This window comes from Candidatus Nitrosocosmicus oleophilus, from assembly GCF_000802205.1.
In the GTDB taxonomy this organism is placed as follows: Archaea; Thermoproteota; Nitrososphaeria; order Nitrososphaerales; family Nitrososphaeraceae; genus Nitrosocosmicus; species Nitrosocosmicus oleophilus.
Map to the genome: position 1 here is coordinate 230,686 of NZ_CP012850.1, position 57,671 is coordinate 288,356.

Annotated in this window: 60 protein-coding genes and 1 pseudogene (2 of these 61 only partly in view); 31 read left to right on the forward strand and 30 right to left on the reverse strand. The window is 33.7% G+C overall.

Annotation, left to right across the window (positions count from 1 at the left end; translation table 11 throughout):
• Positions 1-204, reverse strand: a pseudogene (locus NMY3_RS01165) (S8 family serine peptidase) (its annotated part extends 582 nt beyond the left edge of the window); the annotation flags it as partial.
• Between the two features lie 87 nt (positions 205-291).
• Between NMY3_RS01165 and NMY3_RS01170 the strand changes: the two are divergent.
• From NMY3_RS01170 to NMY3_RS01195, 6 genes are all read left to right on the forward strand, one after another.
• Positions 292-498, forward strand: a complete 207-nt coding sequence (locus tag NMY3_RS01170; RefSeq protein ID WP_196817134.1) for a hypothetical protein — start codon at positions 292-294, stop codon at positions 496-498.
• A 168-nt stretch (positions 499-666) separates the two neighbouring features.
• Positions 667-1,164 carry a hypothetical protein gene (locus NMY3_RS01175; protein WP_196817135.1) on the forward strand — a complete coding sequence of 166 codons (498 nt, stop codon included), beginning with the start codon at positions 667-669 and terminating at the stop codon, positions 1,162-1,164.
• The gene (locus NMY3_RS01180) at positions 1,130-1,330 is read left to right on the forward strand and encodes a hypothetical protein (protein WP_196817136.1); all 201 of its coding nucleotides are present in this window, start codon (positions 1,130-1,132) and stop codon (positions 1,328-1,330) included. Before NMY3_RS01175 ends, NMY3_RS01180 begins: the two co-directional genes overlap by 35 nt.
• A 232-nt stretch (positions 1,331-1,562) precedes the next feature.
• Positions 1,563-2,456: an IS5-like element ISThar1 family transposase gene (locus NMY3_RS01185; RefSeq protein ID WP_196815659.1), complete on the forward strand. Its 894-nt coding sequence runs from the start codon at positions 1,563-1,565 to the stop codon at positions 2,454-2,456.
• 205 nt (positions 2,457-2,661) lie between these two features.
• Positions 2,662-3,414 (forward strand): hypothetical protein, encoded by a 753-nt coding sequence (locus NMY3_RS01190; protein ID WP_196817137.1) that lies wholly within the window; start codon positions 2,662-2,664, stop codon positions 3,412-3,414.
• A gap of 184 nt (positions 3,415-3,598) precedes the next feature.
• A complete protein-coding gene (locus NMY3_RS01195; protein WP_196817138.1) occupies positions 3,599-4,987 on the forward strand; it encodes an alpha/beta hydrolase family protein in 1,389 nt (462 codons plus the stop codon).
• A gap of 502 nt (positions 4,988-5,489) precedes the next feature.
• On the opposite strand, the gene NMY3_RS01200 is transcribed toward NMY3_RS01195, so the two are convergent.
• The 3 genes from NMY3_RS01200 to NMY3_RS01210 form a co-directional block, all read right to left on the reverse strand.
• On the reverse strand, positions 5,490-6,620 hold the full coding sequence (locus NMY3_RS01200) for an alpha/beta hydrolase (protein ID WP_196817139.1): 1,131 nt from the start codon (positions 6,618-6,620) through the stop codon (positions 5,490-5,492).
• A gap of 307 nt (positions 6,621-6,927) precedes the next feature.
• The gene (locus tag NMY3_RS01205) at positions 6,928-7,239 is read right to left on the reverse strand and encodes a hypothetical protein (RefSeq protein WP_196817140.1); all 312 of its coding nucleotides are present in this window, start codon (positions 7,237-7,239) and stop codon (positions 6,928-6,930) included.
• A gap of 286 nt (positions 7,240-7,525) precedes the next feature.
• The gene (locus NMY3_RS01210) at positions 7,526-8,113 is read right to left on the reverse strand and encodes a dihydrofolate reductase family protein (protein WP_196817141.1); all 588 of its coding nucleotides are present in this window, start codon (positions 8,111-8,113) and stop codon (positions 7,526-7,528) included.
• A gap of 491 nt (positions 8,114-8,604) precedes the next feature.
• Here NMY3_RS01210 and NMY3_RS01215 point away from each other — a divergent pair, with 491 nt between their 5' ends.
• Entirely contained in the window at positions 8,605-9,183 is a 579-nt protein-coding gene (locus tag NMY3_RS01215) for a hypothetical protein (protein ID WP_196817142.1), read from the forward strand.
• Positions 9,184-9,531: 348 nt separating this feature from the next.
• On the forward strand, positions 9,532-9,912 hold the full coding sequence (locus NMY3_RS01220) for a hypothetical protein (RefSeq protein ID WP_196817143.1): 381 nt from the start codon (positions 9,532-9,534) through the stop codon (positions 9,910-9,912).
• A gap of 428 nt (positions 9,913-10,340) precedes the next feature.
• Here NMY3_RS01220 and NMY3_RS01225 read toward each other — a convergent pair whose 3' ends face one another.
• The 3 genes from NMY3_RS01225 to NMY3_RS01235 form a co-directional block, all read right to left on the reverse strand.
• A complete protein-coding gene (locus NMY3_RS01225; RefSeq protein WP_196817144.1) occupies positions 10,341-10,997 on the reverse strand; it encodes a nitroreductase family protein in 657 nt (218 codons plus the stop codon).
• 825 nt (positions 10,998-11,822) lie between these two features.
• Complete coding sequence (locus NMY3_RS01230) at positions 11,823-12,242, reverse strand: hypothetical protein (RefSeq protein WP_196817145.1); 420 nt, start codon at positions 12,240-12,242, stop codon at positions 11,823-11,825.
• A 255-nt stretch (positions 12,243-12,497) separates the two neighbouring features.
• Complete coding sequence (locus NMY3_RS01235) at positions 12,498-12,980, reverse strand: DUF2299 family protein (protein WP_196817146.1); 483 nt, start codon at positions 12,978-12,980, stop codon at positions 12,498-12,500.
• Between the two features lie 393 nt (positions 12,981-13,373).
• On the opposite strand from NMY3_RS01235, the gene NMY3_RS01240 reads away from it, so the two are divergent.
• Complete coding sequence (locus tag NMY3_RS01240) at positions 13,374-13,949, forward strand: hypothetical protein (protein ID WP_196817147.1); 576 nt, start codon at positions 13,374-13,376, stop codon at positions 13,947-13,949.
• A 397-nt stretch (positions 13,950-14,346) separates the two neighbouring features.
• On the opposite strand, the gene NMY3_RS01245 is transcribed toward NMY3_RS01240, so the two are convergent.
• The gene (locus NMY3_RS01245) at positions 14,347-15,240 is read right to left on the reverse strand and encodes an IS5-like element ISThar1 family transposase (RefSeq protein WP_196815659.1); all 894 of its coding nucleotides are present in this window, start codon (positions 15,238-15,240) and stop codon (positions 14,347-14,349) included.
• 352 nt (positions 15,241-15,592) lie between these two features.
• Here NMY3_RS01245 and NMY3_RS01250 point away from each other — a divergent pair, with 352 nt between their 5' ends.
• Complete coding sequence (locus NMY3_RS01250; RefSeq protein ID WP_196817148.1) at positions 15,593-16,597, forward strand: SMP-30/gluconolactonase/LRE family protein; 1,005 nt, start codon at positions 15,593-15,595, stop codon at positions 16,595-16,597.
• A 139-nt stretch (positions 16,598-16,736) separates the two neighbouring features.
• Here NMY3_RS01250 and NMY3_RS01255 read toward each other — a convergent pair whose 3' ends face one another.
• Positions 16,737-17,048 carry a hypothetical protein gene (locus NMY3_RS01255; protein ID WP_196817140.1) on the reverse strand — a complete coding sequence of 104 codons (312 nt, stop codon included), beginning with the start codon at positions 17,046-17,048 and terminating at the stop codon, positions 16,737-16,739.
• A gap of 568 nt (positions 17,049-17,616) precedes the next feature.
• On the opposite strand from NMY3_RS01255, the gene NMY3_RS01260 reads away from it, so the two are divergent.
• The 3 genes from NMY3_RS01260 to NMY3_RS01270 all read left to right on the forward strand — a co-directional run bounded on the left by NMY3_RS01260 (position 17,617) and on the right by NMY3_RS01270 (position 22,140).
• On the forward strand, positions 17,617-19,359 hold the full coding sequence (locus tag NMY3_RS01260) for a tetratricopeptide repeat protein (protein ID WP_196817149.1): 1,743 nt from the start codon (positions 17,617-17,619) through the stop codon (positions 19,357-19,359).
• Positions 19,360-19,508: 149 nt separating this feature from the next.
• On the forward strand, positions 19,509-20,924 hold the full coding sequence (locus NMY3_RS01265; RefSeq protein ID WP_196817150.1) for a hypothetical protein: 1,416 nt from the start codon (positions 19,509-19,511) through the stop codon (positions 20,922-20,924).
• Positions 20,925-21,612: 688 nt separating this feature from the next.
• Positions 21,613-22,140, forward strand: a complete 528-nt coding sequence (locus NMY3_RS01270) for a hypothetical protein (RefSeq protein WP_196817151.1) — start codon at positions 21,613-21,615, stop codon at positions 22,138-22,140.
• 242 nt (positions 22,141-22,382) lie between these two features.
• On the opposite strand, the gene NMY3_RS01275 is transcribed toward NMY3_RS01270, so the two are convergent.
• On the reverse strand, positions 22,383-22,625 hold the full coding sequence (locus NMY3_RS01275; RefSeq protein WP_196817152.1) for a hypothetical protein: 243 nt from the start codon (positions 22,623-22,625) through the stop codon (positions 22,383-22,385).
• A 756-nt stretch (positions 22,626-23,381) separates the two neighbouring features.
• On the opposite strand from NMY3_RS01275, the gene NMY3_RS01280 reads away from it, so the two are divergent.
• From NMY3_RS01280 to NMY3_RS01290, 3 genes are all read left to right on the forward strand, one after another.
• Entirely contained in the window at positions 23,382-23,975 is a 594-nt protein-coding gene (locus NMY3_RS01280) for a hypothetical protein (protein ID WP_196817153.1), read from the forward strand.
• Positions 23,976-24,858: 883 nt separating this feature from the next.
• The gene (locus tag NMY3_RS01285; protein WP_257720041.1) at positions 24,859-25,161 is read left to right on the forward strand and encodes a DUF1428 family protein; all 303 of its coding nucleotides are present in this window, start codon (positions 24,859-24,861) and stop codon (positions 25,159-25,161) included.
• 622 nt (positions 25,162-25,783) lie between these two features.
• Positions 25,784-26,185 carry a hypothetical protein gene (locus NMY3_RS01290; RefSeq protein ID WP_196817155.1) on the forward strand — a complete coding sequence of 134 codons (402 nt, stop codon included), beginning with the start codon at positions 25,784-25,786 and terminating at the stop codon, positions 26,183-26,185.
• 273 nt (positions 26,186-26,458) lie between these two features.
• Here the strand turns inward: NMY3_RS01290 and NMY3_RS01295 are convergent, their stop codons facing one another.
• Complete coding sequence (locus tag NMY3_RS01295) at positions 26,459-27,862, reverse strand: hypothetical protein (protein ID WP_196817156.1); 1,404 nt, start codon at positions 27,860-27,862, stop codon at positions 26,459-26,461.
• 463 nt (positions 27,863-28,325) lie between these two features.
• Between NMY3_RS01295 and NMY3_RS01300 the strand changes: the two genes are divergently transcribed.
• The gene (locus NMY3_RS01300) at positions 28,326-29,555 is read left to right on the forward strand and encodes a sensor histidine kinase (RefSeq protein ID WP_196817157.1); all 1,230 of its coding nucleotides are present in this window, start codon (positions 28,326-28,328) and stop codon (positions 29,553-29,555) included.
• A gap of 93 nt (positions 29,556-29,648) precedes the next feature.
• On the opposite strand, the gene NMY3_RS01305 is transcribed toward NMY3_RS01300, so the two are convergent.
• The 4 genes from NMY3_RS01305 to NMY3_RS01320 form a co-directional block, all read right to left on the reverse strand.
• The gene (locus NMY3_RS01305; RefSeq protein WP_196817158.1) at positions 29,649-30,197 is read right to left on the reverse strand and encodes an MEDS domain-containing protein; all 549 of its coding nucleotides are present in this window, start codon (positions 30,195-30,197) and stop codon (positions 29,649-29,651) included.
• A 698-nt stretch (positions 30,198-30,895) separates the two neighbouring features.
• The gene (locus NMY3_RS01310) at positions 30,896-31,069 is read right to left on the reverse strand and encodes a hypothetical protein (RefSeq protein WP_196817159.1); all 174 of its coding nucleotides are present in this window, start codon (positions 31,067-31,069) and stop codon (positions 30,896-30,898) included.
• 64 nt (positions 31,070-31,133) lie between these two features.
• On the reverse strand, positions 31,134-31,352 hold the full coding sequence (locus NMY3_RS01315) for a hypothetical protein (RefSeq protein WP_196817160.1): 219 nt from the start codon (positions 31,350-31,352) through the stop codon (positions 31,134-31,136).
• Between the two features lie 311 nt (positions 31,353-31,663).
• Positions 31,664-32,203 carry a hypothetical protein gene (locus tag NMY3_RS01320; RefSeq protein ID WP_196817161.1) on the reverse strand — a complete coding sequence of 180 codons (540 nt, stop codon included), beginning with the start codon at positions 32,201-32,203 and terminating at the stop codon, positions 31,664-31,666.
• A gap of 399 nt (positions 32,204-32,602) precedes the next feature.
• Between NMY3_RS01320 and NMY3_RS01325 the strand changes: the two genes are divergently transcribed.
• Entirely contained in the window at positions 32,603-32,983 is a 381-nt protein-coding gene (locus NMY3_RS01325) for a nuclear transport factor 2 family protein (RefSeq protein WP_196817162.1), read from the forward strand.
• Positions 32,984-33,185: 202 nt separating this feature from the next.
• Here the strand turns inward: NMY3_RS01325 and NMY3_RS01330 are convergent, their stop codons facing one another.
• Positions 33,186-33,713, reverse strand: a complete 528-nt coding sequence (locus NMY3_RS01330) for a hypothetical protein (protein ID WP_196817163.1) — start codon at positions 33,711-33,713, stop codon at positions 33,186-33,188.
• Positions 33,714-34,122: 409 nt separating this feature from the next.
• Between NMY3_RS01330 and NMY3_RS01335 the strand changes: the two genes are divergently transcribed.
• The gene (locus NMY3_RS01335) at positions 34,123-34,674 is read left to right on the forward strand and encodes an MEDS domain-containing protein (protein WP_196817164.1); all 552 of its coding nucleotides are present in this window, start codon (positions 34,123-34,125) and stop codon (positions 34,672-34,674) included.
• Between the two features lie 33 nt (positions 34,675-34,707).
• Here NMY3_RS01335 and NMY3_RS01340 read toward each other — a convergent pair whose 3' ends face one another.
• The gene (locus NMY3_RS01340) at positions 34,708-35,106 is read right to left on the reverse strand and encodes a response regulator (RefSeq protein ID WP_196817165.1); all 399 of its coding nucleotides are present in this window, start codon (positions 35,104-35,106) and stop codon (positions 34,708-34,710) included.
• 801 nt (positions 35,107-35,907) lie between these two features.
• Entirely contained in the window at positions 35,908-36,243 is a 336-nt protein-coding gene (locus NMY3_RS01345; protein ID WP_196817166.1) for a hypothetical protein, read from the reverse strand.
• Positions 36,244-37,728: 1,485 nt separating this feature from the next.
• Here NMY3_RS01345 and NMY3_RS01350 point away from each other — a divergent pair.
• A complete protein-coding gene (locus NMY3_RS01350) occupies positions 37,729-38,673 on the forward strand; it encodes a TIGR03619 family F420-dependent LLM class oxidoreductase (RefSeq protein ID WP_196817167.1) in 945 nt (314 codons plus the stop codon).
• A 23-nt stretch (positions 38,674-38,696) separates the two neighbouring features.
• On the opposite strand, the gene NMY3_RS01355 is transcribed toward NMY3_RS01350, so the two are convergent.
• The 3 genes from NMY3_RS01355 to NMY3_RS01365 all read right to left on the reverse strand — a co-directional run bounded on the left by NMY3_RS01355 (position 38,697) and on the right by NMY3_RS01365 (position 40,338).
• Complete coding sequence (locus NMY3_RS01355) at positions 38,697-39,176, reverse strand: pyridoxamine 5'-phosphate oxidase family protein (RefSeq protein ID WP_196817168.1); 480 nt, start codon at positions 39,174-39,176, stop codon at positions 38,697-38,699.
• A 334-nt stretch (positions 39,177-39,510) separates the two neighbouring features.
• Positions 39,511-39,774, reverse strand: coding sequence for a hypothetical protein (locus tag NMY3_RS01360; RefSeq protein ID WP_196817169.1), 264 nt, complete (start codon positions 39,772-39,774; stop codon positions 39,511-39,513).
• A gap of 297 nt (positions 39,775-40,071) precedes the next feature.
• Positions 40,072-40,338 carry a hypothetical protein gene (locus NMY3_RS01365; RefSeq protein ID WP_196817170.1) on the reverse strand — a complete coding sequence of 89 codons (267 nt, stop codon included), beginning with the start codon at positions 40,336-40,338 and terminating at the stop codon, positions 40,072-40,074.
• Positions 40,339-40,476: 138 nt separating this feature from the next.
• Between NMY3_RS01365 and NMY3_RS01370 the strand changes: the two genes are divergently transcribed.
• A complete protein-coding gene (locus NMY3_RS01370) occupies positions 40,477-41,019 on the forward strand; it encodes an OsmC family protein (protein WP_196817171.1) in 543 nt (180 codons plus the stop codon).
• Positions 41,020-41,077: 58 nt separating this feature from the next.
• Here NMY3_RS01370 and NMY3_RS01375 read toward each other — a convergent pair whose 3' ends face one another.
• Positions 41,078-41,611 (reverse strand): hypothetical protein, encoded by a 534-nt coding sequence (locus tag NMY3_RS01375; RefSeq protein ID WP_196817172.1) that lies wholly within the window; start codon positions 41,609-41,611, stop codon positions 41,078-41,080.
• Positions 41,612-41,708: 97 nt separating this feature from the next.
• Here NMY3_RS01375 and NMY3_RS01380 point away from each other — a divergent pair, with 97 nt between their 5' ends.
• The 5 genes from NMY3_RS01380 (at position 41,709) to NMY3_RS01400 (ending at position 47,722) form a co-directional block, all read left to right on the forward strand.
• Entirely contained in the window at positions 41,709-43,226 is a 1,518-nt protein-coding gene (locus NMY3_RS01380; RefSeq protein ID WP_196817173.1) for a rhodanese-like domain-containing protein, read from the forward strand.
• A gap of 124 nt (positions 43,227-43,350) precedes the next feature.
• A complete protein-coding gene (locus NMY3_RS01385) occupies positions 43,351-44,289 on the forward strand; it encodes a sulfite exporter TauE/SafE family protein (RefSeq protein WP_196817174.1) in 939 nt (312 codons plus the stop codon).
• Positions 44,290-44,904: 615 nt separating this feature from the next.
• A complete protein-coding gene (locus NMY3_RS01390) occupies positions 44,905-45,147 on the forward strand; it encodes a hypothetical protein (RefSeq protein WP_196817175.1) in 243 nt (80 codons plus the stop codon).
• Positions 45,148-45,654: 507 nt separating this feature from the next.
• Positions 45,655-46,053 (forward strand): cupredoxin domain-containing protein, encoded by a 399-nt coding sequence (locus NMY3_RS01395; protein WP_196817176.1) that lies wholly within the window; start codon positions 45,655-45,657, stop codon positions 46,051-46,053.
• 340 nt (positions 46,054-46,393) lie between these two features.
• Positions 46,394-47,722 carry a hypothetical protein gene (locus tag NMY3_RS01400; protein WP_196817177.1) on the forward strand — a complete coding sequence of 443 codons (1,329 nt, stop codon included), beginning with the start codon at positions 46,394-46,396 and terminating at the stop codon, positions 47,720-47,722.
• A 419-nt stretch (positions 47,723-48,141) separates the two neighbouring features.
• Here the strand turns inward: NMY3_RS01400 and NMY3_RS01405 are convergent, their stop codons facing one another.
• Positions 48,142-48,297 (reverse strand): hypothetical protein, encoded by a 156-nt coding sequence (locus NMY3_RS01405; RefSeq protein WP_196817178.1) that lies wholly within the window; start codon positions 48,295-48,297, stop codon positions 48,142-48,144.
• Between the two features lie 54 nt (positions 48,298-48,351).
• Between NMY3_RS01405 and NMY3_RS01410 the strand changes: the two genes are divergently transcribed.
• Positions 48,352-48,600: a copper resistance CopC family protein gene (locus NMY3_RS01410; RefSeq protein ID WP_257720043.1), complete on the forward strand. Its 249-nt coding sequence runs from the start codon at positions 48,352-48,354 to the stop codon at positions 48,598-48,600.
• A gap of 76 nt (positions 48,601-48,676) precedes the next feature.
• Here NMY3_RS01410 and NMY3_RS01415 read toward each other — a convergent pair whose 3' ends face one another.
• Positions 48,677-49,258, reverse strand: a complete 582-nt coding sequence (locus tag NMY3_RS01415; RefSeq protein WP_196817180.1) for a hypothetical protein — start codon at positions 49,256-49,258, stop codon at positions 48,677-48,679.
• Positions 49,259-49,569: 311 nt separating this feature from the next.
• On the opposite strand from NMY3_RS01415, the gene NMY3_RS01420 reads away from it, so the two are divergent.
• Positions 49,570-49,797 (forward strand): hypothetical protein, encoded by a 228-nt coding sequence (locus tag NMY3_RS01420; RefSeq protein WP_196817181.1) that lies wholly within the window; start codon positions 49,570-49,572, stop codon positions 49,795-49,797.
• Between the two features lie 101 nt (positions 49,798-49,898).
• Here the strand turns inward: NMY3_RS01420 and NMY3_RS01425 are convergent, their stop codons facing one another.
• On the reverse strand, positions 49,899-50,594 hold the full coding sequence (locus NMY3_RS01425; RefSeq protein WP_196817182.1) for a hypothetical protein: 696 nt from the start codon (positions 50,592-50,594) through the stop codon (positions 49,899-49,901).
• Between the two features lie 387 nt (positions 50,595-50,981).
• On the opposite strand from NMY3_RS01425, the gene NMY3_RS01430 reads away from it, so the two are divergent.
• Positions 50,982-51,506: a winged helix-turn-helix transcriptional regulator gene (locus NMY3_RS01430; protein WP_196817183.1), complete on the forward strand. Its 525-nt coding sequence runs from the start codon at positions 50,982-50,984 to the stop codon at positions 51,504-51,506.
• A 21-nt stretch (positions 51,507-51,527) separates the two neighbouring features.
• Here NMY3_RS01430 and NMY3_RS01435 read toward each other — a convergent pair whose 3' ends face one another.
• Positions 51,528-51,671, reverse strand: coding sequence for a YHS domain-containing protein (locus NMY3_RS01435; RefSeq protein ID WP_196817184.1), 144 nt, complete (start codon positions 51,669-51,671; stop codon positions 51,528-51,530).
• Positions 51,672-51,867: 196 nt separating this feature from the next.
• On the opposite strand from NMY3_RS01435, the gene NMY3_RS01440 reads away from it, so the two are divergent.
• A complete protein-coding gene (locus NMY3_RS01440) occupies positions 51,868-53,370 on the forward strand; it encodes an MFS transporter (protein ID WP_196817185.1) in 1,503 nt (500 codons plus the stop codon).
• A gap of 388 nt (positions 53,371-53,758) precedes the next feature.
• On the opposite strand, the gene NMY3_RS01445 is transcribed toward NMY3_RS01440, so the two are convergent.
• The 3 genes from NMY3_RS01445 to NMY3_RS01455 all read right to left on the reverse strand — a co-directional run bounded on the left by NMY3_RS01445 (position 53,759) and on the right by NMY3_RS01455 (position 56,111).
• Positions 53,759-54,952: an MFS transporter gene (locus NMY3_RS01445; RefSeq protein ID WP_196817186.1), complete on the reverse strand. Its 1,194-nt coding sequence runs from the start codon at positions 54,950-54,952 to the stop codon at positions 53,759-53,761.
• Positions 54,953-55,326: 374 nt separating this feature from the next.
• A complete protein-coding gene (locus tag NMY3_RS01450) occupies positions 55,327-55,677 on the reverse strand; it encodes a hypothetical protein (RefSeq protein ID WP_196817187.1) in 351 nt (116 codons plus the stop codon).
• A complete protein-coding gene (locus NMY3_RS01455; protein WP_196817188.1) occupies positions 55,674-56,111 on the reverse strand; it encodes a hypothetical protein in 438 nt (145 codons plus the stop codon). Before NMY3_RS01455 ends, NMY3_RS01450 begins: the two co-directional genes overlap by 4 nt.
• A 200-nt stretch (positions 56,112-56,311) precedes the next feature.
• Between NMY3_RS01455 and NMY3_RS01460 the strand changes: the two genes are divergently transcribed.
• Entirely contained in the window at positions 56,312-57,310 is a 999-nt protein-coding gene (locus NMY3_RS01460) for a hypothetical protein (RefSeq protein ID WP_196817189.1), read from the forward strand.
• A gap of 214 nt (positions 57,311-57,524) precedes the next feature.
• On the opposite strand, the gene NMY3_RS01465 is transcribed toward NMY3_RS01460, so the two are convergent.
• Positions 57,525-57,671 carry the 3' portion of a TetR/AcrR family transcriptional regulator gene (locus NMY3_RS01465; protein ID WP_196817190.1) on the reverse strand. The gene runs 450 nt beyond the window's last position, so 147 of the gene's 597 nt are visible here — the last part of the coding sequence; the start codon falls outside the window, past its right edge; the stop codon is at positions 57,525-57,527.

A 57,671-nucleotide genomic window follows, 5' to 3' on the forward strand; every position in this document is an offset into this window, starting at 1 on the left:
CTCCTCTGGATTTATGTCTGGATATACGCTAAAAATTAATCCGGCTAGGCCTGACAGATGAGGAACTGCTGCCGAGGTTCCAAAAAAACCTGTAATATAATCATTTGATGGGTCATACCACAATGACCCTGTCATATCGGTGGTGGATATCATAATACCTGGTGCTACTACCGATAGTTCTGGTCCGAAATTAGAACCGGTATACGCTGTCCCCCTGACTTTGCCACATCAAATGTTATAAAATATTTATATACATCTTTGTTATATATTTAGTATGTGTTATACCAATCATTGTCATTAATTGGCATTATTGCGCTATTAATAACAACTGCTGTTGTAATAACAATTGTAGTTCCATCAAACAATATAGCATCTGCAAATGGAATGTCTCAACCTTATCTTAGTGTTGTATCGTATGATTGCTCTATAGGATCAGATGGGTGTGAAGACAATGTATACTGTGATATAAATGAGGAAGGATCGTGTTATGATAGGTAAGAGGGAAATGATGATGGCAGTAGTACCAATCCCCAGTCAGCATCATACAAAGGTAACATTGTTCCCCAGGATCCATTATTTAGCTAAGTAATAGCTGGGGATAGAGGAATAAAACTAAGGTTTATTGCAGAAATCAACAAGGATAATATCCAGTATTGCAAGGAACTTATGAAAATTTCTGAATTACGACATTTAGATGAAATAAAAGGAAATTTTGGTTTGGGTGATGGCGTATATTATAGAGCAAGTGCTAAAACTACTGAATCATCACCACCTCCATTGCTTATATCTAGTACGTTAAGAGCACTTGTAGAACAGCAACAATATTTCTTTGATATGCTTTGGAGGAAAGCAATTCCCGCTAAGAAAAGGATAAAAGAAATAGAAGAAGGACTAAAAAAAGAATTTATAGAAACAGTTCAAGATCCTAGGGAAACTCTTGATTTGACCCCTAAACTACTTTCATCCTCCATTGAAGAGATTCAATTGATAATTTCCAATAAAGAAACATACCAACTATTTGAAAATGAAATTAAACTGACAAGTTTACTAAGAGAACAACTTAGGGAAGGAAACCATATACAGGTAATAATTCATGGAGAGGAAAATACAGAGGACTGTAGTCCTGAAGATGAGTTTGGAAATCTTTACCAGTTGCAGCGATAATCCCAGTCAGTTAGAGACACAAATTATTACCAGCGTAGTTTACGATAGACTAAATGTTTTCATTTCAGATGGAGAAACCCTAGCCATCATAGAATCAAACAAACCTGTTAACAATAGATTAGTTACCGGTGACGACCTGTTTGACTCGCTTGGATTGGCAACTTAAATAGCAAATCAACTGTTTCATCGTATGCTACAATATTTGATACACTGTGGATCAGATCTAGTATATCAATAGATAATCAAAATTAGAACCGTCTAATCCTTATGCGAAGTCGAAATACTGTTGCTGGTTACACCCGTAGGGACACGATTCAAGGTTGAATAGAATCTATAATATGAAGTTGCTTTGTCGCCTAACTCAACATATTTAGCTGGAATGAACAGATTGATTATTTGTGATAGACTGGCCCTCTTACAATCGCTCATTAGTTCAACGCGGTGAGATCCTCTTCTCGTATGATTTCCTTGATGGTTGGGGTTCAGAGATAGAGAATATGAATATAAACAAAAAGGGTAAACCATTTGTATTTCCAGATTCTTTCATCTTGGCCATTGGTTACATTCGCTATTTATTTCACCTACCATACAGACAAACCCAAGGTATAATTAAGGCCACAGGAAAAAGGTTACCTGCTAATCCACCAAGTTATGGTCACATCTGTAAACGAATCAACAAGCTAAACATCGATATTAAAAGAGACAAGATGGATGACGATGATGACCTAATAATATCAATAGACAGTACAGGTATCAAGATTACTAACAGAGGTCAGTGGATGGATGAGAAATGGAATACACAAAATAGAAAAGGATATCTCAAGATCCACGTTGCTGTAGACATAAAGACCAGGAAAATCATTGCTTTGGAAGTGACAGATGAGAAGGTACATGATGGGAAAATGCTAAAGAAACTAGTCAATCATGTTTTGGATTCGAGAGAACCAAACACTGTAAAGATAAAATCGGTACTAGCTGATGGAGCCTATGATTCAAATCCAAACTTTGTGTATCTTGAGGACAAAAAGATCAATCCAGGTATAAAGGTAAGAAGGAACTCTATTGTTTCTCCTAAAAACAATAGGTTAAGGAACAACGAAGTAAAGTTACAAGCAAAGGATCTGTTGAAATGGAAGACAAAAAGAAAATACGGACAGAGATGGATATCTGAAACTGTGTTCTCAGCTATAAAGAGAATGTTTGGTGAATACACATCAGCAAACAGGTTTCAAAACATGGTAAAGGAGATCATGATAAAAGTATCATTGTATAACATTTTTAGAAGAATATAACATGATGATCATGATGATAACCGGAGAATAAGGAATTATGCAACAAAGCAATATGAAGTCATAAAAAATGAATGGATTTTCATTATTTCAAATGTAAATGAAGAGAATCTTAAACAGCCAAAACTATTCTAAAATATTATTCTGTTTAATCTAAAAGTCAAAATTAACAATAGCCATTATATTGATAATTCAATGGTGATGGATATTGAACTCTAAAAGATCAAGTTTAACTGTTTTTTTTATGATTTTGACATTTTCCACAGGTCTAGTTTCTGTGAATTTACCAGTTACAGCAAATGCACAGAACAACGCCTTATCTCAAAGAGGGAATGGGAACTCCGACCAGCAAACCGAACAATTACAATCTTCTGAACAGAATAGTCAGGTTGGTTCTGGCTATAGCAGTATATTATCAGGAAATAACGTCTTTTGTCGAAACATAAGCCAAAATGAAATTATGGACTATCAGATCGGTTCATGCTTTAATGATAATGACGATCCTGTGAGTACGATTTCAGATCTTCATTATACTTTTAATATTCAATCGACAGTGTCACCATCTTGTTTGGAAGTTACTCTACTTTGCAATACTAATTTAGGATTTGTCGGCATGATACCAATGACACAAGAAACTCATCCCATAATTGTAAATCAACAGATCGCTTATGACGAAGATATGAGAACGACATTTTATTTACCTGGATACATTGCAGAGAATATTCGCAGTGGAGATTATCTCTTTACCATTCACATCTTCTATAACAAATCTGTATCTGTTGCAGGTCAATCATTCGAGACGACAGTTAAAGGTACAGGACCTCCCAATTTGTTACTAAAATGTAATGAGTTTCAAAGTGGAACGAATCCAGGGCTAGTGGATTGTACTGGTCAATCCAAAGAAGGTCTATTGGAAAGGGATTTTGATGTTGACATCTTGTTTGAAACCAAACCCATTTAATCCGATCTGAATATCAGCAACCAACAACAACCAGGGCATACAATTTGGGGGCGTGTGAGGATTGTTCCGGGTGGTTATAGGATTCTAATATTATTGTCTAGTAACATTTGCAAAAATCTTACATTCGATGCCCAATCCAATTGATAGGTATCCTTAAATATGAACTTGAAGCCCTGGTTCAATAATGAAAATCCATGCTATTAATTCTCATGCAAGAAAGTATACGAATTTAGACTCTTCATCATCTAAAAGAATGTATGTAAAGATAGTGGTAATGACAATGTTGATTATTCTTGTTACAGCCGTTTTTTGTCTTTGTTTCTTTCTTTCTCCTTCCATAACGACATCCGCTTACGCACAAGGTAATTACGGTCTAAAGACGTTCGAAAGCAGGGATTTAGTAATTGATCTAGGAAATGGATTAAAGACTGAAGCCCAGCTTACACTTCCTTTAATAGGAGAGGGTCCATTTCCTGGTGTCCTCCTTGTCCATGGTTCTGGCGTAGCAGACAAGGATTATTATGTAAATAGCAAAATTGCACCATTTAAACAAATATCCCAGTATCTTTCCGAACGTGGATTTGCGGTATTAAAGTATGATAAGAGAGGAGTAGGTCCAAACTTTACTGTTGCAGATGCTAATGTATGGGGAAATGTAACTTTTGATGATCTAAAACAAGACGCAGAGAGGGCATTAGATGTTTTAGTTAAGCAACCAGAAGTAGATCCAAACAAAATAACAATAATAGGCCATAGCGAGGGCACTACCATAACACCAAGGGTTGCAATTGATAATCCCTCAAAAGTAAAAAATATAGTTTTGATGGGAGCAGCTGCTAACAATACCCAGGATCTAGTTTACTTTCGCGAAGTAACTGTACCTCTACTATATGCTCAAAAGGTTTTAGATCGCAATAATACTGGATTAATATCAATATCAGAAGGAATTGTGGATCCCATATTCAATTTCCTGACTAGAAATTTCACAATGCTTTTAAATACTCTTACTACAAATGAGACCAATATGCAATTAAATTCACACAAACAACAAAACAATGCTATTGAAGATGGATATATGAGTATCACCAATGAACTAAAACAGAAACTGATAGAACAAGCTAAAGCACTCTCAACTATAATTCCCGGTAAAAAATGTATTGAAACAGGTGGATGTCCTGTATGGCTTAATTCACAGTATGTATTACAACCAAATATGGACATAATCGGCAATGTCCCTCACTCTATTAGTATTCTAATACTGCAAGGTGGCAATGATACTGCAACACCACTTCAGCAGGCCTTTTTGTTGCAACAAGCACTAATAGATGCAAAACATCCTGATCACACTTTGATAACCTATCCAAATCTAGGTCATGGATTCCATCGACAATCTGAATGGATGCCTGTTTTAGAAGGCATACAGTCATACGTATTGGCGGACCTTTTCTCATGGCTTTCAGATCATTCGGGATTTTCAGGAAATGCTACCGTTATCAACTTTAATGCCAGTAGTATGGAACCAACATTTAAGAACTCATCGTCGTCAAATAATACAAATGACCAACTGATTTAGAGATGAAATCTCTGAAAAAATTTTGGAACAAATGTTTGGAATCTTATAGATTGTGGTACATTGTAGTAGCCATCAAATTTAAAATCCCTATTGTAGATAGAATCCGCTCTGATATTGACTTATTTATGTTACACTATAGAAAAGGGGAACCCGGCTCAAAATAAGGATTAAGTACGTTCAAGTGGCGAACTCATTGATTTTCGATGATTACAACCGTGGAGACACGGTTCAAGGTTGAAAACGATACAAGATCCATTAGTCACAAGTGTCTAAAAAGGTTCAAATCTAAAGTATTATCATTACCATTATAGGATCAGCAAGTTTGGGAGCGGGGGATTAGTGCCGATACCGGTTCTTTAATAGAGACTCTAGGATGTATAGAGTGATGAAAATATTAAGATTAAGATTATCAATTATAATATACTTTGTGAAGAATAAGATGTATTTTAACTCAATTGTGGTATCATTATTTTGCAAGGGAGGCTTAGTTTTGAATTCAATGTCAGTTGCACCTAGCAGTAAGGGCTAAACCTTGATCAAATTCTGGTTTAACATTCTTCCAATTGTCCACAACTATATTTATTGCTCCGTCATCTATTAGTTTGGTATTATCTGTTACGTTCCGTGAGCCAATATAACCTAGATGATTGTCCCCTCTGTTAATAATATCCCCTTTAGAAAATGTAAAGTCTATATTTTTATCTCCATCTGCATCACAAGTAGGGGCAATTTCATTTTCTACATTTGATTCTTTATAATTTTGAGGTAGCGATGTTGTTATAGGATATGGAAGAATCTGATACCCGTTTTGTCCAAGGGCCCAATCTCCATATTCATAGGAGGGATAAATTTGCATCAATGCCTTTGGTTCTAAATAGTTGTCATTAGGACTATAGAGGTTGTAAAAATCCGTTACTTCTTGTTCTATTGCATTTCCATAAGCAATTGTTTTTTCTGTCCATAGGTTTGTCCAATCATTAGTGATGTCTAAAATATTTTTTGATACCTCTTCGTTATCCACAGCAGCTCCTAGCAAGTGAACTGAAGTTACGGTATAATTATTATTATTCCAACTATCATTCTTGTGTAAGCTGTCAAGACTGCTAAGGATCACTCTAGCTCCTAAAGAATGACTAATAAGCCTAATTTTGCTCTCTTTGTTTTCGCTATTGCATTTATCTGCATAATCGATAATAAACTGTGCAAGCTTGGGGCCATTATCCCTTGCAATACTTTTTGCATGATTCCATCCTGAAAGACCGGAATCAGATAGCGAACTTGTGGTATTTGAATCCCAGCTAAAACTAATCAAAGGTAGACTATAGTTATTAGCTTGCAAAGACATCCAAGTTCTGTTGTATCTTTCATTAGCCATTGGTTCATTAAGTCCCCATCCGTGAATAAACACGCCGATTTCGGGAGGACAGTTAGGAATGTTTGAGGCATCATAGTCCGTTGAATTATGTCCCTGAAGCATTTGACCCGTGTCCAGATCATAATGTCCGCGCGTAAATATTAATGGATTTGAATACGTTTGTCCCCACACAGAGGATAATGCGTAAGATACTACAATTGAACTTGTAAGAATAAAAATTATGACAATCAAAAACCTATAATTTGTATTTTTTTTCATGAAGACCATTCTATGAAGTTATTTAAATATTGATTGCTATTGGGAATAAATGGATATAGCAAAACATTAAGACAAATTATGTTTTTCTATAGGTTATTAGAACAATTAGTTGCTATTATAACCTCATGGGAAGTGAGTGGGCTAAATTTCATATAAAGTATATTGTTTCGGTCATGAAATTAACTAGAGCAAGCGTCGTACACAACATATACTAGTCCGAGCGCATGGGGATTAAGTTCCCTGTGGTAATAGAGTCCTATAGTAATTCGAGGATATCACAGTTTTTAGACCACAACCTGGACTATTCTTAAACCGGATTTGTATCCTTAATATGCCTTCTAATCCTTGACCATGCTTGTTTAGTTTTATAATCCATAGGCCGAATATCTGATTCTTTAAGTTTTCCATAATGCTCAAATTCTCGAGCAAATGCTGATTGTATTCTATTTAGGACCTCTAATCTATCAGTTCCTACAATCACAGATTCAGTGGTATTTATTCCAAAATCATCAAGAATCTCTTCAGTAGGGATTTTGAGTATTCCTAAATGTATGTCTATAGGAATGGGATTAAACTCATAACCATCTATTGAATATGGTTGAAATAAGAATCGCGGCATAGAAAAAGGTATTAACCATACTAGAATTTAATAATTGCAACATACGAAAGATGAGCCGAAATAATATTTATTATAAATGTAGAAACAGCATCTGTGGGGACACGGTTCAAGGTTGAATAGAATCTAGTATTAACTTGATACGAGTGTTTGAAAAAGATTAAAATCCCGGCTAGACCTAATATCATTACCATATAAAGTATCATTTAGTTCGGGCGCGTGGGGATACGATTCAAGATTGAATAGAATCCAAGCATATAATACAGTAAAAATAAATTACTTCCTACTTTCAATTTTTCTTTACTTCATAGTGGAGCAAATCCAGACCGCAGTCAAATACCTTGGATTCGATCAATGTAAGTTTTTGGATCTCTTTTGAGTCTCTGAAGATAGTCTTTCCGTTTCCTATTATAAGGGGATTAACAAATAGATAAAACTCGTCAATTAGTTTTTCTTTAATCAAGGAAGAATCGAACGAAACTCCACCGTAAACTATGATATCTTTACCTGGTTGGCTCTTTAACTTGAATATTTCGTCATTCAGATCACCTGTCGCAACAACAGTATTTGTCCACTCAGATTTGTCTAATGTCTTTGTGAACACAACTTTTGGAATTTCAACCATCTTTGTAGCGATTGCATTCATTGGGTCATCAGGTTTATTCGCAACTTCTGTCCAAAACGGAATAAAGCCATCAACCATTTTTCGTCCCATAATAATAGTATCAACTGATTCAGTTATTTCGTTTATATATTTTATATAGTCGTTATCCCAAACTAACCAATCCATTTCATTGTTGGGTCCTGCGATGCAACCGTCAACTGAAATTTGCACCTGCATTCTTAATTTTCTCATAGCCTTTTTGTTATCATCCATCTATATTTTCTCCTCCTCCAATTCATCTAAGGATCTGTTTTCTCCTTCTGATAAATTCAGTTGATTCAAAAATATATGCTTGAAAATTAGGATTAGTCATGATATATAGGGCAGTAGCGGTCCTAATAAGCATAGATGGGATCAAAAGTATATTAAAAGTTCCTTTCTGGTAAAAAACTTTTTTCACATATTTCAGATCTCTAGTCCAATTTGAGTTCCCATCTCTGCAAGTTTTGAAATAACTTAATACCTTATGCCAGACCTTACTGGTTTCGTTCTTTTATTATGTCTCCTGAGCCAGTCTGACTATTAGGACGGTTCTTCACTAAATATATTAGATTATGCGATCAAAAAGTATTCAACCAGACAAAACTATTCTAATATTTTACTACTCAATCTAAAAGTCATAATTAACAATAGTCATTATATTGATAATTCAATTCTAATTTCCATTGGATAGTAAAAGATTATGTTTGACTGCATTTTTTACTATGCTAACTTTATCAACCGGGTTAATTTCAATTAACTGCTCGCTTTCCCCTGCAAATGCGCAAAATAATGTTTTATCTCAGAAAGGGAATAATAATGAAGCAGAACAAGACACCGAACAATCACGAGTATCCGAACAAGATAATCAAGTAGTTTCAGGAGATAGCAATGTATTATCAGGAAACAATGTATTATGTCAAGACCAAAATAACTCGGATCTGACTCAGTTGAGCGAGGTATGTGATTCTGAATCATTAGAAAATCCAAATGGAAATACTCTTTTTGTATTTTCTGTTACTACGGGTTCCCCAGGATTGGTCCCATCTACCAATTTGAATATTATATTTGATGGAAGAATAGTTTTTAACCAAACAATAATAGACGCAACTGCTAAACGTATCACTATAGACGGGCAAGCATCTTCATTTTTGATAGCTAAGGGAACGACCAATAATTTCGAGATTAAGGACATGAAATCTTCTGCGGGTGCCACCTGTCAACATACTTTAAAAACATTTGAATGCGGATGGAATGGAGTATACCTTCATTCCCCCATCTTAGTTTTAACATTGTGGGGTTAACCATAAAACGACATTCTGATTTTGCCTTAGACGAGTGTTAACGTACTGTATTATATAAATCTCTTTTGTGGGATCAGCGCTCCCCCTTTGGAAAACGTCGTACTTGATGTAATATTCACCAAATTCTAGAGATAATGGGTAAAGATATAATAATTACATAGTTTCACGACCGATTAATTTACGTTAGACAGAAATAAATGATATTACTATAATAGAGATCGATGAGTTTGGGCGCGTGGGGATTCGTGCCGATATCGGTATTTTAAATAGGATTTCAGTATTTTGTAACACACATTGACATATAAAAATTTGATCCAAAGTTTGGTATCGGGCATCTTAAAGGTGTGTTTGGGGGATAACAATCAACCTCCAACCACACCTAACCCAGAAACCACTAAATTCCCTACGAATTACATAGAGTTTGGAGCAGATAGCCTTATTCAAGATACTCAAGTAAATATTGTAGTTAGTGATTCTACTAGCCAATATTCAAATACCTATGAACTGAATTTTGATGGACAAGATCCCGCGGACGTAAGTGATCAATTCGTGATTCCAATAGGTGATCCATATACGGTAGATGTTATATTTCCTGCGGGATTAGAATTACCGCCTGTTAGTTTTGCAGGAAGTGATTGTCAACAAACCTCCACTTATACATGCTCCGGAACCATGGGCAATACGATTCAAAGTATTTCCATACTAATTAGTAACCCTTCATCATCTTGAATTTACAAGGTATCCTAAAATTCATTTTTAATTTCTCATTGTGACATTGTGACTTGCTTTAGATATCCTGTTTACAGGAACCATTCTTCTAAAGATACAGAAGAACTCGATAGAAAAAATTAGTCTGTCATGATTCTTATTGAGGATTTATTTAAATGAAGTAAAAAAGCTAGAGACATCTATCACCAACACCGAGAGGCTCACTTGGTAATCCCAAAACTATTCAACTTAATTTTTCCCATTGAAAACAAAAATACAAGTGGATCGAAAAAGGTAAGAGCAGGTAAGGTGGTGAATGGTCCAATAAGGGAGCAATATGAAAATTGAAGAGATGAGTTATCTGGTGATTTTTGCCAATTGTGCTATCATAATGCAAACTAAAAAAACTGATTAATGACTTAAACCAAGTCTAATAAATGATGATAATCCTACCATGAATTAATGTGTATTATTTTTTCTATAGGATCTCTTGGTGCAGGTTTAAAGGATGTTCCCTTATAGTATGCTACAGGAAGCAATGCCACTTGCATAACTTTTTCATATGGGATCTTTAATAATTCAGCGGCCTCTTTTTCAAACAAAAGGTGAAAACTAGTCCAAGTTGTTCCCAACCCGTGTAACCTGGCAGCAAGCATAAAATTCCAAACTGCAGGAGCAATGGATCCCCATATAGCACTTTGGACTACCACGGAAACATTTGATCCGTCGGTTCTGCCTTCGATACAGGGAATAACAAATACAGGGACATTTCTTAAATTGTCTACCAAATATTTAGCAGATTCATATATTTTCCTCTGAGTTTTACTCTTCTTTGGGTCATCAGAACTTGTAGTAGTGGCAACAGAAGTTGGTGAATTTATGTAGGATTGCCATCCTTTTCTAAAGAGATCAGATAATGAATTCTTTATTGATTGATCAGTGATAATCATAAAGTGCCAGTTCTGTCTATTAGAAGCAGTAGGAGCCTGCTGCGCTATTTCTATGCATTTTTCAACTAATTGAATTTCCACAGGTTTTTCAAGATCAAGTCTCTTTCTTACAGCTCTTGTAGTTGTAAGTAGTTCTTCAGGAGTTAATGAAGTCATACTTATGACCCTAAATCTTGATTTATAAGATTAATGAAAATTCCGATATACGTACAATTTATTATGATGGAATTAAAACATTGATCCATCTAAACATGCAGATATATTGGAAATTTGAAAATAGTTATTCATATACTGACTAGAGAAAGACCAAACTTTCTTGGATTGTCTATAAAAGAAATGAAATTACAAAATCAAGATCATAATTCAAATCAATCAAGGCACGTAAAATATTGTTAAGATCGGATTTGACAATGTGACAAGACCTAATTTTCATAATTTATCGTCTTCATGTAAAACAAAACATTTTGCATCCGAAGCTTCCAGGCCTCCGGTAATTGCTTTGATTAAATTAGGTAATAATATTACCAACATAGTTGCTCACCGGATTTTGAATTGACCAGGGTCGTCTTTGAATGAGATCTAACGATTATAATTATCCATTATAAGATCATTTAGTATGGGCGCGTGGGGATTAAGTTCCCAGTTGTAGTATGGTTCTAATGCAAATAAGAACTCGATCAATAGTTGGTATGAGTTGATGGGCATTGAATCTATTTTACATGAACTGTGAGCAAATAATGCATCAAAAACGTTCACGATAAAATCAAGAGATGTTCAAGTAAAATAATCTCACCAATTTGATATTTTTTCAAAATCAACCTATCCTAGAGTGGATTATTATCAGAAATGACAAATTAAGTAAACTGTAACTAATACCTTAACGACCAACTTCGATTCAAAGGTATTAACAATTGATTATTATTGAAATGATTAAATTATTATTATAAAAAAATTATTCCAAACTCACATAAGCCAATTTGTTCACTTTGACTTGCTCTTCAAGGCTTGATAGAGTTTTTTAAATTGTGGATAATTGTCAGAATCTCTTTCAATTACCGCAGCGGATTTCAGAAATGTATCATCATAATATCTGATTATCACAGGTTTAATGAATTCAACCAATTTTTTGTCAGTCATGATTTTTTCATTGATCATAAACGAAAGCCATTCTAAGCTATTGAACATACGGGAAAACCATTGACTTCTAACTTCATCATATTGAGGTCCTGAAGATATTTTTGCCAGTTCCCGATCCACATCTCGTAACTCATTCATGACATCACCTAATGATGCGATTTGATCAATTCTCTTCGAACGTTGGAAAGTGACAATAGTAAAAAATAATGCTATTGCATATATCGCGGCCACAATAATTTGAATATAATCTGAAATAAATTCCATGAATGGACATATAGATATGGTATGATTTTAGAGTTGACCTTATCACAAAACTGAACATCCAATCTGAGCCAATTGTCGCAGATGACTGCCACTGGACGGCTCCATTTTACTACTACCACATCTACAACCGGACCTTGAAATTCAAATTCTACTATTGTTATAATGACAACAGTTGATAGTACGTAATTTTCATTAGTAACAGTTCTTATTTGTGGAGATACGGTTCAAGGCTGAATAGAATCCTGGTGCTTGATTCTACTGCTGATAATCCAAAGCGAATTTATCAAATTCTATTGCTGCAATCAGACATGCTCTGGCAACTACATGAACAGCATGCATAAATAATTCTCGTGTCAAATTATCAAAAAATAAAGGAAATATCAACGTGAGTCCGATGGAGTTACCCTCCTTGTTTGTTTGTAATGAACAAAATACACCCACTTTCAACAAATCCTTGGTCAGTTGTGTTTGAAAATCATTAACTATTTTGTCATCTGCATTGTGTAAAGTTTTACCATCTTGAGTTAACAGACGAGGTCTTGATATAATTTCGACCCTTCCAACATCGTTTTTATAAACATATACTCCTATTTTAAAATCTTCAAAATAACTGGTGTTAACAATAGAAACTGTATTATCGTCATCTATTGTTTCGTCTACATTGCAGACTGGATCCTTTTTAAGCCAATCAATTATATTCTCATATTGTGAATTTACATTTTTTATTGGTTCTGCCATTATTGTAGTATTGCAATATAGTATAATAAGAACTACTTTGACTAATAAGAAAAATATACTTGATTTAGTGTGTATGTTTGTTTTTGTCGACTTTGGTTATCTTATCTTCTTTTGCCTCTTCTAATATTTTTCAAAACCAATATTGAGCAGTAGTTGAATATTTCAAATAAGAGGAGTTATAGATTACTATTTTCTAATTGTGGATGAACTTAGCGTTAATTGCCCATTAGATTTTCTAATGCTAATACCTCACATCTAATACATGTACAAAAGGTAGAGTCCGTTACTGGTAAAAAATCTTGTAAAACTTTTATAGTCACTATTGAAGATTAACCCAATGCTAAATAAGAATATGATAATAGCATTATCTATTTTTTTATGTCTATTTTTTGGATGTCAACCATAATTACAAGTGGGTTTTCTGTCGATCGTTCGGATATTCCAGAAGCACTCAAAGCAAATTATGCTGGCCCTTTTTTCGGTATCAACCTCCCATTCGGAGTCGAATCATCTGCTTTCATCGAGAATGTAACCCAGTTGGCAAAAATGGGGTTTGATTCGCCTCAGAATGCCAAACTGTTTATTCAGCTTGACTCTATTGCTTTGAATTCTTCCTCGCACCCAGGAAATCGAACCTTAACGGCCCCTGCAATTGAGCGTTTAACATCCATTTACAATCAAATGAAAAGTAATAATTCTACAGGCGGATTTACAGAGATAGCCACTGTAGCTATGCAGGCTCTAGATAAAAGATCATTTTTTGACGGTGCCGGCCGTAACATAACAGTGGTTCCAAATGGCCTAGATTTTAGTGATATACTAAAGTTTGGAACTTTGGGAGCTGAATTTGTATGTGGAACAGGTTTGAATAGTAGTGGAGATTCTGCTGTGGATATATTCAAATCCGGACCATCGTGTGTAGCAGGTGCTCTTGGCGCTGCGGGAGTTAAGCTAACTACCCTAAGCTAATCACCTGAAAGGAGAAGCAACCACTTCTTTTACTTAACTCCAATTAGGATTAGTAATCTGTCATTAGAAAAACAAATTGAAGTATCTATTGGTTAGATTTGAAGGCTTTAGCGCCCTTGATGCATAAAACATTGACCACTAATCAACCAATTATATTTGACTATTGTCTTATTCTTTGATTCTGTCATAAAGTCTACAATAAGTGGTATTCGTGCAGACTCGAGTTTAAGTTCTTTATGTTTTATTTTGTACTTTTGTTTTTGAGAAAATTATTGATTGTGTTAGCATGGAAGGAAGATCATTATCTGGTACACATACTCAGACGATTTTTTTATTTAGCATTAAACTGCTTTGTTGCATAATTCCTTATTCTCCGGTTATCATCATGATCATCATGTTATATTCTTCTAAAAATGTTATACAATGATACTTTTATCATGATCTCCTTTACCATGTTTTGAAACCTGTTTGCTGATGTGTATTCACCAAACATTCTCTTTATAGCTGAGAACACAGTTTCAGATATCCATCTCTGTCCGTATTTTCTTTTTGTCTTCCATTTCAACAGATCCTTTGCTTGTAACTTTACTTCGTTGTTCCTTAACCTATTGTTTTTAGGAGAAACAATAGAGTTCCTTCTTACCTTTATACCTGGATTGATCTTTTTGTCCTCAAGATACACAAAGTTTGGATTTGAATCATAGGCTCCATCAGCTAGTACCGATTTTATCTTTACAGTGTTTGGTTCTCTCGAATCCAAAACATGATTGACTAGTTTCTTTAGCATTTTCCCATCATGTACCTTCTCATCTGTCACTTCCAAAGCAATGATTTTCCTGGTCTTTATGTCTACAGCAACGTGGATCTTGAGATATCCTTTTCTATTTTGTGTATTCCATTTCTCATCCATCCACTGACCTCTGTTAGTAATCTTGATACCTGTACTGTCTATTGATATTATTAGGTCATCATCGTCATCCATCTTGTCTCTTTTAATATCGATGTTTAGCTTGTTGATTCGTTTACAGATGTGACCATAACTTGGTGGATTAGCAGGTAACCTTTTTCCTGTGGCCTTAATTATACCTTGGGTTTGTCTGTATGGTAGGTGAAATAAATAGCGAATGTAACCAATGGCCAAGATGAAAGAATCTGGAAATACAAATGGTTTACCCTTTTTGTTTATATTCATATTCTCTATCTCTGAACCCCAACCATCAAGGAAATCATACGAGAAGAGGATCTCACCGCGTTGAACTAATGAGCGATTGTAAGAGGGCCAGTCTATCACAAATAATCAATCTGTTCATTCCAGCTAAATATGTTGAGTTAGGCGACAAAGCAGCATTAAACTACAATAGATCACAGTAGGATGAGTTCCAAATTGTTTATAGGAAGTTCGGGATGGAATTATCTAGACACATCCCAAAATGGTGGGTGGTGGTTCATTCTTTTCATTGGGTCATATTGGAATTATTTTAAATAACCATGTTCATATCGTAACATGACCGAAGCAAAACCTTATAGACTTAAATTGTATGTATGATATCGAAAAATATAAAAAGAAGCTTCATTATTTTGATCGAAAATTCATTAGAAAGATACAAGCTATATTTATTAATTGTAGATCATACATCTCATATATGATTCCAAATAGGAGGCTTTCTCAGAAATCATCATTTACAACCTTTTTGCTCATAGTAGCAGTATCAGTAATACTATCATTTAGTGGAATAAGCATTAATTTAACTAATAACATTAATGCTCAAGCACAAGAGCAGCAACAAGTAGAGCAAACACAGGTTAACAAATTATGGGAAACACCCGCCAATCTGAAGGATCCAGAATCAGTAGCTTATGAATCCAAGCAACAAGTCTTGTTTGTTTCAAATATAAATGGACAACCAGATCAAAAAGATCAAAATGGATTCATTTCCAAGGTTTCACCTTCTAATGGGAGCATAATTGAATTAAATTGGATAACAACACTGAATGCGCCAAAGGGTATAGCTATCTCAAATGATAATAGTATATTATATGTTGCAGATATCACCGACCTAGTACAGATAGATATTGATAGTGGAAAAATAATCAAGCGCTTCAATGCACCAGGAAGCTCATTTCTTAATGATGTTGTAGCAGACAATCAAGGAAATATCTATGTATCAGATACCGATACCAATACTATCTACAAGCTAGATACGAATCTTGGTAATAATACATCATCATCTGATATTCAAGCTTGGCTGCAAAACCCACAATTAAACGGTCCTAATGGTTTGCATATAGACAATAACAAAAATAAATTAATTGTTGTTTCTTTTGGACCTTTAAGTAAACCCGGCGGAGGCATTGAGGTTATAGATATGAAAAATAAGACAATAACTAGTTTAGGAGAACAAGGAACTACATCTCCTTTTGGTGGTCTCGATGGAATAGAATCCGATACTAGCAATACACATTACTATGTTACTGACAACCCCGCGGGGAAGGTATATGTTGTTAACGCAGACGAAACAGGTTATCAAACGTTAGTAGATTTGCACACGCAAGGGGCTGCGGATTTGGGATCTATACCAGGCCAAAGTACGATTATAATACCTCTTATGCAGGATAACAAACTTGTGGCTTACAAGTTAGTAGAATAAAAACCTATGAGTAGTTGCGATTATCAGATCCGTATTACCATCTCTTTTTTTGATGCTTTACCATTAATGTCCTTGTGGGAGTATGTTTCTATAGTAATTCGAGGATATCACAGTTTTTAGACCACAACCTGGACTATTCTTAAACCGGATTTGTATCCTTAATATGCCTTCTAATCCTTGACCATGCTTGTTTAGTTTTATAATCCATAGGCCGAATATCTGATTCTTTAAGTTTTCCATAATGCTCAAATTCTCGAGCAAATGCTGATTGTATTCTATTTAGGACCTCTAATCTATCAGTTCCTACAATCACAGATTCAGTGGTATTTATTCCAAAATCATCAAGAATCTCTTCAGTAGGGATTTTGAGTATTCCTAAATGTATGTCTATAGGAATGGGATTAAACTCATAACCATCTATTGAATATGGTTGAAATAAGAATCGCGGCATAGAAAAAGGTATTAACCATACTAGAATTTAATAATTGCAACATACGAAAGATGAGCCGAAATAATATTTATTATAAATGTAGAAACAGCATCTGTGGGGACACGGTTCAAGGTTGAATACAACCTACGGTCAACAAGATAAATGGACAACATATCAAAAACTGTAAAATCGTCTAATCGTCGTATGGTACAAATAGGATTCATATTGTTAACGTCAATACGGAATCTTTACCAGAGTCACGAATATAGTTGTACTTATCATTTTTTTCTTTTCGGAACCTGTGGAAAATCAAAGGTCTGGACCCAGAGGTTTGTGACACAAATTTGACATTAAAAATGGATTTGACTATTGAAAAATAAAATATTGTTTATCCTTCTCCTATGAATCTAATATTTCATTCATTAAAGCTTTGAAAAGATGCAACATAATACTGAGTTATTTATATGTAGATTATTAATAGAATAACTTTACTTTGCTTATTGATTACTGTTTTAAAATATTAGATATTGTAATGTATGTTAACAACAGTAATACTTATCTACGCTTAAATGCGAATAATTTGTAGAAGTTGACAAGTAAATACAAAATTAATACTATCCTTGGTATATCTTTTATACTTATTACTTTGTTCGTTTTATATTCTCATTCCACTCCAAAACACATCTTAAAGTTTTCATTTGCCTTTCAACACAATACAGAATCCAATAAAACACATGACTATATAAAACAGGGAGATCATGAGTATCAAACATTCAGAAACTTTCCACAAGCAATAGAATGGTATGATAAAGCTCTATCTATCGATAAAGACAATGTGGAAGCACTATCAAAAAAAGGAAATGCTTTATCATCAATGTATAACTTTCCAGAAGCACTTGAATCAGAAAATAAAGCCTTGTCTATAGACCCTAATAGTGTTATTGCCTTATCCAATAAAGGCTGGACACTATATATGATGTGGAACTATTCAGAAGCTATAAAATACTTTGACAAGGCACTTCAAGTCAACCCCAATGATGTTTATACACTAACTGTCAAAGGTATTACTCTTAGTGATGCTGGCAACTATACTGACGCACTACAATTCTTTGACAAGGCTCTCTCGATAAATTCAACTTATGATTACGCACTTGATGAAAAAGCATATACATTAGATGTGATTGGTAACGATAGTGAAGCCATCAAAATGGTTGACAAGGCACTAAAAATTGATCCAAGTAATGCTTATTCTCTTTACATGAGGGGTCACATAATTAATGCTCTAGGTAACTATTCAGAAGCTATAAAATGGTTTGATAAAGCTCTAGCGATAAATCCCAATTATACCTCTGCTTTGGAGGAAAAAGGCCTTACATATGAAAATCAGGGTAACTATTCAGAAGCTATAAAATGGTTTGATAAAGCTCTAGCGATAAATCCCAACTATGCATATGCTTTTAATGATAATGCTAATACATTATTCGAGAAGGGTAACTATTCAGAAGCTATAAAATACTTTGACAAGGCACTTCAAGTCAACCCCAATGATGGCTATATACTAACTGCAAAAGGAAGTGTATTACGTGATATGGGTAACTATTCAGAAGCTATAAAATACTTTGACAAGGCACTTCAAGTCAACCCCAATGATGGCTATATACTAACTGCAAAAGGAAGTGTATTGCTTGCTCTGGGTAACTATTCAGAAGCTATAAAATACTTTGACAAGGCACTTCAAGTCAACCCCAATGCTTATTCCCATCTTAACACCATGGCATATAATTTGGCTATTTATTCTGATGACTATTCTAAATCGTTGGAATTAGTGAATAAAGCATTAGCAATTAGTCCAGATTATGTTCCTTCTATGGATACAAAAGCCTTTATACTAAACCAAATGGGGAGATACAAAGAGGCAATAGAGTGGTATGATAAGGTATTGGAAAGAGAACCAAATTTTATATATTCACTAAACAACAAAGGTGTAGCATTAGCTAATTTGGGATATTATAAAGAAGCATTGTCATGGTATAATACTGCACTAAAACAGGTACCAGGGGACTTGGACATGATATCAAACACAGCAAGAATATTGGGATTCGAGCTTGAAAATTATACCGATGCACTAAATCTACTAAATTCTTATTTGAAAAAGGCGCCTGATCATAAGGGTTTATTATGCAATAAGGAACAAATTTTAGAAAAGATGGGGTATAAGGATGAAGCTATTTCCATCAAGAAAAAACTAATCGATCTTTATTCATCCAATTACAAATGCGGCTACTTCAAAAAGTCAAGTCTTAACTATGTTATGGGTGAACCATTTGTATGATGTTGGAATTAATCGAGTCTCAAAGTAAGTGAATTTAGACCTGACAAGCCGTTCTTATTATTTTTGTATATTAAAATTATTACATTCCAAAATTTGGTCTTCAAGGAGTATTGCAAAATCAGCATTTTTTTGCCCGAGCTGAAAGATAGATGAGAAACATCTCACACGTGTTTCCTAAAAGCGATGGCCTTGCAATTTTTTTCCTTTGTTCCGTGCTTTCCTCTACTATTTTGGCCAGTGTACCCTCAATACATACAGTCTTTTCAGTTTCGCCGCTGATTGTACGTCAGGAAATAATTGATGATCAGAATGATTGGCAACCCTGGAATATTAGAAATGGGTTGGATAGAGATATAAATATCGGCAATAACAATAGCAGTTCTTCAGGGAATCCTACATTAACAGAGTCGTATAGATGTAAAGATCATCCACTTCAATTTCCTAACATTCAATCGATAAGTTATATGAGTGATGGAAATAAACTAAACGCTACTGTTTGGCTATCACAACCATTTAGCGAGTCCCTCTATAGTGATCTGCTCAGAAACGAAACTCTCTCGCCATCATTTAATTTCTCCGCAAATACTTCTGCCCCTGCTTCTACATCTGACGACTTATTACTTGATTCGTTGTCTTCTTCCTCTTCACCAAGAATCATACAATTTGTAATGGTTATAGATATACTATCTGTCTTTGACAAGGGGATTGATTATACAGTAGAATTGTCTAGTCCAACCGAACCAGAAAATCCTCATTGGACTCAAAATGTTTATGAGATTTCTGCCTTTGGAAATAAAAAACTAATTCAAACCAAATCATTTGATTCATTTCCATTTGATGATAAGGACTTTGTAGATTTTTCAATTGATTTAAACTCGATAGGAAATCCAGACAAATACAAATTATTATTTTATATTGCAGATTTATATCCTGTTGATGGTAATTATTGTAGACAAATAGATACTTCAAATTGGTCACTTATACCAACACCAAAATTTACAATCATACCATCCACATCTAATGTAATCATGGAATCAAATGAAGTAAAGGATATCTTAGTAAACATCAATACAAATTCTGCCTTGGTGTCAAAAGCCGTTCTTGGAGTTAACTATACTGACACAAGCAATAATACCACAAAAGACAAAAAGGCAGACGGATTAATTGTCAAATTTGTTCCAAATAATACAACCATCTCACCTTACCTAAATAATAGCGTAATATTGCATATTACTACACCATCTGAGAATGACTTTACAAACGGTGCATCAAGACAGATACCAATACAAATATTAGCAAATATATCATTTCCCCAAACAATAACAAATCGAGGAGGTGATACCTACTATAATAATAAAACTATTAGTATGTTGGAGTCCTCAGATCTCACGTTAACAATTTTACCACCATTATCATTTAATGAACAATTAGAAAATTTTACAAAGTCTATTCAGCCAATTGGAGAACTATGGGGGGTTATAACTACAATCGGACTGGGACTAAGCGGCTTTATGGCTTTTCTATATAGACAACGCAAAAAGGAGAAAAAATCAGAGGGACGCTGAAACTACGGGTATTTCTAATGTTTCATCCCCAGAAGAATATTTTCAAATAGCCAAAAATAATGATAATTTGCAAGATAATGACTCTGATAATATAACAAAAATAATGGATTAAAAGAAAAAATATCAAATAGTACATTCATGGAAGAAGAAAGGAATAAAATGACATATTCTTGTGAATTTGTAATTTCAAATCCGATATTCATCAACTGTACGAGACATTGTTTGTCAAATCATCTCGGTAAGCTTTCCCTATTTTAAAATTCAACTCTAACTACAACAATGGACTCAAAATGTATCTATTATTAAACCCATTGTGTTCATACTAAATACCCTGTGTAATAGAATCAAGATACACATATTATTTCAGTATCAATTTTTCTGTATATCACATATAGAATCAGATGAATATCATAACCACATTCAACAGAATTGGATTTAACGCTTTTCAGATATGGATTTCCATCTAAAAAAATGCTCAATTAGGTCAAGGAAAGCATTACCATTGATAGTATCAGTTAGTTTGGGCGCGTGGGGTTTCATGCTGATATCGGTTCTTTAAAAGAGATTCTACATATTAATAAAAACAATAGTATAATAACATTGATGTTTTATCTCAATTACTAATTGATACTCATCATCCAATAATTGTAGATATAATCTTTATATTCATTACTTCTTGACCTAGGTTATGCAAATTAAGTTCAGCGTAGCTCTTTTGGTTGAAGTCCTTGTAGTTATGGGGGGTCTAATTTTTTGTGCGTCAGTGTCAACAGCAATCGCACAGTCAAACTACACCATTAATGTTGCAAAAACTACAGAAGGCGATTTTACCGTTACCGATGGAGCTAGTTATGTAGGACCGTACTTTGATACAACATATACGATGACTGGCACAGCAACTGATTTTATCAAAGCCAAAGATGTGTTAGTGGCGTCAATACTTGATGATTTCAGTAAATCTCCCACTATTGGGTACATACAAATGAACAGTACAGTTACTCAGACTAATGATAATGCAACTGGGCTTGCTAATCCATTTGTAAGCAAAGAACAGGTGGATGAGAAGGTAAAATCAGTGCTCTCCTATGCATTAGACAAGATTGAGCACCCAGTAGGAATCACGCCCAATATAGGTGATGCAAGACAGATCAAATGTGTATTTGGCAACGTATTAGACGACTTTTGGTGTGATATTCCGACATTTATGATTAGGTGAAGGAATTACAAAAAAACATGTAATCTTTTAAACCCTTACATTTATTTTTTTAGTACTTGTACATTATTGCATTCTAGAATCTTAAATGGACTAATTATCAGTAACAGTCTGGGCGCATGGGGATTAAGTTCCTTGTGGTAGTATGGTTTTAATGCAAACTTTAGATTCGTTGAATGAATATTTGCGTACAGTTTCCTTAAATTGGTATGTATATCAATTTATGGTAGGATAGGATTGAGAGATTAAAAAAGTTTTTTTCTAATTTTCGCAGTCCATTTTGATTCATATTTTTCTAGTGGATTGGTTTTCTCATCTTTTAGATACTCTGGGTAAAGATTCTCAAACTCTTTTAAGGAATCAGACCAAGTCTTTGAGATTTCATTGAATGATTGAGTAAATAGATCGGAGGAGTCACCGTCGCCTTTAGCATCATCGGAAATATTCAGTATTTGTATTAGAAGATCTTCTTTTTCCTTTTTTGTCATTTTGTCAAAATCCTTCATATATAATATCTGTTTATTGGTCTAAAAAAAGAATAATAGTTAAACTCATTCTCACATTTTGTCAATTCTATTTGCTCCGATTATGAGAATTCAAGTTGATTATCTCTTCAATATTTTGGTCAAAGTTTTCTTTTCCACCGATTGAACCAGGAGTCAAATTGTAAAAGATTTTATCAATTTCATCTAAGCTAAGTAGTTCTTGATTTACATTGACAATGGGTGCAACAATTAATGAGAGGATACAAGCAAACATTACATATTGCATGTATATGGTTTGGTAGAATAGATTAAATAGCTAGAAAGCAAAAGTTTGAGACAAATATACTTGAAATTTTGAATTAGACCCAAATCTATTCAAAAGATCTTGATCATGTATAGGAACAATTTATTATAAGAGAGGTTAATGTCTCTTCTATACTGTTATCTTCAAAATCTAATAAAAATTGTAAGACATATTGATAGGTGCGTGGGGGTTAAGTTCCCTGGGGTAATAGGGTTCTGTGAAATAACTAATTTTGAAATTGATTGTTGATGCGGATTTCTTGCCCAAGTTACTAATTAACATACTAACTAGTATCTTAATGAGTGCTATTTGCATAGGGCTGATAGGTCAGTTTTCCTTTCATACATCAATGCCAATAGCACATTCACCATTATATAAGAATAACCAAATAGAGTTTTTTCTTGTTAATCATCTATATCAGTGGACTTTATATATAAGAATTCAATGAATACTACGTGGAAAAGGTCAAAATACTAATAGTAGTTCTTACTTTGTCGATTTTTGGCGTAATAATTAGTTCAGCTGGGTATGCAATACCATTCGTTCAGGCTACATCTAGTGACGGTAATAATAATGCACAAACCTTCAGTGACGATGTACCACCTTCAGGTGACGGTAATAATAATGCACAAACCTTTGAGGGGGAGCTATTACCGCAGCTATCGCCTTCTAATGAGAAGGTAATACAATTTGAAGATACTCCCACAAAAACAATAGCTCAATCTGACAACCTTCAGAATCCATCAATACAAGCCGATTTGAATCAGTCAGTTCTTTCGTCCCAAAAAGACGTGCCAGATTTACAACAATCAAATCCAAAACAATCAAAAGAAAAACATGATTATATTTTTGAGCTCCCAAATGGGGAAGGTTGCTATTGGCAAACCAGTATAGTCAGTGACGCAAAATGGGTAAGTTGTACCACTAAAGAAGCAGATGCTGCGTACAAAAAACAAGAAGCCGCTAAGAGGCCGATTGAAGTTGAAGATGACAGGGCAAGACATTCGCTTCAGGAATTTGGTAACGTTTTACCTCCAACACAGAAATAGACTTGTATTAACTACTCCTTGTCAGAGGTATCATAGACCGTCCGTTCAACAGCGGCAGGTCTGTAGTATCATATCACATGTCACGGATCTAGAATTACCATTATTTATGATTATCTGTTTAGTTATTCTTATTCATAAAGTCTTAATAATTCCTTATTATATTAGCATTAGAATTATTATTGAGAAAGTATTTTTTAGATTTTGAAAAGTTGTTATTAAAAAATACAAAGATCATGATATTATTGGAACAATTATTAGCATCACATCGAAAAAAGAACTAACCAAAAGACTCAATTTTGTTAGAGATTAAGTAATGGTAAGCAAGTCTTAAGGAGCAATCAACCTAAATGACCGAGAACATATAACGATATACGCTCGATAGATTCGCTAGTTTGGTTCAGTAGCCTATCATATAGCAGTTTTAGAATTAGATAGTGTAATCTGAAACTAGTAGGATATATAACACTTAATGGCATAATGAATTCTTTCACATGAGAGGTAAATTAATGCTTAATTTTTGATAGCTTATGTATATCGATTAGTAACAGTCTGGGCGCGTGGGGATTAAGTTCCCGGTGGTAATGGGGTTCAACTACTAATGAAAGATTTCATGTATTATTCACTATTGTGATAAGAAGACTTAGTGTTTTGTGTGATATCAGTAGATCTATTATCAGATCAATGTCACATGTAATTCAGAATTATACTCTTAATTTGCACATTTTGTGTTGATACAGCTAAGTATACTTTTGTTCCCTTATCCGTTTTTATACTCCAAGAAATAATACTATTAGTCATGAGCATATCTAATTTAACTGACGCAAGTATTGTTTCACATATTATCTACAGGGTACCCAAAAAGAATCATAACGCAATGTTGTGAATATGCAAAGAGGCCTATGATATGTTCAAACAATACGGTATTTTACACTATGACGCCTTCAAGCTTAACAACTCAGACGTACCAATGGAAGGGTTTGCAAATATTGCTAGTATCGTTTCTGCCAATATAGATGAGGAAGTTTGGATTGAGTCGATTTATTATAAAGATCGCCAACACATGAATGAAGTAATGGCAAAGATGGAAAAAGACGAAAAAGCTGGCCAAATGATGAAACAATCAATGGATCTATTGCCTCCGGGTGCAAAGTTTATCGTCGGCGATTTTGAACGTCTGAGTGTCTAGATATGAGGTAGTCGAGTAGTAACTTTCCTTTTGGAAGTCCCCTAGAAATTTTTTCTCTCATTTTTTATTTTGTTTAATGCTGTTTTTTATCTAACTAATTTATCTACCTTGTCCCAATTGCACTAGCCTTAACTATCCATATTTAAAGAATCAATATCATTACTATGCATAGTATCATTTAGTCTGGGCGCGTGGGGATACGGTTCAAGGTTGAATCCAATCCATTCATATGACAATGTTCTCTCATAATCCAGTATGGAACTATATTATTTGGCACTTTATGAGATAGGACTATTCAATCACTTATTGATTATATCATTGATGCTTCAATTCAAATCTCAACAACTGATATGTTTGTAGCCGTATTAAATCTTCAAAGAATCAATAATTATCACCTTTTTAAGAATCTCTAAAGTTTATGAGTATTTGAAAGGCAGAAGATCCGGAGACTGTTATAGACCCGGTCAAATCCAATACACTAAGATTATATCTTTGGATTGTTAAATAAATGATATTGATTGAAAGTGATTCCAAAATACAAACTAAGAATAATAATATTGACATGAATCATGAAGATTTTTATCCAAAATATGATTTAGATGGGATTACATTCAAGACTATAGTGTCTGGAGACAAAACCCGGAATGAATATTCAATAATAGAAATTATATTCCCCGAAGGCGATGATGAGAAAGAAATCCCCCTGCATATACAGAGCCAGGAAATCGTAATAGTTTGTGTAGTTCATGGTGATTTCGAAATTGTCTATGGTAAGCAAAATATTAATGGAATTGCAGGAACAGTTTTAAAATTAGAAAAAGATATTCCAAGGTCTTTTAAAAAGAATGGTAATTCATATGGAAAATTGCTGGTGACTTATCTACCTGCAGGATTTGAAAATTTCTTTAGAGAAATAGCATCATGTAATATTGAGGATCTTAAGAAGAACGGAATTGAGGATCCTATTTTGATTCAATTATTAGAAAAAAACTACGGGGCCAAGGTTTTATTTGAAAAACCCTAAGCAGTTCGATTATAACTTTGATATCAAATAAACAGATTTAAAAAAATTAGTTAAAAAGATATTATAGAATTTAAAATTCTTTAACTAAGCAAAACCCAGGATAATATTATTATACAATATCAGGTCATTGTCCATAGTGCCTTTGATAACTGTCATACCAGGTTTTAGCATTTCTTAAGAGAATATTGGACACTGTTGGCCAATTTTTTGTAAAAGATGCTGTTATCTGATTAATTACAAAACAATAGATTTAGAAATAAATCACTGCGATCTTCACTTAGTCTTTATTTCGCTGATTATCTCATCTAAATACTTCTTGAGTTCCTCCTCTTGAGCAGAAGGCGAAATTCCTGTATCATTTCGCATTTGTGTTTCCCTTTCATATGCTTTTTTCATTACGATGTTTCGAGCATCCTGAATATCCTTTTCCATTTGCGCAGTTCCTATATTCTGAACAAGTTCTAGCATTGATTTTCTAACCGTGTTCCTTAATGCATTATCATGGGATAATGAGATTGCTGAAGAGTACAATCCAATACTAAATAGATAGGAGGATAACAAAACTAATGAATGGGCGGCCACTCCATATGTTTGTTGTAACGCAGAAACCTCGTTTGCAATACCAATCGCACTAATTCCAATAGCGGCTATAGTCAAATAATCCTTGACTTTTTGGGATTTTAAATTCCTAGTAATCAAATAAAATGCCAATCCAAATAATAGACTGCTTGCTATAGTACCTGCACGAAATATCAATCTAAAATAGTACTTGTAGGGAAAATCTGCTGGAAGAGAAAATATTAATCCGCTTCCTATGAGATACAAAACTAATGGTGCAGCTAAAATTATCCAGAATTTGAAATCAAGCTTATGAGTTTTCTTGTAGTAGTAACCGAGCAAAAAGGCAGTTCCAATCCAGGTCAAAATATATGGACTAAGGGAAGTAAGATAAATAATTTGGTTATATAACGCCAAGTTTGGATTTGGTACTAAGTAAAGAGTCGTATAGTCAGGATTTACTGTTTTGTACATTATAGCACCGTCATACTCATCAAAAACCTTGTAAATGAAAGAGGCCATAGGAATTGCACCATCAGGAGAATCTTCTTTAACTAGTTGAACAAGTACAAGTTTATCAAAAGCATCTCCTGCTATAGAGATCGCAAGTGCTGTGGCGGCTAGACCATAAAACAATACAACAAAATTTCTTTTGTGCATCTTGTACCAGGTAAAAAATTTGTAGCTAATTATTCCCATGATTACAGCTGTTGTCAAAGAGGCAATTGCATTAAAGGCGATGACAAAATATTCATTTCCACCACATACGGTAAAGTATTCTGGACAGTTTGTGACATTATTATACAAGACAAAGAACAAAATTCCAAATAATGAGAACTGTATAACGGTAACCATGATGTACATTATTCGCATCAAAACGGACCGGTCTAAGAGATCCTTGGTAATATATCTAGTAAAGCCTAAAAGAATTAAAGACCCAATGCCATACCCAAAAACTGTCGTAAGTGTAAAAAGAGCGATCTCACCATCGTTATTCAAATAAATGATTTGGCGGGTAGCTAATAGATTTAATATTATTAGAACGACTATAATGGCTGCAGTAATTATGGTTAATTTTCGATTATTAAAAAGAATTTCGTTTATTTGTACCCTTTCCAATTAAATACAAATTTCTTCAGCATTATATAAGGATACTTTAACTTCCAACTAGGATCGATAATATTATCCTAAATGTTAGAAACTATATAACCAACTAGAGATTTTAGAACTCAGATATTCGATCACTTTATGTCTAAAATCTCAGGTAGTTGTAAAATAGTGCGTTTTCATGAGAAAATGTCTTCAGTCTTCAGCGGTTTTTCTTACCCTATTTTTAGTTCCTTTATTTAACATTTTTTCAACTCGTGTCGTTTGATTCTTAATCCATTTTGCTATTTTATCAATCCCTGATGTTGAGTCTTATAAAGTTATTATGGCAAATCATGGGTTTCATAGACAATTTAATAGAGTTGTCAGACTTAATCCGCTTTATAGGTATCTTGGCACATCGAAGCATAAAACAAAGTATGAACATAAGAGCATACCAGGAAATAATAATAATTATTATTATTATTAATCAAAAATGGACAAAAAATTTCTTGACAGATTGTCCAAATTTATACAATCTGTTGAATCTCAAATGGACATAATATTGCCTGGACCCGCATCCTTGCAATTCTTGTCATATTACAAGATAATTGAACAGGTAATATCACAAAAGTTGGCCAAGAATATCATTATCAGATTGTTATGTCCCTTTGACGAAGATAGTACACGGCTAACCAAACATTTAGCCCCATTTATCGGGTACAGGTCGATAAAATCTTCATTACCCAAGTCCCCATCAAATTCCTTACTCTTTATTAGAGACAGGCAGGATATTTTTTCTATTTCAGTAGATATGCAACGGCAAGTGCACTATGAACATGTTAATGAATATGATAAATTTATTTTTTCTCTTGATAATTGGTCATATTCTAAAGATATCCCAACAGTGAGAAATGTTGTTTATTGTTTTGATCTCATATGGGAAGAAAAAGAAAATAACGATAAAACTATGAAAGAAAAAATACACTCTGAACTTTTATTTGATTTACTCTCGCATGATATAGGAAATTATCATCAGATAATACGGAATAGCTTGGATATAGTTACTTCCATAGCAAAAAATAATAATAATGACATAAATGGATTATCTCCTGATAGAGAGGAAATTTTTTCGTACCTCATAATTGCAAATAGAGCGATAGATAAAAGTTTAACATTACTAAACAACTTACGTAGATTAGAACGACTATATACACAAAAGGATCTACAATTAATATCAAAGAATCTTCCAGATGCTATCACTAACGCACACAGTACCCTACAGCAAACACTATACAATAATAACCCCCAAGGCAAAAGAATCAGATTTTCTTTAAACATAGTAAACGATCATGATAACCCCACTGAAATAAATATAATTGCAGAAGACCTGCTTGAGGAAATTTTTGTCAATTTATTTTCGAATAGTGTAAAATATTCAGGATCATCAGAGGTTAAAATTGATGTTCTAATAAGAGAGTACTTTATTGCTGAAGTAAAATATTGGATGGTAACTGTTTGTGATTATGGGAAAGGGATATCAGACTCTATGAAAAAAGAAATGTTCAATCGATTCTATTCCAAAGCTGAGGGAAGTGGATTAGGTTTGTCCATAGTAAGGACATTGGTCGAGAGATATAAAGGCAAAATTTGGGTAGGAGACAGAGTATATGAGGACTACAAGCAAGGCACCGCATTTGGAATGATATTTCCTGCATCGCAGTAACAATAATACACCACACGATATCAATTTAGATTCTATTCTTTTATAACTATGTTGACAGTTTTCTGTTGTCGATCCATACCATCAAATAATTATTCAGTAATCTTCCATCCAAACAGGATTATGATGATGCTGTAGTTGACCTATTTGCTCCGCAGTAAAATTATTTTTGATATCTTTGGAATCGTATGCACATATGCCAATTATAGGAAAATTGAATCTTTGTTCCAAAGATGATTCATATTCAAGTAACTCTTTTGTAAACCCACTTTTGAAAAATGCGCGCATGTCCCCGAATACTCGCATCCCGGTCTTACCTTTGCAAAGACAGTTTTCAACTAATGTGGTCCATAACGCATTCGTTCGTTGGATGTTAGGGATTCCATCAGGAAAATAGGCTTCCTCGGTGGTTCGGATAATAACATCTCCCCGGGATTCAAGGGTTGGAATATTTAATTGCCATTCATTAGCCATTCTGGCGCGGATCTCATCCTTTGATAGATCTGTGGTTGTGATAACTACAACCTCATTTCTTTCGAGACCTGCCTTTAAAAAGGCAAAGGCTTCATTGAATTTTTCCTCTTTGGTAGGATAAACTGCTATTATGTGATTTCCTTTCTCGATAGTCTGTAGCCTCTGTGCCAATATATTTACTATAGAGGGGCTCAAAATATAAGAATTATGCAGTACAATCGCCATAAAAGCAATTTTTTTAGTGAAATATTTTTGCTTTTGTGAATAAAATCGCAAAACGTATTTATAACTCTGGTAGATTGATAACAAAGGTTCGAAGCTGATACTCATATAGCCCATAGGTATATGGATTGAAATTTAATTTATCTTGTGCTAATCGTACATTAAATATTGTACTTATGGATATTATAAGATCACTAAAAAGCAGGATTCTGGAGAACTATATTCGACCTTTAAATTGTTTATAGGATCAATTGTAATCATTGTTCTTCTCTCTTCACTAACCATCGTATCACTACTACTATCATCAGACTCTTTTCCAATGTGAAACGATTTTAAATATTTTATATTCGTTTAAAACATCGGTGGGGATACGGTTTAAGGTTAAAAACGACACAAGATCAATTAGTCACAAGCGTCTAAAAAGGTTCAAATCCCTGCATGTCATATCATCTTTACCATAACAAGTATCATTAAGTTTGGGCGCGTGGGGACATGGTTCAAGGTTGAATCCAACCTAGACTTGATAAAAATAAAAACGACTATTTTAGCCGATTGTAGTGATGCACCAATACAGAGAACATAACATAGTCCTTGTCATACTTTGGTTGACTAGTCATTATCCCGGCTATACCGCTCCTCTATAAGATCTATAATTTTCTTATCGATCTATCTTCATTCAAGTCATGAGTCTTTTTTAAGTGATCAAACATATCATGACTCATCCAACTTTTAATTTTTATCTGATCCTTCCATTCGTGTAGAACCCAATTAACCGTTTCATAATGACAAATAGGACATCTTAACGGTTTAATATCACTCAATATTATTTAATTTTGACCTCCTTATTTTAGCATATACCATATCCTTATCTTTTATCTCTACCTGTCACTCGCTATCCTCATTTACAGATAATTGAATAGTTATTGGTTTTCGTCCCTTGTAATGTTCGTAAATAGTTTTGATTAATTCCTTATCTACATAGTTTAATCCCAAATGAATAGAGCTACCCGAATTTATTTCAGTCATGGTTATCTTAATTCCATCAGAAAAATCATCCCATTCGTCTATAATACATTCTTTAGATTCAATGATTTTGTTTGTCAAGATGTATTTCGCTTCCTTCTTTATAGATTTATAATTGTATTGTCCATAATTTCCACCAATCCTGCTACTTCCCGGTATTGTAATTTTTGCCGTTCAAAGTTATGACTCCAAGGATATTGTTATATTGTTATCAAACATTCCAAATAGTATTACCCAGTCATAGTATTATTTAGTTTGGGCGCGTGGGGATTAATGCCATATTGATAGGTTAAATAGGATTTTAATCCTCTTTGGAAGCATTCATCTATTTAGAGATTAATTTATTAAAAAAATATGGTGTTGAAATATAAAAAGGTAAAAACCCAAAAGGGTTATTTGCACAGATTTGGAGCTTCTACACAGATGAGATGCTGGGTTCCATAAATGGGAGTAGTTCCAAAGTGAGTATTGGTCAAATTACCATCAACAGTAATGGCTATTGCACTTTCATCTAGTAATTCAATTTGTGTTGGCACATTTGAAACTGGTCCGTCTTTAAGCGTTACTGTTGTTGTTCCATTGAGTATTGTAGAGTTTGAACTGCTATCAACAACCGGGCTGTTCGATAACTTTAGGTCATATATCGAGTGAATATGTTCTGCTGTACCGTCTATTTTAGTCATATAGAAAGAAGCATTAAAAGCAGGAGAGGAGGAATTGAATTCGGTAAATCTATACACTCCACCTAATACCCAGGCAGGGTCTGTTGTATTGCCGTTATTTGAAGTACTTGTGATAGCTCCTTTTAGGACATTCGAATCCGTATTTGAAGGATTTTGAGCAAGAACCTGATCTAAATTAACAGCTGCTATCAAAGAAACAGAAACTGCTAACAAAAAGATGGTTTGAATCAATCCATTGGTGATTTTCATCATAATTTGTCTAGAATCCTAGTATTTAAGTTTCATTTGTATGGGATATTTTGTTTTGGTCCAAATATCAAAAGATTGGTAATTATAAATATACCGAAGAATATGCTTAATTAACTCCTGGTATGATAATAGCGCAATCTAATCAGATGAATTTGAAATTGAATTTTTGTAGCAATTATTGTTTAATTTATTAGTTTTAGTTCTCCTCCGTGGGGATACGATTCAAGATTGAATAGAATCTAGATTTAATGAAGTGAGTGTTTGGAAAAAGTTCAAATCCGGCCTTTCATAATATCATCATCACCAAATACAGTATCATCCACCCCTTTTCAATCACTTTGAAAGTAAATGGAGAGAAGACTAATAAACCAGACTTTTGATTAGATTCATGGATATATATTGGATAACCAAGAAATACAGGTCACTTTGGATCGTTATTGGGAGGCGACCATGGCTCTCGATTTAGAGAGAGTGGATGAATTTAATCATGAGGATATAGTGGTTGAGTTTCCACAGTCCGGCGAACGAATCCTGGGTAAACACAACATACACGACCTCAGAAAACATTATCCCGCTAAAGTTACTTTCAAGATTCTGCGGACTCGAGGAGAAGGAAATCTCTGGATAACTGAATTAATTATCACCTATGATGGGCGTCCTGTTAACGTGGTTAGTGTCATGGAGTTCAAAGATGGGAAGATTGCACACGAAACGCATTACTATGCAGATCCATTCGAACCACCTGAGTGGCGGTCTCAATGGGTCGAGAGGATTAAATAACTAGGTCTTCTGATCGTGTGGGGATACGATTCAAGGTTGAATACAATCTACACACTAAAAATATAAAACTCAATATTATAAAGACTATTTCCCACTCCTGAAATCAAGTGTTAGTTTTCAGATATTCAAACGACAGTTTTACTTGTTTAATAAATTATTCAATTGGCAAAGTTATCCTATACTAACAATGTCAATCAATTTTCTAGAAAAGGGAATCAAAAAAGTCAATAAATGGATTTAATAATTTTTCATTTTCAGATGGGGCTACCGAATGAGGTATTGCCAAATCAAATGAACTTACAGTAAACGGGGTAGTATTCTTATATATCTGCAAAATTATTCTATGTTCGCCATCATCTGGAAAAATATAATCAACTGAAAAGTGACCCCCAGATATGGGAATTGATTTATTTTCGAACTTATACAATCTCCCATCATGATCTGTTAGAGTAACCTTTGTATTTAGATTATTAACTAGTGTAGAATCATTAAGGTTTCTTACCTCAAAGGTTAGTCTAGTAACTTGATCGATAATTGGCACTTGCGGTTCAAGTCTAAGACTTATGTTCAAATTATCTCGTTCACTTATCCAATAATTATTCTTGACAACTGACGTATTTGCAATTAAAGAAAAGGCTTGACAAGGATGATTAAATAAGACAATGATAAACAGTATAGATAAGATCTTTACGAAGCCAACCGGTATCCCCACTGGTGAAGGTAGATTCAAAAAATATACAGAAACATTATACTTATCTTACTAATAAAACATTATTTTGTTAATAGCCTAAATGGATAATTCTTTAAATGAGTTCCATCCATATGGAGAATATATTTAGAACTAAAATCCTTTCTACCTTCGTCAGGCTTGCACATTACCATATAACAGAACAGTGAGTTTGGGCGCGTGGGGATACGGTTCAATGTTGAATCCAATCACAGCATCCAATATTGTAGGAATTGAATTTTCATTAGATGTAAAATGAAGTAGGAGAAAGTCATCTCCAGTCATTAATTCGAGTCGTAAAGTACATCTCAGATTTTATTCCCAAATGGAAATGGGTAATGTTAATAAACAATCCTGACAGTTAACTGAATGGTGAGGAAATCTTATTTCACCTAATATTTATGGCCAATTAATGAATGCGAGAGAAGCAGCAGAGACTATTTCACAAAGTGAATATGGACTGCATTGTTTACTTATTTATCGTGATCTGGATATCCTAAGAGAATTTTATTCGAATTATGTTCAAAAACAAATCATGGATAATGAAATGATTCAAATCATGCCATTCTATGAAACAGAGAATTCTGTTAGGGAAACACTGTCTAATAATTGGTCCGCTGATCTCGATTTGCTCAAAAAGGAGGAAAAATCATTGATCATCGTCGACTCTCTAAAAGGATATCTTCATCATGATAATATCGAATCTATTTGGAAAAATATGGAAGAAACGGTCATCTATGCTGAAAAAATAGGTAAAAAGGGAATTTCTGTATTAGGAGATGCGGGTGCATTTCTCTTTAAACATAAAATGCAAAGTCTCTTGGATTATGAATCTTATCTACCCGTAAAATTTGACATCAATCTAAAGGGCATTTGCATGTATCATCAAAAAGATTTTAATAAAATATCAGAAGACTTTCAACAAAAAATAGTAGACAGTCATGCAATGACTATAATGATGTAGGCAAAGTTAACCATTACCTTCTTTTTATCTTTATTATTCTATATCGAGTCCATTTAATGATTCATTGATCATTTGTTTTAAATCGGAGAAACGAATGGGTTTTTGAAGTAGTCTATCTATTCTTGTCTTTTTAAAATCCTCGTTATCTTTCAAATCTTGAATCTCAAAAGCTGTCATCAGAAGAATTTTTACCTTGCTATTAATCTGTCTTATCTCCTTTGCAAGATCTATTCCGCATATGCTGGGCATTCTAAGGTCTGTTATTATCAATGAATGTTTGTCCTCTGTTGCTTTAAAATATTCGAGAGCCAATACTGGGTCGGTAAAAGAGACCACATCATAACCTTGATTTTCTAAAAAAGTTTTGAAAAGGGTTGCAAGTTCTACTTCGTCATCTACTACAACTATTGAATGGGTAAATGACGTTGACAATAGATATTGATTTTTTTTGAAAATATTTAACCTTATCTAACTAAGTTCGATAAAATACATGGGAGGAAAATCCATTTAGATTAAAATCAAAATGTCGTTAAAAATCATACTTTCTATGGTCTTGGACCCCCAATGTTAATAAGTTTTGTTTATAAGCAAACATACTGTAGATATAATATTGTACCATTAAGTCAACAAAATAATAAAGAAATCCGTCATAATAAAAAAATGAGTCTTATACAAAAAGATAGATTAAATATTCAAAAAAATACACCAAATTGCAAGAATAGTGGATCCTGATGACAGAGCAACTAGGTATACTATCCCCTGGATAATTAAATGGCTCAAGACGATGGAATCAGTAGAAAAGATGAAATAGGTTCGTTTATGAAAATTACCAGCAAAAATATCATGAGTTGAGGCATATTTTCTATTCAAGGTTGAATACAACCTATGATCAATTTGGCGCAAGCGTTTGGAGAGGTTTAATTCTGATAATTATAACATCATTACTCAATAGGATATCATTTAGTTTGGGCGCGTGGGGATTAAGTTCCCAGTGGTAGTGGGATTCTAGTACAAATGGACTTAAATCTATAACTACTACTAAATTCTCGTAGAGCATAACATTCGGACCAACAAAGTCAACAAATATTCCTACAATCTAACCAGCAAATGAAAAAGATTGACAGGATTATACAATATTTACCTTTCCAGGTCCAGATAGGTAGAATTAATTATCATAAGGATTCCCATTGAGAATCAATTACAGGCTTTAACATATTTCAAATACATACTCTATTAAGGAAATTCACTAATCCCCTCTACTGCGTTTACAATTACATAAATAAATGTTATATCACCAGTTATTCTGTAGATATCTGGGGCAAATATCAAACATGCTGCGAGGAACAGCGCTGGAACAGTATCAGGATTTTTTACTGCCTGAAGACAAGAGTCCAGTGTAGGGGAATCTATAACTGAGTTAGAGTTACCCAAAGATATTTGAGCGAAGTTAGAATCTGAAACAACAAAAGTGAATAGTAATATCAAAGAAAAGGAAATTGCCAATGGTCCTTTAACATAAGAATGATTAATAGAAACCATACTTACAATATCAGAGATTTCTATATCCATAGTTTGATTCATTATTATGCGAACCAAAAAGGGAAAAGAGATCACGTATCAAAATAGAGTAAAAAATGACAAAAAAATATCCATTAAAGTTTCATGAAAAACTTTACACTTTACAACTAGAAGCAGAAACGATCAGGCAAAAAATAATCGTGATCATATTACAACTAGAACATTTATTTTAGTGTCATTTTCTTGATGTCTTGAGAGATTCCACTATACTAACGGGAAAATGACGAAACCCGTGATAGTTTGATTGTTACTTCGAATGATATCATTTAGTTTGGGCGCGTGGGGATTAAGTTCCCCGTGGTAGTAGGGTTCCAATACAACTTAATTATATCCATAAAAGCAGATTGGACAAGGATTTAAAAAACTATCATTTATTGAAGTTGCTTTAATATAAGATTTGAAACTACAGAGATAGAGTGCAAACACAATTTTGTAATTGCAGGCATTGGATCTTGGTATTGAGATCTGTTGGCGCATCTCAAGACCTTTATTGGCTTACGCCAAAACCTGCATCCTTTTGCAAAGGGAGTATACATATATGTGAAGTTATAATAAATCATTTTCTAAAGCGGAATTTTTTACCTTTGTTTTTGCAATTGTTTTTTTATCCTTTAATATTGGTGACAATTTAAAGATATAGTTTAATACTTTCGTTCTGACATAAAATATATCATTCCTGAACAATATTCGAACAAAATAGAAAATTACTTGTTATTAATGGATCGTTAATATAGTTCCATTATTTATTAATTTTTTAGTATACTTGTTGTCTACTACCTCATCACTACATTCTTTGGTTTTCATTGTATTACAATCATTGTTTGATCCATTGCAGATACATTTTTTGATCGTATCAAAGCACTGGGATCCTTATCTATGGTAACGATAGCAAGGCTCTTGACAGACCCAATCACGAAAGCAGCATTTAAAAATTCTGCTATTGTTTCTAAGGCGGTTGTGAATTTTCTAAATTCCTCAGGGCTTAATTTTTATTCATATATTTAGTAGCATAGAAAAAATATATCTGATTTGCTAGCTACGTACAATATCCTAATTTTTAACAGTTCTAGAATTAAATTGTAAAGTTGGAAAATAATAATAATATAAGAATGCTATAGGGCTACTCCATCGGATAGGATTTAAGATTTTGGTATAATCTATTACTAATGATTTTTCAGTTATTCATTAAAGCAAATTGCTTTGCTGCATGATCACCTTTTCCGCTTTTTTCCAATCATTTCTAACTTAAACAGTTGATTGATGGGTAAGATTTAACCCAATTCGTAAAAAGCATGATATATTATAACTATTATTCGAATCGTGCAACAAAGCAAAGCAAATAATAAATGATAAATGCGAGTAGGGATGGAGAGGGATTAATATCGCTATCGCTATTGGTGTAGAACAGATGTTCGACAAATGTTTTGATTTTACCCACTAAAATGTTTTAATATTACAAGAATCACTTTATTCATCTTGAAAGTCGGTATCTCACTACCACAAGCTGGTTCACAGGCAACAAAAGAGAATATGATACATATGGCACAAGTTGCAGAAAGAGAAGGTTTTGATTCGATATGGACATTTGAAAGACTCCTTTGGCCGATTAACCCTCAAACTCCCTACCCTGCAACTCCAGACGGAAGCCTTCCTCAAGAATATCAGATAATGCTTGATCCTTTAGAGACACTCTCATTTTTAGCTGCAAATACCAATAAAATTTTCTTGGGCACATCGGTATTAGATATGCTATTTCATAATCCTGTAATTTTAGCGAGAAGACTTGCTACGCTGGATGTGTTTTCTGAAGGTAGAGTCATTTCTGGACTAGGTATCGGTTGGTCCAAAGATGAATTCCAAGCTTCTAATATCCCATTTAATAATAGGGGAAAAAGAGCCGATGAATACGTCAAGATGCTAAAAAGGATATGGATGGATGAAAATGTTGAATTTCAAGGACAGTATTATAATATACCCAAATCAAAGATCGGACCGAAACCGGTACAAAAGCCACATGTTCCTATCTATCTTGGCGGTTTTAGCCCCAATGCAATAAAAAGAATAGTTGAAAATGATTTAAATGGTTGGCTTGGCATTATTGGAGGTATTGCACCATTTGGTTATGTTCAAAGTGTTGTGAATAACTTTAGGAATGAAATAAATAAGACTAACAAAGATTCTGCTAATTTTAAAGTTATTCTCCTAGCTTATCCATATCTTAAAGATAGTGCTGTTAATTCTGATAATAGTGCTGATAGACCTACTTTGACAGGAACAATTGATGAAATTGGTGACGATATAAGGAAAATAAAAGACTTGGATGTGGATCATATAATATTTGCTTACAACTTTTCACCTATTGGGAAAGATATAGATAAAATGATTGACCTCACAAAACAATTTTCAAAATTTGCCAGGTAGGTAAACTTAATCAAAAGAAAAAATCATTTGTTCTTCCAAAATATTATTTTTTGTGGTTTAACTATTATACAATGATGACCAATTCCTACTTTTTGGTATTGAGTATATTTTTGATATAGTAATTTATGCCCCTCTTTTAATAAAGGAATTTTATTGTTATAATCATCATATTTACAGCATTCACCGTTTTCTTCTACATCTTTTTCTCCAATTAGATATGCTTTACCTTGAATCATTACAAAAACTAATTTGCTCCAATTCTCATTATATTCATCTATGAGTAATGCAACATTGGGGTAATGTTGAATGTTTTTAACTCTTTTTAGTTTTTCAACAGTTTCTTTTTTTCTTTTTTCATCTAAAGGTATAAAATAATGATGGCCATCAAATGCAAAAACGACAGGTACTATATGAGGTATCTTTTTCTCATAATCAATTGTTGAAAGTCTGGCAACTCTTGCTCTATTTATTATTTCTCGAATAAGAAGATTGTTTGATTGCATAAGTTATCATTCAACCTCATTATTGCCGTATTTCTATTTATATATGGGTTTGGATCAGAAAAAAGGGCGCTGTTAACTTAAGGATGAATCCTCTCCTTGTTATGATAATCTGCAAATAGATTTAACCAATTCCGGACGTGTTTTAGTTTACACTTCTTTATTCTATAGGAAAAGTAGTCATCAAAACATTCGGTCCTGTCCTTAATGTACTGCATAGTTCTTTCGATAAGGCTTTTCTCCAAAGAGGAGAATGAATATGATGATCCATTTTGAGAAACTCACAGGCTTGAGGATACCATGTACCGCCATCGGTGGAAATAGGATGATTTCCATATTATCTAACAACACCTGACAGAAAGCGCTCGACAATGAGCATGTTTCTCTTTTGAGTTATATCTTGTGCGAGAATTTGACCGTTTTCTGGCTCAATAGATACCCATAGCCAGATGTATTCGGGTCCAACCTGTAATATGGTTTCATCTACAATGTATTCTGAAATCTTATTTCTCCTTGTTGATGATATCCTTCGATGACGAAATTTCTGAATCCATTTCCAAATTGATACATGACTTCTCTTGACCTTGCGAAAACAAAACATTGCTTTAGCAACATTTCATGTTGACCAAACCGATAGTACAACAGATATCTGATGAATATTTGAAGGACTAACAAAACTAATGGTATGATGACTTTCTCACTGGTTCCCTCTAAAAATGGGCCTATGGCGATGAGTAGGGTTGATATGAATATGACAATGGGTATGGGAATGAAGTGATCTTATTTTTTTTAAATTGAAAAGAACATAAGCGTAAGCAAGCAAACAACATTAACATCCTTTCCTGTACTTGTTAATGCAAATAAAGTGGAGTTCTAGTTGAGTATTCAATATCCATGATTACTCGTAGATAGAAGAATGATTTCTTTGCGAAGGATTACTGAATTTTAGACCTTTAGAAGACTTTGCCATATCTTGATTAGTCAACACCTTTTTCTTCTTGTATATTTCATCCAAATTTTCTGTTGTGGTTTTTTCATTAATTTCTATCTCGCCTAGATACTTTTTTGATTGTAAGACAGAAGGAGGCTCTGATTTGTTTAAGAATGTATAACTATCATTATTTGCTTTATCTTTTATTATTCTATTTTTGTTTTTGTTTTTCATACCATTTTCACTTTATTGTTGAACATGTTGTTAAATTCCTTTTGTATTTTTTCATTTAGTATTATTTGGTAGTCGATCAAGAGCATAACAAAAACATCGGGGTATCGATTAATTAATAATCATAACGTATGAAACCTTATGTCAAATATATTAAACAATATCAACCTTGACAAAATACAAGAAACATTACAAAAGGGACAAAAAGATGATCAATTTTTAAAGAAACCTGTTAAACTAGAGGGAGAATGGAATTTTGATGTTCAAAAAGGATATCAATTCAAAACAGAACTGGCGTATGAGAATGGAAAGCAAATAATTGAAATTGATTCACCATCATTTTTAGGAGGAAGTGGTAATAGGTTAGGTCCAATGGGGTACTGCGTTGCAGGAATAACTTCATGTTTTATAACCACATTCATGACTATTCTATCAAAACAAGGTATTAGACTTGGAAAAATGCGTATAAATGCAGAATGTAACATAAATTTTGCCAAAACATTTGATATTTCAGAAGAGCCTATCACTGAAGGAATAAATTTTGAAATTGATGCGGATAGCATTGATAATACAACTACCCTAGATAGGCAACAGCTTAGACATCTGATAACCATGGCTGAAGAAAGATTTCCAGCTATTTACAGTATGAGCCATATAATTAAAGTAAATGCTAAATTGAAATAAAATAGGACTATAGCAATTTTTCCCAAGAATGGCGAATGACGATTAAGTCCTATTTATTTTAAAAACTTATGGTAACCGAATTGTCTGTGATAATTGACTGGCATTCTACTCTCAGTGTGTCTCTAATTACAGTTTCTAAATATGTTTTCAAGAATATTGATCCTTTTTTGCCTAATTCATGTCGTATGCTAAATTTGTTTACTTTACTTTCTGTAACCTGGTGATCGTATTGTCCATATCCACAATGTTCAAAAAACATTTTAATAAAGCCAATCACATGGGAATGATCAATTTCTTTCCATTTGAAAAGAATGAACTCCCTAGGTGCTTTTGTGGCGATATCTATTGCAAGTGTATTTATTTTGTCATTATCTAGGCTATCCAATAGCAATTTGAATGCTTTACGGCTTAGAATTATTGTTCCAAATCTTCTTACATATTTATTCCAGTCAACATATTCTCCAAATATCTGATTTACAAGTGTATTCATACTAACTTTCTTTTCTTCTGCTTCTGCTCTCAATGCTTCATCATATTCTGTGTTTATTCTAAAGGATACTGTAGAGGTTTTTTTCCCTTTCTGGCGGTACATTTAGTATTAATCCATTTTATTACGAGTATACTTGCAAATAAGTACGATGTGAACGTCTGATAGAAATATTGTTTTCACTAATTTTATTTATACATATATGAATAGAAATAAACTATTAGAAAATAGCAATCTCTCTATAACTTCTGATGAATTAAAATCAAAACTTGATAGTAGAGTTCCACTACTGCTATTTGATATAAGAGACTCAAAGACCTTTGAAAAACGCCATATTCCCGGCTCTGCGTGTGCGGTCTGTAATGAGGAAACCAAAAGGACCATTATGCCTAGATTACCAAAAGACATGGAGATCGTTTTAGTCGGAGAACAAACACCAGATGATTCAGAAGAAAACTATACAAAACAAATGGCAGAAATGATGAGGCAAATAGGACTAAATTCAAGATATTTAGAAGGTGGTATTTCATCATGGAAGTGGGAGTTCAATGAATCTATAGATGGAGACATATCTCCAAATGACTTGAAGAAATTAATTGATTCAGAAAAAACCAAAGAAAATCTGTTTCTTCTTGACGTGAGGGAGCCTGATGAATTTAGTCAATGGAGTATAGATGGTAGTAAGAACATTCCTCTAGGCAAAATGTCCGATCCAGAATCCTTAGCTATGATCCCAAATGACAAAAAAATAGTAACAATTTGTCCCCATGGAAATAGGTCTACTATTGGAAAATATATTCTTGAAAGATACGGTTACAATGTAAGCTCATTAGAGGGAGGATTAAAGGCATGGAGTTTTTCATTTGAAATCGCGACAACTGAATATAACATAGATGATTTACCTACAAAGATAAGATTATTTCAAATTAGAAGAATTGGTAAAGGATGTATGTCGTATCTGATAGATTCAGGTGGTCAGTCTGTGATAATCGACCCCGTCTATCCTATTAATGAATATTTAGATAAAGCTTCTGAAATAGGAACAAAGATTATCAAAATAATCGATACTCACCAACATGCGGATCATGTCTCGGCTGCAAACTCACTAGCAAAGGTAACTGGCGCCCAATATCTCCAGAGCAGCTATGAAAGTTATTCTAAAGAAGCAATTAGCACTAACCGCGTAAAAGATGGTGATATCATATCTGTAGGCAAAATCAAACTAAAGGCAATCCACACTCCAGGTCATACCTTGGGAAGCATCTCATTTTTGATTGAAGGCGACATCAATAGCGTAGACGGCCAAGAAAAATTTACGAGATTACTATTTACTGGTGATACTTTATTTGTAAATGGTGTCGGAAGACCAGATTTGAGAGATAAGGCCAAAGAATTCTCAGAGAATTTGTATAATACTTTACATCAAAAGATTATGATCCTACCAAGTGACACGGTGATACTGCCCTCTCATTTTGACAAAGATGTCAAGGCAAACGAACTTTTATCTTCTACATTAGGTAGACTAAAGGAAAAGGGCATATTTTTGAATCAAAAATTGACCCGGGAACAATTCATACAGAACCTGTCTGCTAAAGTAATGGCAGCTCCGCCTAATTATTTGGAAATCATATCTATTAACAAGGGTGAAAAACCATATCCATCATCATTTGAAATCCTTGAATTGGAAATAGGTCCAAACAGATGTAGTGTTACCTCCTAGTGGGATAATTTAATTCTAGAATGTCAAACTTATTTTTTTATAATACTGCAAGTGGGAAATAGACTAGTAGATGATAGCAGAGGTATTTTTCTGGCCTATATATTTTTTATATTTCATTCTTGAAATGATTTGTGTAGACCTTGAAAGCCTATTGCTACAAAACCTTTTGCAAGTAATTTCGTTTTCCCAAATAATTTCGGCTGATCTCATTTATTACTCTTTTCTTATATTTCTAGTAACTGCCATTGGAATGCTGATTGGACTTTCTCTTGGATTGATTGGCGGAGGGGGCTCTATATTAGCAGTACCATTATTAGTTTATGTGATAGGGTTGGAACCTCATGTCGCAATAGGAACTTCTGCTCTTGTGGTTGGTATCAATGCGCTAATTAGCTTTTTTGATCACAAAAAAAAGGGCCATGTATTATTGAATAAAAGTTTACTATTTGCTATTCCTGGAGTAGTGGGAACCCTAATTGGATCTTATCTGGGTTTACTAACGCCTGCAAGTAGCCTCTTAATTTTATTTGCATTATTCATGATCTCCATAGCTATCAACTTACTAATACAAAAGAAAGACAAGAAAAATGACAAAGATGTTATTGATGATTATTTACAAGAAAGAACCGAAGACAACAAGGCAGACCAAAAAACAAGAGGTCAACTTAAGACCGAAACTAATTCAGGCACTAATAAAAGGTACACGCATCTAAAAGTTGCAATGATGGGAACTCTGGTAGGGTTGGCGGCAGGATATTTTGGAATCGGAGGAGGCTTTTTAATGGTTCCATCACTAATGTATCTGGATATAAATATTGTAAATTCAATTGGAACGTCGCTATTGCCTGTAAGTTTTTTTGGTCTCACTACTGCAGCTAGTTATTCGCTTTCAGGTCAGATCAATTTCTTTATAGCCATACTGTTAATCTGTGGCGGTATTGTGGGTGGAAAAGTTGGAATGGCCTTATCATCAAGGGCGTCCAAAACGCTATTAACAAAAATCTTTTCAATATTGCTAATTACTGTTGCTATATACATAATAATAAAAACAATAATGTGGTGACCGTTATTCCATTCTATACTGTAATTAATTGCTTGCGATAGAAGAACAAATCCTCAAATCCTTGGTTGCTAGCAATTGGGAAAATGAAATAAGAGGAATACAATTTATGAGTGGAATCGACAGTATGTCAACTATGAAAAGTGGGTATCTAAAAGGCCGCTTAATTTAAAAAACGGTAAAATGAAGACAAAGTTCTTCATTATTGCACGTCCTCGTAGAATGACCTAAACTTTTATGCGCATAAAGATAGAAGAAATAACTCTAATATTGCGACAAGATAGGAATGTAACAAAATTACTAAAACAGGCAGGTAATGGCTATAGTGCATTGACAAGGATATAGTATTTGTAAATAGTGGCGGTGATTATGGTTTAGCGTGAGACAGCTTTGTCAAATCACTAGGAAAAAAATACGCCCGGATTTGCTAGTTATTAGATAAGCAGATATATCAAAATTCTATTCAAAATAGATTCCTAGATAAATTAAGAAATTAACAGAGTTATCTTAAGAAACAATAAATCATTTTTGATTTTTTCTAAACTATTATTGTGTCCTTACTCCTTGGATGGTTGTGTTTGGCAATCTTATATATTTTGACTTTCACCTTGAATCAGAATGTTCAGTTTTAAAAACAATGAACGGGCAAGAAAGGGTACAACTATACTAACTGTTTTTGCAATAATTTTATCCATAGTTCTAATTGCACCTTTAGTTGAAAATTCATACTCTATCCAACACGAGCAAAAGATGATGCAAAACAGAACACATCAAATGCTACAGAATCAGACCGATAATCCACTTATGTTACGAGAGCAAAAGATGATGCAAAACAGAACACATCAAATGTCACCTCAGTAACAGATTAAATTATTTATTTTTTTACTGCTTTCATTCCTGGAATTATTTAGTTATGGATGAATTGAGATCCCCTGTTTGAATTACTTTTCCATCTCAATTCCCTTCTTCGGTATATCAAATATTATTAAATCTAAAAGCAGGTTGTATCTCCCTAATAAAGCGCCATTTCATTTGTTACCAGTAACAACTTTTGTCAATACGTACGGGATACATATGCAAATGTATATACGATTTGACGACTAAACACAACATCTACCCCACGGTTTAAACGTTAACTTTCCATCTTCACAAATTTAGGTCGTTTCATTACTACATCTTAAAGTTGTCATCCAAATCGTTGAGAACTTTGTGTCCACTTGTATTGAGGCTTTGTATTTGCTTACGAGTATAATATAGTATAACAAAACAAAATTGCAATTATTCTAATTGCAGTGCCTTTAGCATCTATGTCAATAATCTTCTATTATTTTAATAGCAAATCTTGTAGCAATCCTTAGTATTGTCGTTTTGTTATGTGATACGACTACCAACGCCACTGCTCAGAATACTACCAATGCAACTGCTCAGAATACTACCAATACCCATTCTACAAGCACATGTAAGGTTCAAGTTTCAATTGTACCTGGTGCATCTACTTTGATTGATGACGCTTATAGTCCCAATCCAGTAGAGGTTATAATGGGTCAAACAGTTGTTTGGACAAATGATGATACAGCATTTCATACCGTAACTTCTGGACTAATTGGCGCAGATGATGCTGGAAAGGAATTTGATTCTGGGTTAGCAGGTGCAACCGCTTTAATTAACAAGGGAAAGACTTTTGAACATACGTTTGATACTGCAGGAAAATTTCCATACTTTTGCACCTTACATCCAGCAATGGTTGGCATGGTAATAATGAAGTAACGTAAATCCCATCTCTTTTTTGATCAATATTCTTATAACCTACAGCATAATTGTAATATTTTCAGAAATTAAGAAATATTGACATAGTTACGATGAATCATTTACTTTAAAATTATCGAACATAGGAATAAATCCAACCATCCAAATTAATAAACAAGTGTAAACCGATAGTTAAACCATGTTATTATCTACTGTTTAGTATAATCTTAAAGTCATGGTCTTAGAATAGAGAAGGGCAATAATCTTTAATATACCACCATAGTAATAGATTCATGTTAAAGAAAAAATACCTCTAGTTCTTTTTGGATTTCTTTTTCTTAGTTTCACAATATATTTTGGCTTGTCGTCAAATATCGTATTTGCACATCATATAATAGATGAAATCCCAGTATCTAGACCCATGGGAATGACGATAGATGAAGGGTTATTGTATGTTTCAAATTTTGGTAAATCTGGCGTATCCATAATTAATACAACTAACGATGAAATAGCAAATGTAATTAATTCATCATCTAAAGCAGGTATCATAGATGCCGTGTCTATACCTGATAAGATTTACCTTGCACCATTTAAGAGTGGAACGATAGAAGTATATGATAAAAAGACAGAAAACATTTCTAACATAATCAAACTGCCTGGTGCCATTTACTCGACTCCAACTCCTCTAGCCGACAGAGTACTAACAGCTGCGGAATTTGTAAGAGGAGTTTGGGCGATGAATTATAATCCTCAAAACAAGGTTTTATATGCTGCATATGCTGATGCAAATGAAATACTGGCGATTAATACTACAAATGACAAAATTATTGCAGAAATTCCAGTTGCAAATCATCCCATGGCTTTACAGGTTGATCCTCTTACGAATACACTTATCGTTGGAAGTCTTACTGGAAATAAACTTACTTTCATATCCACCGAAACTAATCAAATATTAGATGAAATCGAAACTGGGATTGGTCCATGGCATATTGCTATAGATAGTTTGTATCACAAGGCGTATGTTGCCAATAGGGGAAGCTATTTTGTATCAGTTGTTGATACTATAGGACATCAATTAATTGATAAAATACCTGTTTCTTCTCCAAGTCAAGCAGTCGCCGTTGAAGAAAAAGACCATGTTGTATATGTTACTCATGGAAACAGTCAGAACATCGATAAGATAAATGGACAAACCAATGAATATATATCGACAATTGATCTAAATATGATTCCACAGGATATAGTCGTTGACTCTGAAACTCAAAAACTATATGTTTCTACTAAAAGTAATGATAAGCTATTTGTTATAGGACCCGAATCCGTTTCATCTCCATTTGCGGTATTACCTTTTAGTCAACCATATCTAGTCTTGGGATTCATACAGGTTCATGGTCAAGATATTTATCCAACTTCTTTATTCTCACTTTCAAATAACACCTTGGGTTTAAGTGTCAACGCACCTGATGGTGGCAATATCGCATTTGATGTACCGAGATTACTACTAGATTCAAAAGACGGCACAAAGGATATCCCGTTTAAGATATTACTAGATGGGAAGCAATCAGAATATAGTGAAAATGTAGAGGTTGTTACAAATGGCAATACTTCAGATACTTTTAGAAGCTTAGACTTCCATGTGCCAGAAAGTACAAAGACAATATCCATTGTTGGCACTGAAAGCATCATATAACACTCTCTTTTTTTGCACATTACGGACTTCAAAATCGTATAACTAAGTTATGCGATAGTAGGGTCAACGATATCTAAAATCTACCTGGTATAAAAGAATTTAAAAATATATATTATATACGTATATACACATCATTAGGTTCTTATCTTCTTAGATTAAAAAAAGTTAATTGTTGTATGTTATTGGAAACAAATGGACTGACATTGAAGGAATTGAATAAATGGTTCCAGAACCTTCCAAAACAAGATGCGTTGTTGTAGAGTTTTTCCATCCTGAGTTAATCACACTGCCACCTGAAAGGTCCCCCCACCGCACAACCTGAGTTCAAATTCTTGTTGAATCAATTCTTGAAATTAGATGTTGAAACTTACTTTCCATATCTTCTCTTAAATTCTTAATTTCACTCTGATATTGTTCATTTAATTTTTTGATCTCTTCTTCTTTTCTAATAATTTTCCTTTTATAACATAATTATCTTGTTGATTTCTATCAGTTTGTTCTCTTATTTGGCTTTCGAGTTGATTTTTTGAGTCGATAATTAAAATATTCTGAACTTTTAGATAATCTTCTAACAATTCATTCTCTGTTACTCTATAATAGGAATCCGACAAAGCAGGAGATCTGACAAGATATCCATTACTTTTAATGAACGGCCTGTATTGGATGCTAGTACTATTCGAGTCACGGATTCTAATGGGAGTAGGATCGACAATAATGATCTCAAATTAGGAGATTCTGAAAAAGAACTTACAGTAGCTTTGAATGCATCCAAAGTAGTATCAGGTGATTATTTTGTAGAATGGTTCGTCTTTTGTAAGGATGATGGTTTGATTACTAAAGGCTCACATTCTTTTTCATATGCTTCTGACAGGAGCTAAAAAATGAATTTTAGTGTGTCAACCATCGTAATACTACGCTATAATTAATTAATTTATTTGGGCATACTACTTGACATTAATGTGTCATATAAGCCATTGAATTCATATTTGTACTGTAAGAAGCATTTGACTCATATGTCATATCATCGTTAATAGTAGTACCATTGCTGACGGAAGTAGAATTATCCAAACTAAAACCGCTAATCATCGTCCCAAACATTTCATTATCTCCAGAAAAATGACCGCCTGTTTTATTAACATCAATCATAAGACCTAGTACCTTTTTGCCCATTAGATGAACTGTAATTGGCACTTGACTGTATTCAATCCCGTTATCTGAGTGAATATCTGACGTTCCTGTAATAACAATGTCGTTACCAGCAAATATTACATTGTCTGATTTGAAATTGTTAATTATATGATTGTGAGATAGGCTGCCATCTGGTTTTATCATCGTAAAATTAGATGTGAATTCCGCAGTCATATTTGGAGTCGTTGCTCTGCTGTTGTTGGATACCTTTACAATGTCTAGATTCCACATTCCACCTTCAATCCAAGTTACAATATTGTCTTTAATCTGATTATTAGCAAAGTGACCATGTGCTTTCACGATGCTGCTGGTATCATTTTGTTGAATATTTGACGGCTTGTCGTTCAATAACTTATTAAAATTCGAAAAATTATCGGTATCTGCTTGTGCTGTGACTAGGTATGAGGTGGGAATGAAGATATAGAATTGTTATTACTATTCACATCCATTGACCAATATGTAATACTACTAAGTGCTAATCTAAAACAATAATTGATGCCATAAAGTGAAATGATTGATTAAAAATATACACGTAAACTTTCTGTGACTTTGACACATAAATTAATTTCGTCTCACCCCAGGATACAGGAACCGAAAAGCAATTTTTTATGCATAGCGGGACATTACGATGGGTATTCTTTAATGACAAATCCTTTCTAATGATTACGTACTTAGCAATCACCTCGATGTTCATTATGACGTTGTTTGCAATGAATGGAATAGCTATGAATAATAACATTGCTTTGGGACAAACAAACTCAAAAACTACAGGTGATTCTGGAAATACTGCAAATATGCATGTTGATGAAGCACTCAAGGCCATACAATCTAATGACAACAACGGTGCAACTATGCACATTCAAGAGGCTCAAAAGAATCTTAGTTAAATAGAAATAAGATATTTCAATGTCTTTTATTTCCATTAGTATTTTATTTTTAAACCTCTTAATTTGTTTAAGACTGGCGAGTCATTACTAAAATAAGATAGTTAATTTTGATGTACATTCTCTTTTGTAAGGTCTTTTTGTTTTAGTTGATATGACATTAAAATAACCAAGATTATTTCAATAATTAGAGTTATTATACCATTTGGCTCCAACTCATTTATTGGGGTCACTTCAGGTGAAAATGGAGGAGTGACAAGCCTTACGAGTACAAAGGTGATGACGAGCATTGAATTTCCAATGATCCCTATGTAATAGAGGATATTTCTAAGAGAGTGTTCTCTTACAAGTAATATGGCGATACCAAAACCTATTTGGGCCAATCCGGAAACCAAAAATATCATACCCCATATCCATGACTCCTGTGAATGTTCAGGAACCAAAAGTACATGAATAATGCCTACAGAAACAGAAAGTATTGAAATCGCTATGATTAAGTTCCTCGATCTTGTTTTATTACCCTGGTTATCAATACGTTTGTCAGTCTTGTTATTGAAAACAAAAAGACCCGCGACCATTCCAAGTGAAAAAAATCCTAGCCATTCTGTGATTGGAGATATTAGTTGTTCAATTGGATCTCCTTCTGTCATATTCATACTATCATCATGGTCCTTGACCATGTTTTCAGACACATCTTCACTAAAAGCAACTACATATTGAACACTACCTATAATTCCTTGACAAATTGAGAAACAAAATGATAATGCCAAAATAATGAAACAAGATGTCATATTGGCCATGATAATCTTAATGTAAGATCTATTCTTTTATAGTTGATGCCTTTGATTTCATGACTCATTTTCCTTGTTAATTCCTTACTTCGTTTAACTTTGCATATCATATATCAAATTTATTATATTGCTATTCTTACTCAGAGACAATGCACATTATATCATATTTTTGAATGCAAAAAAGTTGTAATGACTTTATAACATAGCTTGCTTATTCATAAATATCATCGGTTCAAGGTACCTACAGTATCTTCTGAGTCAAATCCAAGGATTCGTAATTGAATTTGTACCGGATAAACCTGGAACCTCGCTGACTAGTCGCATTTAGTAATTATGACTACGAACCTTTACAAATGTAAAGAGTAATATATCTTAATATAATAAATTGGTAACTGTATGCCAGTCAGTCTGGACGAAATCGACGTGTCTATTTTAAAGTCAATATTAGAAGATGGTAGAAAATCTTTTAGACAAATATCAAGAGAGACGGGTATAAGTACCCCAACAGTAAAAGCCAGATATGAAAGACTCGTAAATATTGGGTTTATAAAAGGTGTATTACCAGTTTTTGACTTTGAGAAAATTGAATCAGTCGAGAACGGGGAAAAGAATTTCATCCAGTTGGAAAGCCTCAATGAAAATGTAAAGAAAAGAAAAAATCTCTACAGGAGTAATCAGGATAACACTCTAAAAGAAGAAATACATGAAATTCAGAAAAAAATCTCAAGTGGGCTGGCAATAAATATTGTTTGTGATTTTTGCGAGGGTCCAGTTTTTGGTAAACCTAAAATCCTAAAGTTTGCAAATATTGAGCGATTCTTTTGTTGTGTTTCCTGTAAATCCGGTTATAGTCAAAAATACCGTGGTAGAATCGAATCAATAAAAAGAAAATATGAAGGAAAATCTGAGTTGGATGAATAATATCTACTATTACGATTTGTATCAGTATCCATATTTTGAAGGATTTTGCTCTAACTCTTGTTTACACACAGCAGAACACAAGTACACTTTGTTGCCATTGATTTCCGATACATGTTTTGCAGTTTTTTCATCCACATTCATATTACAAACTGGGTCTTTTGCCATAATGTATTACAAGTGATAACATATTTAACTATGAAGACTTTACAAATGTAAAATACATAGCGACATGCATAATGTTTACAATTGTAAAGCCACTGTCTTATCTATCCCTTTTCTTTAATAAACTAGATATGATTACAACTAAAGAAATATTATCGGCAAAAAATTTTGACTCACATATGTTTAGGAGGGTTGCGGTTTGACATCTACATCTACTTCTACTTCTACTTCTACTTCTACTTCTCCTTCTCCTTCTCCTTCTCCTTCTCCTTCTTCAATACTAGTATCAAACCCAAACAGATGGAAAGCATTAACCATATTGTCATTAGCTCAATTCTTGATAATCTTAGATACATCAATCATAGGAGTAGCTTTACCATCTATTCAAGAACATTTTGGCATAACTCAAACAGAGTTGCAATGGATTTTTAATGCGTATGTAATTACTTTTGGCGCTCTATTACTACTTGGTGGTAGATTATCAGACATTTTAGGTCAACGTAAAGTCTTTACTATTGGATTTTTGATTCTTACTGGAGCTTCAGTCTTAGCAGGAATAGCAATGTCAAATGATATGCTCATAACTGCTAGAGTCTTACAGGGATTAGGCGCTGCTTTGATTGCACCTTCAGCTTTATCCATTGTGATGAATCTATTTTCAGCAAACAAGTCTGAGATGAATAAAGCTATGGGTATATGGGGAGCAGCTGCACCAGCTGGAGGAACTGCAGGAGTATTTTTAGGAGGCATCATTACAGCTTGGTTTGACTGGCCATGGGTATTTTTGATAAACGTTCCTATCGGAATAGCAGTACTCGCTTTGATCCCCAAACTAATTCCCAAGGGAGTAAAAAAGAAAGGAAGTATCGACTACTTGGGTGCACTAACCATCACCGCATCTGTGGGTATATTGATTTATTCGATTGTAACAGCCAATGAAAATGGATGGACATCAATACAAACAACTATACTTTTGTCTACATCAACAGCACTGTTTGTTGGTTTTATTGCGATTGAAAAAAGAAGTAAAGACCCATTAATTCCATTGCATATTTTCAAAATACCGAATCTTCTTTCTTCTAATATTGTAATGGCTCTATTGGGAGCTTCATGGGTTTCAATGTGGTTTTTCCTTAACCTATACCTGCAACAAATACTCCATTATGGACCTCTAGAGAGTGGGTTAGCATTGCTACCAATGACAGGACTAATAATGATGATGATGACTTGGTTAATGCCTAGATTAATAGGTAAACTAGGTGTTAAGGAAAACCTAATTGTCGGCCTTGGCCTCTTAACTGTAGGACTAATTCTTTTTAGTTTTATTCCTGCAAATTCTGAACAAGGTGATAATAACCATATCTTCTTAGTTTATGTCCTACCAGCATCTATCATATCCGCATTGGGAATGTCTTTTTCCTATATTCCAATATTGGTTTCGGCTATATCAAATGCAAGAAATGAAGACTCTGGTATAACCTCAGGTTTAGTTAATACAACTTACCAAATAGGATCGGCAGTAGGGTTAGCAATATTGGTTTCATTGTCGACCTCTCACTCCGACCTCCTAATTGATATTGGAACTAATATGTTAGAGGCATTGAATCAAGGATTTCACTTGGCTTTTATTGGTGCAGCAATTATCTCAGCCATTGCATCGTTAACAGCAGTATCATTCATAAGAACGAGGCCAAAGGAATAAATCGGAAACAAATCTTTTTCATCTTTTTAATATATTGAATAATTCCAATAGATGGGCTATGAAAAATTAATCGACTGATAAGATAATTTATTCATATCTTGAATTTCTATTAATAACAGTCTGGGCGCGTGGGGGACACGATTCAAGGTTGAATCCAATCCTAGAATTAAACGATATACGACAGCACAGAAAGTGGATCGATTTTTGGAATAACACAATGAAGCAGATTTGGTATATCTTTAGATGTTCAAAGATAAATTAAAGTCGAATTCTTGCCAATTTCGGAATATCATAAACGTGTTCGAACTCATCCATGTGTATTAAGTTCTATATGGCTGTATAGTTATATGACAAATCCCCTTTTAGATACCAAAGTTAACAATAGGCATCAGGTCTTGGTTTCTTTCATCAAGAATATTACAACGATACCAGAAGCCAAACCTATCCATGCAACTGCCTGAATTGCAACAAATGTGTTAAACAGGTCCGCTATAAATCCAATTCCAATGGCCCCAATAACAAAGCCCATGTCTCTCCAAAATCTGTAAACCCCCAAAGATGTAGCCCGCCAATTAGGATGTGCTATATCGCTAATTGCAGCAAGTAATGTAGGATACACCAAAGCAGTTCCCAAACCCAAAAATGACATTCCTACAACCCAGCCCAAGGCTTCTTGTGAATATAGTATGGTCCATACCCCTATACTCTGTATGAACATTCCTGGAAAAATGAGAATTTTCCGTCCGATCTTATCAGACAGAAATCCGGTTGCAAGTTGTAAAACACCCCAAATTCCTGGATGCAATGCTTTTAGGAATCCAATATCATTTGCACTTAAACCATAAGAAGAAAAATAAAGGGTAAATAACCCCCAAGACACACCAAATATCAGATTATTTACTAACCCCGCTTGACTTATAGCAAGCAAGGAACGGTTCTTCCAAGATGTTTGCAAAAAGACTTGAACGAACTTCAAGTTTCCGTTCATCTCAACATTATTCTCATCTACAGGTTTTGACTTATCCTGAGTTTCTATCTCCAGAAGAGTAAACTTTCTTGTATCTTTCACTATTAGCCACGATATCAATAGTCCAAGAACAGCAAAAATAATTCCAAGATAAAATGGGTATGGCTTTAATCCATACACAGATGCAATATAACCAGTGATAAAACCTACAATGGCCACAGCAAAATATCCTGAAAACTCATTGAATCCAAGTGCAAAACCTCTTTTCTCTTTTCCTACAAGGTCGATCTTCATGTTCACTGTCATGGACCAAGCGAGACCTTGATTGATACCAAGAAATACGTTTGCAATTATGACCCAGTTCCAGTCTGGTGCTAAAATCAATATTATCGGAACAGGTATCCCAAATAACCAACCCAAGATTAATACATTTTTTCTACCCCATTTGTCAGAGATTTTTCCTGCAAAAAGGTTCAGGAATGCCTTGACTAACCCAAAACTTGCAATAAAGGATACTATCAATGCATTAGATTGAATATCAAATTCGTTTGCTCCAATAAGAGGAACTACAGTTTGTTCTAATCCAATCATGGATCCGACAAATGCGTTAACCAATACAAGAATTAAGAATTGATTAATGTTAGGACGTAGACCTAGTCTAATTGTTTTATCTTCATCCCTGTCTTTATTGATATTAAATCAATATGTTCTCTATATAATAAGAATTAAGTTTTTTGGGCTACTTTCGAAAGACATCTTATGGATTTTCATGCGTAAACAAATCAATGTAAATAAACAATTATAGAGTTATTAAAATAGCAAAAAGAAAAGAAGGTAGAAAAGAATGTCGTTGTCCTGCTGTATTGCTATAAGAGTTTTCTTGGTTTTGGATGTTGATGTCGTTACCAGAACCTATTATATATTTCATGATACAATGTGTCATGAGGAATCAGATTCAAAATATCTTGTTATTAAAAAATCTAAAAGGATTATGAACTCTTTTTGCTTAGCCGTCTAAAATCAGAGGAACTGATAAATTCGGATTGCGATTCAGACAGACAACAATCCTGGACTTTTGATTGTTGTTGATTTCTCATCTTCCTTGTCGATTCGACCAGTGTTAGTGTGAATGTTCCAATTATCAAGGCTAGAGGAATAGCCATGAATGCAGAATATTGATAAAATAGAATAGTTACAGTCTCTGCTGTTAATATACATGCACTTTCTGCAGTAATCAAAACTATCAAACTAGTCCTTAAAATGTTTTTCATTTGTGGGTTATTCCAATTATCAATAAAGTGTGTAAATCCTCGCTTAAAATTAACAAATGTCGTTATCAAATTAAAGATAAAACCTTTACTTGCATTTTCTTCCAAAAAGGAACAACAACCCCGTATTTTTTTATCTCCTGAGTATTTTTAAAATCATATCGTCCTATTATAGTCATAAAGGTTGAAAAACCTGCTAATGCAAATCCCAAAGTATATGCTATAACAATCCCATATAGATTGAAACCAAAAACAGATATTCCAATATTTTCTCCTATTTCAGCGCAAATAATACATAGAATTTCAATACCTAGAGCGGCAATGAATGTTCTTCTAATGTTTTGAGATATCTGTCGGAAAAAGTAGGACCTCTTCCAAGGATTAAATTTATTTGTATGGGCAGATATACAACAGCAAGATTTCTTATCGCAGTTTTTACATTTCCAAATGACATCTGAACATGCTTCTGGAGAGCATTTGCACTCAGCACATGTCAAATGTTGCATTTAGAGTATATCCCCAATTACAGCGTAAATAAAGATTACATCAAATAATTAGGTATAGTTAATCCGCTGATTGTCTAATGTTGTCTAACTGGACACGTGGGATACGATTCAAGGTTGAACATGATCTCAGCAAGATGATAACGATTTTGATTTAAGACGGATTCAAAAACTTAATTAATTTGAATATTTAAGATGATTATTTGGGTCAAGACAATCTTAATTCTAATATCGACGATACCAATGGAAATAAAAATACCACACATATCATGTATGACCCAGAATCTATACTCAAGAAAGGTGTAGAATTTCTGCAAAACATAAATAATAAAATGGATATATGCGTAGACGCTAATGCACCTTCTACTATAGTCACTATTCCAGATTATTTTATCAATTATAAGACACTAGCAAAAAGAGGCTGTAAAATCAGATTTCTTACTGAAATTACTAAAGAAAACTTGGCATATTGTAAGGAAATAATGAAAGTCGTTGATGAATTCTGTCACTTAGATGGTATCAAGGGAGGAATTGCTGTTAGTGAAAAGGAATTTATGTCTACAACTCGGATAATTCAAAAACGATTAATTATTCAATGCATTTATAGTGATATAGAAGCAGTTGTAGAACAAGGTCAATATATTTTTGACTCGTTTTGGACCAACGCAATTCCTGCGCTGGATCGAATAAAAGAAATAGAAAAAGGGGTAAAACGTGAATTCATTGAAACTATTCGAAACCTTGCAGAAATTGAAAAATTGCTACAAGTAATTTTTAAACACACTGTTGCAGAGATATTAATAATACTGTCAGATAATGAGGATATCTACAAACAGAATATAGAGTACATCATTAAATTATTAACAGAATTCGTTTCTATATCAGATAAAATAAAGATTAAATTGTTGATACATCGAAATGCGTATACTCATCATATAGTAACAAAATACTTATCAGAGTATTTAAAGGCCGAGAAAGTTGAAATTCATTATCTAAAAGATTTATTCAAAACTAATTTGATGTTAGTAATTTCTGATAAAATGGTATCTATAGCAATTGAATCCAAGGATAAAGGACAAGAAAATGTCTATGCAAAAGCTTTACCATTTGGGCTGGCTACTTATTCAAATAGTGAACCTACTGTTAGTTCTTTATTAGCCATTTTCGATAATTTATGGATACAATCCGCAAGCAATTCATAATTATCTAAGTATGAATTCATAATATGTTTGGATACGGCAGTGGGGATGTGTTAAAGATATGATATTAACTCGAATTAATTCTATAGGAGAGTTTTGAGAAGGGTTCAAATACCAGGGAGTCATAATATCATTACTAAGTACAGTATCATTGAGTTTGGGCGCGTGGGGATTAAGTTCCCAGTGGTAGTAGGGTTCTAATATATTATACAATTATTTATTGTGATTTTAGAATTGACAATATCATATTCCTAACTTGTATCCAATACTTCAAATTCTCTAAATCCCTAGAAGGCTCCATTAATATTTCGAAAGCAATTCCATTAAACAATGCCAAAAGTACTTTTGACATTTCCTCCGTATT

Coding starts and splice junctions, on each gene's coding strand:
- NMY3_RS01180 (WP_196817136.1), top strand. CDS start 1,130: ATGAGTTTGGAAATCTTTACCAGTTGCAGCGATAATCCCAGTCAGTTA.
- NMY3_RS01390 (WP_196817175.1), top strand. CDS start 44,905: ATGTTCAGTTTTAAAAACAATGAACGGGCAAGAAAGGGTACAACTATA.
- NMY3_RS01175 (WP_196817135.1), top strand. CDS start 667: ATGAAAATTTCTGAATTACGACATTTAGATGAAATAAAAGGAAATTTT.
- NMY3_RS01250 (WP_196817148.1), top strand. CDS start 15,593: ATGATTCCAAATAGGAGGCTTTCTCAGAAATCATCATTTACAACCTTT.
- NMY3_RS01455 (WP_196817188.1), bottom strand. CDS start 56,111: ATGCAACATTTGACATGTGCTGAGTGCAAATGCTCTCCAGAAGCATGT.
- NMY3_RS01270 (WP_196817151.1), top strand. CDS start 21,613: ATGCAAATTAAGTTCAGCGTAGCTCTTTTGGTTGAAGTCCTTGTAGTT.
- NMY3_RS01375 (WP_196817172.1), bottom strand. CDS start 41,611: ATGTACCGCCAGAAAGGGAAAAAAACCTCTACAGTATCCTTTAGAATA.
- NMY3_RS01240 (WP_196817147.1), top strand. CDS start 13,374: ATGTCAACCATAATTACAAGTGGGTTTTCTGTCGATCGTTCGGATATT.
- NMY3_RS01230 (WP_196817145.1), bottom strand. CDS start 12,242: ATGGAATTTATTTCAGATTATATTCAAATTATTGTGGCCGCGATATAT.
- NMY3_RS01300 (WP_196817157.1), top strand. CDS start 28,326: ATGGACAAAAAATTTCTTGACAGATTGTCCAAATTTATACAATCTGTT.
- NMY3_RS01370 (WP_196817171.1), top strand. CDS start 40,477: ATGTCAAATATATTAAACAATATCAACCTTGACAAAATACAAGAAACA.
- NMY3_RS01380 (WP_196817173.1), top strand. CDS start 41,709: ATGAATAGAAATAAACTATTAGAAAATAGCAATCTCTCTATAACTTCT.
- NMY3_RS01430 (WP_196817183.1), top strand. CDS start 50,982: ATGCCAGTCAGTCTGGACGAAATCGACGTGTCTATTTTAAAGTCAATA.
- NMY3_RS01335 (WP_196817164.1), top strand. CDS start 34,123: ATGAATGCGAGAGAAGCAGCAGAGACTATTTCACAAAGTGAATATGGA.
- NMY3_RS01425 (WP_196817182.1), bottom strand. CDS start 50,594: ATGGCCAATATGACATCTTGTTTCATTATTTTGGCATTATCATTTTGT.
- NMY3_RS01205 (WP_196817140.1), bottom strand. CDS start 7,239: ATGCCGCGATTCTTATTTCAACCATATTCAATAGATGGTTATGAGTTT.
- NMY3_RS01360 (WP_196817169.1), bottom strand. CDS start 39,774: ATGTTTTGTTTTCGCAAGGTCAAGAGAAGTCATGTATCAATTTGGAAA.
- NMY3_RS01435 (WP_196817184.1), bottom strand. CDS start 51,671: ATGGCAAAAGACCCAGTTTGTAATATGAATGTGGATGAAAAAACTGCA.
- NMY3_RS01365 (WP_196817170.1), bottom strand. CDS start 40,338: ATGAAAAACAAAAACAAAAATAGAATAATAAAAGATAAAGCAAATAAT.
- NMY3_RS01210 (WP_196817141.1), bottom strand. CDS start 8,113: ATGGATGATAACAAAAAGGCTATGAGAAAATTAAGAATGCAGGTGCAA.
- NMY3_RS01265 (WP_196817150.1), top strand. CDS start 19,509: ATGAGAAACATCTCACACGTGTTTCCTAAAAGCGATGGCCTTGCAATT.
- NMY3_RS01275 (WP_196817152.1), bottom strand. CDS start 22,625: ATGACAAAAAAGGAAAAAGAAGATCTTCTAATACAAATACTGAATATT.
- NMY3_RS01200 (WP_196817139.1), bottom strand. CDS start 6,620: ATGAAAAAAAATACAAATTATAGGTTTTTGATTGTCATAATTTTTATT.
- NMY3_RS01320 (WP_196817161.1), bottom strand. CDS start 32,203: ATGAAAATCACCAATGGATTGATTCAAACCATCTTTTTGTTAGCAGTT.
- NMY3_RS01385 (WP_196817174.1), top strand. CDS start 43,351: ATGATTTGTGTAGACCTTGAAAGCCTATTGCTACAAAACCTTTTGCAA.
- NMY3_RS01420 (WP_196817181.1), top strand. CDS start 49,570: ATGATTACGTACTTAGCAATCACCTCGATGTTCATTATGACGTTGTTT.
- NMY3_RS01255 (WP_196817140.1), bottom strand. CDS start 17,048: ATGCCGCGATTCTTATTTCAACCATATTCAATAGATGGTTATGAGTTT.
- NMY3_RS01345 (WP_196817166.1), bottom strand. CDS start 36,243: ATGGATATAGAAATCTCTGATATTGTAAGTATGGTTTCTATTAATCAT.
- NMY3_RS01355 (WP_196817168.1), bottom strand. CDS start 39,176: ATGCAATCAAACAATCTTCTTATTCGAGAAATAATAAATAGAGCAAGA.
- NMY3_RS01195 (WP_196817138.1), top strand. CDS start 3,599: ATGAAAATCCATGCTATTAATTCTCATGCAAGAAAGTATACGAATTTA.
- NMY3_RS01225 (WP_196817144.1), bottom strand. CDS start 10,997: ATGACTTCATTAACTCCTGAAGAACTACTTACAACTACAAGAGCTGTA.
- NMY3_RS01215 (WP_196817142.1), top strand. CDS start 8,605: ATGCTAACTTTATCAACCGGGTTAATTTCAATTAACTGCTCGCTTTCC.
- NMY3_RS01235 (WP_196817146.1), bottom strand. CDS start 12,980: ATGGCAGAACCAATAAAAAATGTAAATTCACAATATGAGAATATAATT.